The sequence below is a fragment of the Paenibacillus sp. CECT 9249 genome (assembly GCF_918697855.1).
Taxonomy (GTDB): domain Bacteria; phylum Bacillota; class Bacilli; order Paenibacillales; family Paenibacillaceae; genus MSJ-34.
In genome coordinates, this window is record NZ_CAKKLI010000001.1 from 57,305 (window position 1) to 114,975 (window position 57,671).

General features: G+C 52.8%; 54 protein-coding genes and 2 pseudogenes (2 of these 56 running past the window's edge). 19 read left to right on the forward strand and 37 right to left on the reverse strand.

Annotation, left to right across the window (positions count from 1 at the left end):
• Positions 1-7, reverse strand: partial view of a hypothetical protein gene (locus tag LQ229_RS00295; RefSeq protein ID WP_230190653.1) — the 5' end (the start) only. Its footprint begins 308 nt before the window's first position; the window shows 7 of its 315 coding nt (coding positions 1-7); it begins with the start codon at positions 5-7; its stop codon lies beyond the left edge, outside the window.
• A gap of 233 nt (positions 8-240) precedes the next feature.
• On the opposite strand from LQ229_RS00295, the gene LQ229_RS00300 reads away from it, so the two are divergent.
• Positions 241-1,530: an MFS transporter gene (locus LQ229_RS00300; RefSeq protein WP_230190654.1), complete on the forward strand. Its 1,290-nt coding sequence runs from the start codon at positions 241-243 to the stop codon at positions 1,528-1,530.
• A gap of 82 nt (positions 1,531-1,612) precedes the next feature.
• Positions 1,613-2,260, forward strand: a complete 648-nt coding sequence (locus LQ229_RS00305; protein WP_216537824.1) for a nitroreductase family protein — start codon at positions 1,613-1,615, stop codon at positions 2,258-2,260.
• Between the two features lie 157 nt (positions 2,261-2,417).
• Here LQ229_RS00305 and LQ229_RS00310 read toward each other — a convergent pair whose 3' ends face one another.
• The gene (locus LQ229_RS00310; protein WP_216537823.1) at positions 2,418-2,615 is read right to left on the reverse strand and encodes a cold shock domain-containing protein; all 198 of its coding nucleotides are present in this window, start codon (positions 2,613-2,615) and stop codon (positions 2,418-2,420) included.
• Positions 2,616-2,702: 87 nt separating this feature from the next.
• Entirely contained in the window at positions 2,703-3,461 is a 759-nt protein-coding gene (locus LQ229_RS00315) for a methyltransferase domain-containing protein (protein WP_216537822.1), read from the reverse strand.
• Between the two features lie 218 nt (positions 3,462-3,679).
• Between LQ229_RS00315 and LQ229_RS00320 the strand changes: the two genes are divergently transcribed.
• The 7 genes from LQ229_RS00320 (at position 3,680) to LQ229_RS00350 (ending at position 8,451) form a co-directional block, all read left to right on the forward strand.
• Positions 3,680-3,913 (forward strand): hypothetical protein, encoded by a 234-nt coding sequence (locus LQ229_RS00320; protein ID WP_216537821.1) that lies wholly within the window; start codon positions 3,680-3,682, stop codon positions 3,911-3,913.
• 23 nt (positions 3,914-3,936) lie between these two features.
• Positions 3,937-4,128 (forward strand): hypothetical protein, encoded by a 192-nt coding sequence (locus tag LQ229_RS00325; protein WP_216537820.1) that lies wholly within the window; start codon positions 3,937-3,939, stop codon positions 4,126-4,128.
• A gap of 172 nt (positions 4,129-4,300) precedes the next feature.
• The gene (pepF, locus tag LQ229_RS00330) at positions 4,301-6,091 is read left to right on the forward strand and encodes an oligoendopeptidase F (protein WP_230190655.1); all 1,791 of its coding nucleotides are present in this window, start codon (positions 4,301-4,303) and stop codon (positions 6,089-6,091) included.
• Between the two features lie 200 nt (positions 6,092-6,291).
• Positions 6,292-6,657 carry a lipopolysaccharide assembly protein LapA domain-containing protein gene (locus LQ229_RS00335; RefSeq protein ID WP_216537818.1) on the forward strand — a complete coding sequence of 122 codons (366 nt, stop codon included), beginning with the start codon at positions 6,292-6,294 and terminating at the stop codon, positions 6,655-6,657.
• Positions 6,635-7,675 (forward strand): M42 family metallopeptidase, encoded by a 1,041-nt coding sequence (locus LQ229_RS00340; RefSeq protein ID WP_230190656.1) that lies wholly within the window; start codon positions 6,635-6,637, stop codon positions 7,673-7,675. The genes LQ229_RS00335 and LQ229_RS00340 overlap by 23 nt, the downstream gene beginning before the upstream one ends.
• Positions 7,675-8,013 (forward strand): hypothetical protein, encoded by a 339-nt coding sequence (locus LQ229_RS00345; RefSeq protein ID WP_230190657.1) that lies wholly within the window; start codon positions 7,675-7,677, stop codon positions 8,011-8,013. The genes LQ229_RS00340 and LQ229_RS00345 overlap by 1 nt, the downstream gene beginning before the upstream one ends.
• 27 nt (positions 8,014-8,040) lie before the next feature.
• Complete coding sequence (locus tag LQ229_RS00350; protein WP_230190658.1) at positions 8,041-8,451, forward strand: hypothetical protein; 411 nt, start codon at positions 8,041-8,043, stop codon at positions 8,449-8,451.
• Between the two features lie 207 nt (positions 8,452-8,658).
• On the opposite strand, the gene LQ229_RS00355 is transcribed toward LQ229_RS00350, so the two are convergent.
• The 11 genes from LQ229_RS00355 to hemE form a co-directional block, all read right to left on the reverse strand.
• Positions 8,659-10,578, reverse strand: coding sequence for an ABC-F family ATP-binding cassette domain-containing protein (locus LQ229_RS00355; RefSeq protein ID WP_230190659.1), 1,920 nt, complete (start codon positions 10,576-10,578; stop codon positions 8,659-8,661).
• Between the two features lie 126 nt (positions 10,579-10,704).
• Positions 10,705-11,301, reverse strand: coding sequence for a KinB-signaling pathway activation protein (locus tag LQ229_RS00360; RefSeq protein ID WP_216537815.1), 597 nt, complete (start codon positions 11,299-11,301; stop codon positions 10,705-10,707).
• 41 nt (positions 11,302-11,342) lie between these two features.
• Positions 11,343-11,678, reverse strand: a complete 336-nt coding sequence (locus tag LQ229_RS00365) for a DUF1516 family protein (protein ID WP_230190660.1) — start codon at positions 11,676-11,678, stop codon at positions 11,343-11,345.
• 397 nt (positions 11,679-12,075) lie between these two features.
• On the reverse strand, positions 12,076-12,363 hold the full coding sequence (locus LQ229_RS00370) for a hypothetical protein (protein ID WP_230190661.1): 288 nt from the start codon (positions 12,361-12,363) through the stop codon (positions 12,076-12,078).
• Complete coding sequence (locus LQ229_RS00375) at positions 12,305-12,979, reverse strand: DUF3990 domain-containing protein (RefSeq protein ID WP_230190662.1); 675 nt, start codon at positions 12,977-12,979, stop codon at positions 12,305-12,307. The genes LQ229_RS00370 and LQ229_RS00375 overlap by 59 nt, the downstream gene beginning before the upstream one ends.
• Positions 12,980-13,079: 100 nt before the next feature.
• A complete protein-coding gene (locus LQ229_RS00380; protein ID WP_230190663.1) occupies positions 13,080-13,883 on the reverse strand; it encodes a DUF92 domain-containing protein in 804 nt (267 codons plus the stop codon).
• Between the two features lie 12 nt (positions 13,884-13,895).
• The gene (locus LQ229_RS00385) at positions 13,896-14,516 is read right to left on the reverse strand and encodes a fumarylacetoacetate hydrolase family protein (RefSeq protein ID WP_216537810.1); all 621 of its coding nucleotides are present in this window, start codon (positions 14,514-14,516) and stop codon (positions 13,896-13,898) included.
• A gap of 69 nt (positions 14,517-14,585) precedes the next feature.
• On the reverse strand, positions 14,586-15,851 hold the full coding sequence (locus LQ229_RS00390; RefSeq protein WP_230190664.1) for a CapA family protein: 1,266 nt from the start codon (positions 15,849-15,851) through the stop codon (positions 14,586-14,588).
• 124 nt (positions 15,852-15,975) lie between these two features.
• On the reverse strand, positions 15,976-17,445 hold the full coding sequence (gene hemG, locus LQ229_RS00395; protein WP_230190665.1) for a protoporphyrinogen oxidase: 1,470 nt from the start codon (positions 17,443-17,445) through the stop codon (positions 15,976-15,978).
• Positions 17,446-17,448: 3 nt separating this feature from the next.
• A complete protein-coding gene (gene hemH, locus LQ229_RS00400) occupies positions 17,449-18,396 on the reverse strand; it encodes a ferrochelatase (protein WP_230190666.1) in 948 nt (315 codons plus the stop codon).
• A 16-nt stretch (positions 18,397-18,412) separates the two neighbouring features.
• Positions 18,413-19,459: a uroporphyrinogen decarboxylase gene (hemE, locus tag LQ229_RS00405; RefSeq protein ID WP_216537806.1), complete on the reverse strand. Its 1,047-nt coding sequence runs from the start codon at positions 19,457-19,459 to the stop codon at positions 18,413-18,415.
• Between the two features lie 178 nt (positions 19,460-19,637).
• Between hemE and LQ229_RS00410 the strand changes: the two genes are divergently transcribed.
• Positions 19,638-20,885 (forward strand): MFS transporter, encoded by a 1,248-nt coding sequence (locus LQ229_RS00410; protein WP_230190667.1) that lies wholly within the window; start codon positions 19,638-19,640, stop codon positions 20,883-20,885.
• A 536-nt stretch (positions 20,886-21,421) separates the two neighbouring features.
• On the opposite strand, the gene LQ229_RS00415 is transcribed toward LQ229_RS00410, so the two are convergent.
• The 12 genes from LQ229_RS00415 to LQ229_RS00470 all read right to left on the reverse strand — a co-directional run bounded on the left by LQ229_RS00415 (position 21,422) and on the right by LQ229_RS00470 (position 37,764).
• Positions 21,422-21,964 (reverse strand): phosphoribosyltransferase family protein, encoded by a 543-nt coding sequence (locus tag LQ229_RS00415; protein ID WP_216539480.1) that lies wholly within the window; start codon positions 21,962-21,964, stop codon positions 21,422-21,424.
• Positions 21,965-22,002: 38 nt separating this feature from the next.
• Entirely contained in the window at positions 22,003-23,490 is a 1,488-nt protein-coding gene (locus LQ229_RS00420; protein ID WP_216539479.1) for a DUF4179 domain-containing protein, read from the reverse strand.
• The gene (locus LQ229_RS00425) at positions 23,466-24,008 is read right to left on the reverse strand and encodes a sigma-70 family RNA polymerase sigma factor (protein ID WP_230190668.1); all 543 of its coding nucleotides are present in this window, start codon (positions 24,006-24,008) and stop codon (positions 23,466-23,468) included. Before LQ229_RS00425 ends, LQ229_RS00420 begins: the two co-directional genes overlap by 25 nt.
• Before the next feature lie 385 nt (positions 24,009-24,393).
• Positions 24,394-25,101, reverse strand: coding sequence for an MgtC/SapB family protein (locus LQ229_RS00430; RefSeq protein ID WP_216539476.1), 708 nt, complete (start codon positions 25,099-25,101; stop codon positions 24,394-24,396).
• A 120-nt stretch (positions 25,102-25,221) separates the two neighbouring features.
• The gene (locus LQ229_RS00435; RefSeq protein ID WP_216539474.1) at positions 25,222-25,827 is read right to left on the reverse strand and encodes a glycerol-3-phosphate responsive antiterminator; all 606 of its coding nucleotides are present in this window, start codon (positions 25,825-25,827) and stop codon (positions 25,222-25,224) included.
• 4 nt (positions 25,828-25,831) lie between these two features.
• Positions 25,832-26,608, reverse strand: coding sequence for an HAD-IIA family hydrolase (locus LQ229_RS00440; protein ID WP_216539473.1), 777 nt, complete (start codon positions 26,606-26,608; stop codon positions 25,832-25,834).
• Between the two features lie 25 nt (positions 26,609-26,633).
• The gene (locus tag LQ229_RS00445; RefSeq protein WP_230190669.1) at positions 26,634-27,386 is read right to left on the reverse strand and encodes an MBL fold metallo-hydrolase; all 753 of its coding nucleotides are present in this window, start codon (positions 27,384-27,386) and stop codon (positions 26,634-26,636) included.
• Positions 27,387-27,408: 22 nt separating this feature from the next.
• Complete coding sequence (locus tag LQ229_RS00450) at positions 27,409-28,221, reverse strand: carbohydrate ABC transporter permease (RefSeq protein WP_216539469.1); 813 nt, start codon at positions 28,219-28,221, stop codon at positions 27,409-27,411.
• A gap of 17 nt (positions 28,222-28,238) precedes the next feature.
• On the reverse strand, positions 28,239-29,135 hold the full coding sequence (locus LQ229_RS00455) for a sugar ABC transporter permease (protein WP_230190670.1): 897 nt from the start codon (positions 29,133-29,135) through the stop codon (positions 28,239-28,241).
• 181 nt (positions 29,136-29,316) lie between these two features.
• On the reverse strand, positions 29,317-34,419 hold the full coding sequence (locus tag LQ229_RS00460) for a glycerophosphodiester phosphodiesterase family protein (protein WP_230190671.1): 5,103 nt from the start codon (positions 34,417-34,419) through the stop codon (positions 29,317-29,319).
• A gap of 36 nt (positions 34,420-34,455) precedes the next feature.
• Positions 34,456-35,784, reverse strand: a complete 1,329-nt coding sequence (locus LQ229_RS00465; RefSeq protein WP_216539463.1) for an ABC transporter substrate-binding protein — start codon at positions 35,782-35,784, stop codon at positions 34,456-34,458.
• Positions 35,785-36,111: 327 nt separating this feature from the next.
• On the reverse strand, positions 36,112-37,764 hold the full coding sequence (locus LQ229_RS00470; protein ID WP_216539462.1) for an FAD-dependent oxidoreductase: 1,653 nt from the start codon (positions 37,762-37,764) through the stop codon (positions 36,112-36,114).
• 347 nt (positions 37,765-38,111) lie between these two features.
• Between LQ229_RS00470 and LQ229_RS27230 the strand changes: the two are divergent.
• Positions 38,112-38,579 (forward strand): annotated as a pseudogene (locus LQ229_RS27230) (carbohydrate-binding protein); the annotation flags it as partial.
• A 93-nt stretch (positions 38,580-38,672) separates the two neighbouring features.
• A pseudogene (locus tag LQ229_RS27235) lies at positions 38,673-39,671 on the forward strand (chitinase); the annotation flags it as partial.
• A gap of 91 nt (positions 39,672-39,762) precedes the next feature.
• Here the strand turns inward: LQ229_RS27235 and LQ229_RS00480 are convergent.
• On the reverse strand, positions 39,763-40,392 hold the full coding sequence (locus tag LQ229_RS00480; RefSeq protein WP_216539460.1) for an O-methyltransferase: 630 nt from the start codon (positions 40,390-40,392) through the stop codon (positions 39,763-39,765).
• Between the two features lie 106 nt (positions 40,393-40,498).
• Here LQ229_RS00480 and LQ229_RS00485 point away from each other — a divergent pair, with 106 nt between their 5' ends.
• Both LQ229_RS00485 and LQ229_RS00490 read left to right on the forward strand, forming a co-directional pair.
• Positions 40,499-41,638, forward strand: a complete 1,140-nt coding sequence (locus LQ229_RS00485) for a class I SAM-dependent RNA methyltransferase (protein ID WP_216539459.1) — start codon at positions 40,499-40,501, stop codon at positions 41,636-41,638.
• Between the two features lie 155 nt (positions 41,639-41,793).
• The gene (locus tag LQ229_RS00490) at positions 41,794-43,767 is read left to right on the forward strand and encodes an LTA synthase family protein (RefSeq protein WP_356709101.1); all 1,974 of its coding nucleotides are present in this window, start codon (positions 41,794-41,796) and stop codon (positions 43,765-43,767) included.
• Positions 43,768-44,091: 324 nt separating this feature from the next.
• Here LQ229_RS00490 and LQ229_RS00495 read toward each other — a convergent pair whose 3' ends face one another.
• From LQ229_RS00495 to racE, 8 genes are all read right to left on the reverse strand, one after another.
• Complete coding sequence (locus LQ229_RS00495; RefSeq protein WP_216539457.1) at positions 44,092-44,940, reverse strand: DegV family protein; 849 nt, start codon at positions 44,938-44,940, stop codon at positions 44,092-44,094.
• A 30-nt stretch (positions 44,941-44,970) separates the two neighbouring features.
• Positions 44,971-45,804, reverse strand: coding sequence for an aldo/keto reductase (locus LQ229_RS00500; RefSeq protein WP_216539455.1), 834 nt, complete (start codon positions 45,802-45,804; stop codon positions 44,971-44,973).
• A gap of 159 nt (positions 45,805-45,963) precedes the next feature.
• The gene (locus LQ229_RS00505; protein WP_216539453.1) at positions 45,964-46,233 is read right to left on the reverse strand and encodes a hypothetical protein; all 270 of its coding nucleotides are present in this window, start codon (positions 46,231-46,233) and stop codon (positions 45,964-45,966) included.
• A gap of 110 nt (positions 46,234-46,343) precedes the next feature.
• Positions 46,344-46,568, reverse strand: coding sequence for a DUF1450 domain-containing protein (locus LQ229_RS00510; RefSeq protein WP_216539484.1), 225 nt, complete (start codon positions 46,566-46,568; stop codon positions 46,344-46,346).
• 78 nt (positions 46,569-46,646) lie between these two features.
• Positions 46,647-46,949, reverse strand: coding sequence for an iron-sulfur cluster assembly accessory protein (locus LQ229_RS00515; protein WP_216539451.1), 303 nt, complete (start codon positions 46,947-46,949; stop codon positions 46,647-46,649).
• Positions 46,950-47,039: 90 nt separating this feature from the next.
• On the reverse strand, positions 47,040-47,279 hold the full coding sequence (locus LQ229_RS00520) for a hypothetical protein (protein WP_230190673.1): 240 nt from the start codon (positions 47,277-47,279) through the stop codon (positions 47,040-47,042).
• Positions 47,280-47,351: 72 nt separating this feature from the next.
• Positions 47,352-48,557, reverse strand: coding sequence for a M14 family zinc carboxypeptidase (locus tag LQ229_RS00525; RefSeq protein ID WP_216539447.1), 1,206 nt, complete (start codon positions 48,555-48,557; stop codon positions 47,352-47,354).
• Between the two features lie 179 nt (positions 48,558-48,736).
• Positions 48,737-49,546, reverse strand: a complete 810-nt coding sequence (gene racE / locus LQ229_RS00530; RefSeq protein WP_290370001.1) for a glutamate racemase — start codon at positions 49,544-49,546, stop codon at positions 48,737-48,739.
• A 431-nt stretch (positions 49,547-49,977) separates the two neighbouring features.
• Between racE and LQ229_RS00535 the strand changes: the two genes are divergently transcribed.
• From LQ229_RS00535 to LQ229_RS00555, 5 genes are all read left to right on the forward strand, one after another.
• Positions 49,978-51,513, forward strand: coding sequence for a glycosyl hydrolase family 18 protein (locus tag LQ229_RS00535; RefSeq protein ID WP_230190674.1), 1,536 nt, complete (start codon positions 49,978-49,980; stop codon positions 51,511-51,513).
• A 187-nt stretch (positions 51,514-51,700) separates the two neighbouring features.
• Complete coding sequence (locus tag LQ229_RS00540; protein WP_230190675.1) at positions 51,701-52,828, forward strand: phosphodiester glycosidase family protein; 1,128 nt, start codon at positions 51,701-51,703, stop codon at positions 52,826-52,828.
• 230 nt (positions 52,829-53,058) lie between these two features.
• Positions 53,059-54,066: a 2-oxoacid:acceptor oxidoreductase family protein gene (locus LQ229_RS00545; RefSeq protein ID WP_216539444.1), complete on the forward strand. Its 1,008-nt coding sequence runs from the start codon at positions 53,059-53,061 to the stop codon at positions 54,064-54,066.
• A 29-nt stretch (positions 54,067-54,095) separates the two neighbouring features.
• Positions 54,096-56,402, forward strand: a complete 2,307-nt coding sequence (locus LQ229_RS00550) for a thiamine pyrophosphate-dependent enzyme (protein WP_216539443.1) — start codon at positions 54,096-54,098, stop codon at positions 56,400-56,402.
• Positions 56,403-56,431: 29 nt separating this feature from the next.
• Entirely contained in the window at positions 56,432-56,728 is a 297-nt protein-coding gene (locus LQ229_RS00555; protein WP_216539442.1) for a hypothetical protein, read from the forward strand.
• A gap of 329 nt (positions 56,729-57,057) precedes the next feature.
• On the opposite strand, the gene LQ229_RS00560 is transcribed toward LQ229_RS00555, so the two are convergent.
• Together LQ229_RS00560 and LQ229_RS00565 are read right to left on the reverse strand one after the other, a co-directional pair.
• A complete protein-coding gene (locus LQ229_RS00560) occupies positions 57,058-57,594 on the reverse strand; it encodes a D-lyxose/D-mannose family sugar isomerase (RefSeq protein WP_216539441.1) in 537 nt (178 codons plus the stop codon).
• A gap of 13 nt (positions 57,595-57,607) precedes the next feature.
• Positions 57,608-57,671, reverse strand: partial view of a ketose-bisphosphate aldolase gene (locus LQ229_RS00565; RefSeq protein ID WP_216539439.1) — the end only. The gene runs 803 nt beyond the window's last position; the window shows 64 of its 867 coding nt (coding positions 804-867); the start codon falls outside the window, past its right edge — the gene reads right to left on this strand; its stop codon occupies positions 57,608-57,610.

A 57,671-nucleotide genomic window follows, 5' to 3' on the forward strand; every position in this document is an offset into this window, starting at 1 on the left:
AACTCATATCCTCTCCGCCTTTCGCATACATTCCATGTTTTACTCTATCATTCCGCAGTTCTGAAATCTACCCCTGTAAAAGTGACAAATTTCCGCCATCGAGACTGCGGGACATGGTATACTATAGTTATTATTTTTTATGATTATAAGGGAACGGGTCTACTTTGAATGTCATCTGCGTCACAATTCGCGATAAGCCTTCAGATACGGGCATAGCCCGCCTTGTTCATCATGATCAATATGGCTTTCATTACAAGCGGCCGTCTCGGCGCTTCTCTTTTTTTAAGGGCGGCGCGATCGGAATCGCTTGTCATACGAAAGGAGCATCAAGCTTTGTCACAGCCATCATTGCAGCAGCACACGGACGCCCGAATCAAGAGCGGCGGCGCGCCGGAAACGTATTGGCTTAGCGCCTTCATGTTTTCTATTTTTATGTCAACATCGCTCGTGACCAATTTTTTCCCTCTATATTACGACCGTCTCGGATTTTCGAGCGTTCAAATCGGCTTTCTCTACTCGCTCGGCCCGCTTGTATCCATCTTCTCCAACCTGTTATGGGGACTCGCGAGCGACCGGTACCGGACGATCAAAAAGGTGCTCATCCTGCTCTTGGCCGGCCAGCTGCTGATGGGCGTTCTTTTGAGCCAATCGACCGCTTTCGCCGTCGTATGTATCGTCATCATGCTGTTTTATTTTTTCTTCTATCCGATCTATCCGTTATCCGACAATTTTGCGATATTGACGATGCAGCGTTACGGCAAAAGTTTTATCGGCATCCGCGTCTGGGGCTCGATCGGCTTCGCTTGCGCATCCGTCATCTTCGGATTTCTGTTCCAGCAGTTCGGTTCGCATACGACGATCTGGGTGAGCATCGCGCTGTCCGCCATTTCGCTGTCCATCGTCTTTACGGTCCAAGATAAAAGCGGATCGGCCAAAAAGGTGGAGTTTTCAGGCCTGCTCAACGTATTGCGCCAACGCGAAGTGATCTGGTTTTTCGCGTTTATTCTATGCCTTGCGATAGCCCATCGTATGAACGAGGCATTCTTCTCTTTGTCGCTCCGCCACCTCGGGGCGAACGAAAGCGTCATCGGATGGTCGCTGATGGTTTCCTCGCTTAGCGAAATACCGATCTTTCTTCTGCTGAACAAATACGGCCAAAAGTTTAAGGAATTGCCGTTGCTTGCTTTCGCCGCCGTCATGTATGGCCTCCGTTTTTTGCTGATGAGCCTGACGCAAGATCCGTACCGGGCGATTGCCATACAATCGATGCATAGCGTCACGTTCGGAGTCGCCTATTTCACTTCCGTACGATATATTACGCAAATTATTCCGATCGAGTACCGATCGACGGGCTTGGCCCTATACACCGTGATGTGGTCCAGCGTATCCGGATTGATCAGCGGCATGTTCGGCGGCGCGCTGTACGGTGCCGTCGGTAAGGATACGTTCTATTCGACGGCGATGGTGCTTGCATTCCTGGCCGCGGCCGGGTTTATGGGACGCCACTTGTTTGCCAGGGAAAAAATATAATCGGATTATTCTTTTCAATTCGGTTTCAGCAGGGTATAATGAGAGTACATTTTAGGACCAAGTAATAAAAGGCGGGGAAACGATGAATTTTGAAGAGTTAAAAACGATTCTGCAAGGACGCAGAAGTATACGCAAATTTACAGACAAGGCGGTTTCCGTTGCGGATATCGAAGACATCATCGATTGCGCGCGTTACGCCCCGAGCGACACGAACTCGCAAACTTGGGAATTTGTCGCCGTCGTCAACCGGGATACAATTCGCCGGATCGAGGAAATGACATGGGAACAGCTTCATCTGCGCGCCGCTCAAGCCGAAGCGAGAGGGCTCGGTCGGGAAGCGAAGCTGCTGACGAAATCGTTCGGCCCTTATGCGACGGCATTCTCCGACGCTCCGGCGCTGATCGTTTGTTTGGCAACGCCGTATACGTCTAAATTTCGCGATCGAATATTCGATCCGATCGGTCTCGTCGACGAAGCGGTTTGGCTCGAGGAAGGGATCAAAAGCAGCTGTCTGGCCGCGCAAAATTTGATGCTTGCCGCCTATGCCAAAGGGCTCGCCACCTGTCCGATGACCGGTCCGGTATTGCTGGCGGAACCGCAGCTCAAGTCGTTTTTGAACATTGAGGACGATCGCCAAATCAATATGGTCATAGCGCTCGGTTACCCGGCTATTCACCCGGACAAGCTGCCGCGCAAGGAAGTAAGCGAAATTTTAAAAATTGTCGATTAATTGCGGGTTCCCCGTCGGACGAATGAGTCGGCGGGGATTTTTATCGCCGCTTCCGCCGGGCGGATAGAACAAAAATAGCTCCCAGAATATCTGAGAGCTATTTCCCGATTGCTATGACACTATTTATAAGCGGGCCCGGTTCACCCGGAGCTGTTTCTTATAACTTAATGACGTTAGCAGCTTGAGGTCCGCGGTTACCTTCTGTAATTTCAAATTCAACCGATTGGCCTTCTTCTAAAGTTTTGAAACCTTCGCCTTGGATCGCCGAGAAGTGAACGAATACATCGTCTCCGCCTTCTACTTGGATAAATCCGTAGCCTTTTTCAGCGTTAAACCATTTAACTGTTCCTTTCAAATGAACAACCTCCTAAAAATATCGCCATCTATGGCGAATATCAATATTATACCTCTATTTCCCATGAAAAGCAATGGTCCTCCGCGATTATTTATAACGGCCTTGTCCGCCACGCTTGCCGATGCGGAGCATTTCATCCGAGCCGGGTATAAACGGAAGGGCGCTCTTCATCCGGTTGACCCGATGCCCCGCCGAGACCAGCTCCTCCGCGAGCGATTCCAATCCGGGATACGTCTCCCACCGGAGCGACAAAAGCGGATAAATCCGCACTTCGCCGTCGGGCCTGCATACCCGTACCAATTCCCGTACCGCCTCCCGGTGAAATTGCTCGCCGAATTGATCCGCATACAGAAACAAGAAATGGCTGCACAACACGAGCGAAAACGAATCGTCCGCGAAGGGCAGTTCCGGCAGCGCGGCCGCGACATAGGCCTTGGAACCGGACGTTCCCCTGCCGTCCCCAACAGCCGCAACGTCCGGCTTATAATCTTCATGAAATATCCGGGCGGAACGCAACCGGCCTTCGCGGTGCTTGTCAAGGCTTCCGTAGTAGCTCCAATCGTATTGCTCACGAATCCGGCTCAATTTGGCGGTCGATTCTTCAATTTCCCGCAGCGTCTCGCTCTGAAATTGGTCTGCGTCGCGTACGTACGACGGGTCGGCGGCTACCGCTTCATAACCGCGCCGGTTCGCCTCCGCCGCGAAGGAGGAAGCTCCGCCCGCGACATCTAATATAGGGCCTTGGCTCAAATCCGTCTCCCGCAGCGCGAACATGCTCGCATACTCGTCAAACGAGCGGCATGTCACCGCAACGCCGACTTGCTCATACTCTCGCAATTTTCCCATGCTCATCTCTCCTCTTCTTTTCTCAACTCAACTCTGCTCAGCCGGCCCGGATCCTCGCTTCGGTCGCCGATTCCGGTCCGCTCATTTCAAAATACCATTTTCTATCCGATTCATCAATCATAAAACCGCGAAATTCATTTGCTTTCCTACTTAGGGTGAGTTATCATTTTACACAAAAAGAAATGATCGATTCGAGTTCGGGAAACGGAGTGCCTGTTATGATCAAAAAACATGAAATATATAAAAAAGACAAATGGAACATGATGACCGTCGAAGTGCAGGGCAAATATATCGTTTTGCGGGAAATATCGGATCAATGGGGCGAGGAATGCCATACGTTTCTAAGCCGGCCCGCGTTAATGCAATGGGCAAACAACCGGTTTCCGAAGGAAGAGTTTAAGGACCGTCCGCAAGAATGGCAAGACATCATGGACGCCTTCAAACAAGTATAACCGCGTGACGAGAGGTGAGTTCGTTGGATAACAGTACTACTCTAATCATATTTATCATTTTGGCTTTTTCGCTCGGCGCCGTCGTCGTCATGAAGAAAGATTCCATTCCGCCGCAGATGCGGCGCGGAATCTCGATTATCGCTTTGGTGCTGGTCGCATTCGCTTTTTTTCTTATCGTATACAGCTTTTTGAATGCAGGCGCCGGAAATATTTGATAAATCTCGGCTTGCCGGGTCATACTATGGACAAAATTGTACATAGGAGATTCCAGTGCGCCGAACCATTTATCTATTGCTAGTCGTTAGCTTGTTGCAAAACGGGTTGCCCTCGGCCGCTCGCGGCGAAACCGCCCAAGACCGCATCGAACCAAATTTAAGGAGGATATCTATGAGCCAAGTCCTGAAACGTACAGAAGTGCCGGCGGAACACCGCTGGAAATTGGAAGATTTGTTCGCGAATCAACAAGAATGGGATCAAGAATATCAAATCGTCAAAAAATCGCTTGGGAAAATCGCCGAATTTCAAGGCAAGCTGTCCGATTCCGAAGCCGTCAAACAATGCTTCTCCTTGGAAGACGATATATCGCTTCATACGGAGCGTTTGTACGTATACGCCAATATGCGGCATCACGAGGACACCGCGGAACCTACATATCAAGCGTTGTCGGATAAAGCGAAAAGGTTGAGCGTCGAAGTAAGCGAGGCATTATCTTTTATTACCCCGGAAATTATTGGGCTGTCCGACGAGAAACTGGATTCATTCATTAACGATCCTTCTCTTAGCGAATATAGGCTGACTTTAACGGAAATGAAGCGGCAAAAAGCGCATGTATTGTCCAAAGCGGAGGAAGCGCTGCTCGCGCAAGTCGGCAATATGTCCCAGGCGCCGAACACGATATTCGGCATGATCAATAATGCGGACATGAAGTTTCCGAAAGTAAAAAACGAAGAAGGCAAGGAAGTCGAGCTGACACATGGCAGCTACATTCAATTTTTGGAGAGCCGCAACCGCGAGGTGCGCAAAAATGCGTTCCAGGCCGTTTACGCCACCTATGCCAAGCAGAAAAACACGATCGCCGCAACGCTAAACGCGAATGTAACGAAAAATATTTTTTACGCTCGTGCGCGCAAATATCCTTCGGTGCTTGAAATGTCGCTCTTCGGCGACAATATTCCGAAAGAAGTTTATACGAATTTGATCGATACGATCCACGATCATTTACCGCTGCTGCATCGCTATATGAAACTGCGCAAGAAGCTGCTGAAAGTCGACGAATTGCATATGTACGACCTGTTCGCCCCGCTTGTCGAGGAATACAAGCTCGATATTACTTATGAAGAAGCGAAGCGAACGGTCAAGGAAAGCCTGAAGCCGCTCGGAGACGATTACTTGCAGCACTTGCAGGAGGGATTCGACGAGGGCTGGATCGACGTATACGAGAACGAAGGCAAACGAAGCGGCGCCTACAGTTGGGGCGCCTATGGCACGCATCCGTACGTGCTGCTCAACCATAAAGACAATTTGAACAGCATGTTCACGCTGGCGCATGAAATGGGTCACGCGCTTCATTCGTATTATTCCGATACGAATCTCGGCTATCGCGACGCGCAATATACGATTTTCCTGGCAGAGGTCGCCTCGACGCTGAACGAAGCGCTGCTCATGGACTATATGCTGAAAAAATCGGACGATCCGAAAGCGAAGCTGTATTTGCTCACCTATTATGCGGACCAATTCCGCACAACGGTGTTCCGCCAAACGATGTTCGCGGAGTTCGAGAAAATCGTTCACGAACGCGTTGAGCAAGGCGAATCGCTGACGCCGCAGGAACTGTCAAAAATCTATTACGATTTGAACGTGAAATATCACGGCAGCGAAATGACGGTCGACAAAGACATTGAAATGGAATGGGCGCGCATCCCCCATTTCTATACCAGCTTTTACGTGTATAAATACGCTACCGGCTTCTCGGCGGCGACCAGCTTCGCCAAACAAATTTTGGAGGAAGGCGCCCCGGCCGTGGAACGCTATCTCGGTTTCTTGAAGAGCGGCGGCAGCGACTATTCGATCAATATTTTGAAACGCGCCGGCGTCGATATGTCCACGCCGGAACCGATTCGCGAAGCAATGGGCGTATTCGAGCAATTGATCGAAGATATGGAGAATTTGGTGCAATAATGTTTCGAAACGGTTGCCCTATCCGCGAATTCCCGTTCGCGGATAGGGTCTATTTATGATGAAAACCGTATTCGTCAGGCTTGCGGTTATGATATAATGAACACATTCAACCATATTCGCGCACGTAACGCGGCTAGCGGATGAAATTCGGTCCCTTGTCTTCCGGCAAGGGATTTTATGCGACAGGAGGCATGGTTATTATGAGAATTCAATGGTCATTGCTTGCGGGATTGATCTTTGCGCTCATTACGGCGGTATTCGCCGTCATCAACGTCGAACCGGTTCGGGTGAATCTGTTGTTCGGCAACGTACAGCTCCCGCTTATACTGCTCATATTGGGCTGCACGCTGCTGGGCGGCGTGATCGTCGGGTCGTACGGCATTTTTCTGCAATATAAGCTGCAGAAAAAATGGAAGCTCGCGGAAGGGAAATTGCAGCAAGTTCTGGAGGCGACCGGTTACAGCTTCCCGGATGAGCAATCGGACGAACATCCGAAAGAGCAATCGGACGAAGAAGCAGAACAGTCCAAGAAGGAGAAGGGCAATGAATCCGCAAATGAATCGTGAATACATACTATCGTTTCTGGAAGAAATATTGAACATACCGAGTCCGACCGGCTATACGAAACGGATTATGGAACGGATCGGCGCGGAAGCCGAGCGGCTCGGATTTGCAGCCGAAATGACGCATAAAGGCGGAATCATCGTGACGGTGCCCGGGCGGGACCATGCAGGGGCGCTTGGATTGACGGCGCATGCCGACACGCTGGGCGCGATGGTCCGCTCCGTGAACGCGTCGGGAACGCTGCGTTTAACGCCTGTCGGAGGCTATATGATGCAATCCATTGAGAATGAATATTGCCTCATTCACACGCGCGACGGCAGAACGTACACAGGCACGATCTTAACGTCGCATCCTTCCGTGCACGTCTATACGGACGCCCGCGACTTCAAGCGCGAGGAAGCGAATATGGAAGTTCGAATCGACGAACCGGTCCGCACCAAGGAAGATGTCGCAAAGCTTGGCATTCGGCCGGGCGATTTCATCTCATTCGATGCGCGCGCCGTCCTGCTCGGGAACGGCTATATTAAATCGCGCCATTTGGACGACAAAGCGAGCGTTGCCGCCATATTCGGCTTGTTGGAATCGATTCGGCGCGAAGGTTGGACGCCGGCGAGAACGTTGCGGGCGATCATTACGAACTACGAGGAAATCGGGCACGGCGCCTCCTATATTCCCGGGGAAATTACCGAACTGATCGCCGTCGATATGGGCGCGATCGGCGACGATTTGACGACGACGGAACTCGATGTTTCCATTTGCGCCAAAGACTCTTCCGGACCGTATGACTACGATATGGTCAGCCGCCTCGTCTCGCTGGCGGAGCAAGACGGCATCCCCTATGCCGTCGATATATATCCGCATTACGGCTCCGACGCTTCGGCCGCGCTGCGGGCCGGACATAATATCCGCGCCGCCTTAATCGGGCCGGGGGTGCACGCTTCGCATGCGATGGAGCGGACGCATATTCAGGCGATCGCCAATACGGCGCGCCTGCTTGCCGCCTACGCGCAAGAGGCGTAATGGAATTATCCGCAGCGACTCGGCGGCGCAAAGCCGGACGGCGGATGGCATTGGCCGTTGCGGCTTGCTTGCTCGCGACGCTTAGCCTGATCCGGGCCGATACGGAGCCCCCTCGCAATTATACGTACGCGGGTACGACCGCATCGAACGGAGTCCGCCTCCATTATATGAGAACGACGCCTGACCGGATCGAGCTTCAAGCGGTCGCCGCGAACGTTGCCGAAACGATATCGTATGGAATCAACGGCGGCTTTTTCTATGAGGGCGACATTCTCTCCATCGCCGTACAAAATCATAGGCCTGTTAAGGGGGAGCCAGGCCAATACGGCTCCGGTTAGTTCAACGTCAAATATGCCCGCGGAACCTTGGTATGGGATGCCGCAGCCAATCGGCTATCGGTTCAGGCTGTCCGTTCGGCCGACGAACTGCTTGTCACCGATCAAGCGAATTATTGGGCGCAGGGAGGCGTCAGCATGAATTTGCAAGATGAAGCATCCTGGACCGGCGAGGCGGCGGCGCAAGCGCTGCCTCTGGCCGACAGCCTCCACATGCGGTCAGGAATGATATATGACGAGGCCGGATCTCTGTACTTGATCGTCTCCCCTACCCCATGCACCGCCGAACAATTCCGAACCGCCATCCTGGAACGAATCGCCCCGGATCTTGGCAAAGAAGGCATATTCCTCGACGGCGACGGTTCCTCGCAAATGCGCAGCGCGGAAATATCGCTTCCGGGCGATCTCCGGGAGGTCTATCAGATGATTGCAGTGAAGTGATGGTGCTGGACGATTATTTATAGCATTTCCGGGCCGGCCGCGGCATGTTAACGGTTCGAAAATCCGTTAATTCCGAAAATCGACTGAAATTTGAAAAATAAGACCTTGGAAATCCGTTAAATGTAACGACACCGTCCCAGCTAGCAAAATTCAATGCAACGCCAGTGGAATAATTGGTATCCTCTACCGCCAACGTCGCTCTCCCGACTATTTGGATTGCGCGATCTTTTCCGCCAATTCGTTTAAATACGTCCAGCGCTCCATCAGTTGTTCCAGCTTCTGTTCCTGCGACTCTTGTTCTTCCACCAGCTCTTGCAGCCGGACGGAGTCGCTGAACGACGCCTCCATCTGTTCCGCAATATCGCGCAGCTTCTGTTCCGTCTCCTCAATCCAGCCGTCGATTTGTTCGAAATCGCGCTGTTCCTGATAGGTAAAGCGCAGTCGTTCCTGCTTTTCCCGCTCTTGACGGGAAGGTTTGCCGTTTGGCGCACCGGCCGACGCTTTATCGGATGGCACCGCGTCCGCCGCAAGTTTGCCGGCATATTGTTCATATTCGCTATAATTGCCGACATGCGTTCGCAGAACCCCGTCCCCCTCGAAGGCGACGATTTTATCGACCGTACGGTCCAAAAAGTACCGGTCATGCGATACGACGAACACAACGCCGGGAAACTCGTCCAAATAGTCCTCCAACACGGCGAGTGTCTGAATGTCCAAATCGTTCGTCGGCTCGTCGAGCAGCAGCACATTCGGCGCGCTCATCAATACCCGCAACAGTACTAACCGGCGTTTCTCGCCGCCCGACAATTTGGCGATTTTCGTCCATTGCATCGTTCTCGTAAACAGAAACCGTTCCAACATTTGCGCTGCCGTAATGACGGATCCGTCCGCCGTATGGACGACTTCGGCCTCCTCCTGTACGTATTCGATCACGCGCAAGTTCTCGTCCAGTTCCTGATGCTCTTGCGAGAAGTAGCCGAGCTTCACCGTCGGCCCGATCGCAATCGAACCGCTATCCGCCGGCATGGCGCCGGAGATCATGTTGAGCAGCGTCGTCTTGCCGCTTCCGTTCGGCCCGACGATGCCGACCCTGTCGTCTCTTACCGCGATATAACTGAAATCGCGAATTAACGTCCGATCGCCCGCCTTCTTGGACAGATGCTCGATTTCGATTATTTTTTTGCCGAGCCTGGATGAAGCGACAGAGACGTCAAGCGTATCGGTTCGATGGGCGGTCTCTTGGGCTTGCAACTGTTCGAAGCGGTCGATGCGGGCTTTCTGCTTCGTCGTTCTCGCCTTCGCGCCGCGGCGTATCCATGCCAGCTCGTTTCGCAGCAAATTTTGCCGTTTCTGCTCGGACGCCGCTTCCCGCTCCTCCCGTTCCGCCTTCAGTTCGAGAAATCGGGTGTAATTCGCTTCGTAACTGAACATGCGCCCATGATCCAGCTCCAGCATCCGGCCAGCCACCCGGTCCAAAAAGTATCGGTCATGCGTAATCATGAGCAGCGCGCCTTTGCGTTTCTGCAAATATTGCTCCAGCCAAATGACGGAGGCGTTATCGATATGGTTCGTCGGCTCGTCCAATATGAGCAAATCCGACGGCTGAATAAGCGCCGCGGCCAGAGCGACCCGCTTCCGCTGTCCGCCCGACATCTCGCCGACCCGCGCGTCAAAACGGGTTACGCCCAGCTTCGTCAGCACGGTCTTCGCTTCGCTCTCCAACTGCCAAGCGTCATAGCGGTCGATTTCACCGCTCCAATAAACCAATCGCTCCTGCAGCGCTTTGTCGTTTTCATTCAATGCGAGCAATTCCAACGTCTCCGTATATTCGCGCACCGCGCGCATTTGCGGCGAATCGCCTTGGAACACTTGCCGCAGGACGGTCGCCTCCGGATCGAATTGCGGCTGTTGCGGCAAATATTGAATGCGCACCCGATTTCCTACGGAAATTTGACCGCTGTCGGGAGGCTCCAAGCCCGCAATCACTTTCAAAAACGTCGATTTTCCCGTTCCGTTCACTCCGATAATGCCGATCTTCTCTCCCTCCGCTATGCCGAAGGATACGTCTTGGAACAATATTTTGTCGCCATAGCTTTTCGATATATGTTCGATCGTCAATAAGTTCATATTATAATCCCTACTTTTACTTGAATAAAGTCGTATTCTCTCATTGTAACATAAACGGGACAACGCAAAAAACCTTGACTTCAGCCGGCGGAAGCCCGGTTAGGTCAAGGTTGGCGCGCGATGCCGTTATGCTTTCTCGCCTACCAATTTATGCAGCGTAAGAATTTGCCACGCATTGCATACGACGAGCGGAACGAGCATGTACACAATATATTCGATACGATTGACCGATAACGAAGGAAGCAGTTCCAGCGTCGTAATAACGATCATAAAGAAGAGCGTCGGCAAGATCGCGTGCTTGTTGGTGAGCCGGACCTTCCAATAGGTGACCGCTACGGCGACAAGAAGAATGACGAGCGGCAGCCAAATATAAGCTCCAAGGCTTTCCTCTCCGCTCGAGAACTTTTTCAAACGGATGTAGAACAGGTCGAACAACGTCAGCACGATAAAAAAGATTTGGATAAAATTCCACGCTTTTAGCCGGTTGCGCAAAATGCCGATAATATAAAATCTGCCGAACAAAAAAGCGATAAAACCGATTACGCTAATTAACGTAATGGTCGCAACCCCCAAAAACAGCGAGGAAATTTCATATTTGCTTATTTTATCGTCCAGAAAAATAAACGTCGGATCGATCGACCGCAGCAAAGCCCACACCAAAACGCCCGAGCCGATCCCGAGCGCCATCGTCGTCCAAAACAGATAGAACATTTTTTTGATCATATTCCGTCAAACCCCGCATCTCATTACAATCAATAATTTTGTTAAAATTGCAAAACTTTGAAACCTAGCAATATGACCAATGCGAGTGCGACGACTAAAATCACCCAAAAAACGGCGGTCGGCTGTTTTCTGCGCAAGCGGCCCATAATCGCCTCCATCATGCCGATCGCCACAATCGCCAACAAGCCTTTGATTACGTACATCAGCGGGAATTTCAACATTACGAGCATACCGATTCCCGACACGAGCATAATCAAGTAAAAAATTTTCAACAAAATTCCGGTAACCTTTTGCCGTTGAAAGATGCAGCTTAATAGAAACAGCACAATCAATATGGCCCACGAACCTGCGTGAGATTGATAAAAAATATTAAACATATTCATTTTCCCCTCCATTCTGGCGTCAACAACATATCCGTTATTCCCTGCAATTGGTACGGATATCCTGATTGTACGTTTCCATGCACCGAAAAGCAATTCTTTAGGACAAAATTATACATATTGTTCACAAAACCGTTTCATTCCGTCCGCGCCGCAATGATTTTCGTCACAGCATCGGTCCGGGCGCTTTCCTTCTTCCGCCCCCTTTTGTGGAAATCCCTTTTGCTCAGGTTAAGGATTAATCTCCCCACACCAATTTCTCCGAATCCCTCATAACCCAGTTCTATTAAATTGTTAGTGACAGAGCTTAAACAACCTTTCGTGGGGAAATTTGATTTCCGGCACGCTGCCAATAAAAAAACGCCTGACGGCGTCCTTTCAATCGTATTCTCGCTTACTGGATTTTCGTTCGATAATCGCCGCTGCGGTTCAACTCCGCGGACAATTTGCGGATGCGGGCAAGCCAGTTCTTCCCCGAGACGTTCCGTTGAAAGGCGGAATGGAATCGCTCCGCATAAGTTTCCGTGTTGTCGTAACGATCCAGCGCATGCAGGACTGGCAAATATTCATTGACGATCCGCAGCGCATCCTCTGCGGAATGCCCGTAGGCAGACATGAGATCGTTAACGATTCCTTGTTCGTAATAATCGAGTTGTTCGTATGCCTTTTCGCCCGGTTGCATGGTACTCCCACCTTCCGTATTCGAATAGATAATATCCCGCTATGTGTAAACAAGGCGATAACGCCTCGCTGCAAAACGCGATTTGATTGCCTAATTGTAGCGTATCCAACTTCCGATGATTTCTATCCCTTATAATTTGATCGTAGAACCAACGGTCGTCTTTGCCCGACAACTGGCCCATTTTGACAATCGCCCCGGTATCGTTGTCCGCCATCGGTCCGATGATCAAATCGGGATGATCGGTTCCGCACGGATCGGATGAACGATCCGTATTGACGCGATGTCTGTATATAAATCGCGCCCACTCGATGGAATCGCCCATGAAAACAAGCATTCGAGGCGATAATTCCCGCAAACGGGCCGCATCGATGGCGATCTTCAATACACACGGCTTCATATCTATTGTATCATCGAAACCCATTTTCTGTACAGTTTGGAGCGCCCAAATTTCCGCCTGCTCCAAACTGATCGTCGTGTACAAGGCCGATCCGAAATCGCGGTTCGGCAGCCATTTCTCCGAGTTGAGCAGTTTGGCTGCGAAAGACTCGAGATAAACGGACGACGTCCCGTGATATACGTATTTTTGAAAACGAAATTCCGTTTGCGCTTGATTCACGACTCCCGTCCCCTCACCCTAGCAAATCCCATTTCTATTATATTACTAGATTTATAGCAATATTATCCTTTTATGAAGGTTGCGTCAATGATCGGAGCCGTTAGATCAACACGCCGCAAACGAATCCGATCAAGCCGCCAAGACACGAACTTACCGCGTTGACCAAATCGTTGTTCAACCAGCGGGCTCCGCGCACAAGGACGGTCGGCCTGCCGCAATGGTTCCGGCGCTCGACCGTCCTGCCGCATGTTTCGCAGCGGAACATCGCCTGGCAAGCGGCGCCCAAGAGCGAATCGGCGAATGCGCCGCATGTGCCCGCGATCGCCCCGGCATAAACGAACGATAAGCGGAACGCATCCCCGTATTCGAGCCAGATCAGCGCATCGGCAATCGTGCCGATCCATATTCCTCCGAGAACAGACGCCGCCGTGCCTAACGCCGATATTCCTCCCGTCGTGCCTGTAGGGATCGGCTTCCAAGTAAGCACCGAGCGCGGCCGTGCCCGGCTTAAACTCCCGACTTCGGTCGCCCATGTGTCCGCGTTTACGGTCGCCATCACGCCGATGAACGCGAACAGCCAGCCCGGATGAGGGAATAAGGCGTACACAACGCATAACACCATGCCGATGCCGCCGTTTGCGAGCACTTGCCCCGCGTCGCGCCTTCCCGTCTTTTCGTATGCGGCTTCATAACGCTCTTTCTTTCGTTTTTTCCATTTGGACAGAAGGGTGGAAGAGATGAAAAAAGCAAGGAGCGTCCCGAACCAAACGAGACTCCCTGCCGCGTAATAAACCGTTCCCATCACAACTGCCGCCATCGCGCCGGACCGGGAGAGTGCATGCTTCCAATAAGCGGCGCCAGAAACCGCCAAACTGCAGGCGAAACCGATCAGCCAAGTTGTCATCGCGTCTCCCCCTTATTTCATCATACAAGCGCCCAGCCGTTCGCTCCCCCAATACAGTTCGAACTTGTCTCCGGCTTGAACGCGGCCGACCCCGGCCGGCGTTCCGGTAAAAATCAAGTCCCCCGCTCCGATGCCGTAATGCCCGGCGATATAATCGATCACCGTCTGTACGCTGAAAATCATATCGCGAGCGTTGCCGCGCTGCACTTCCTCACCGTTGAGCCGCAGCGTGAAATCGGTCTCGTTTAACCGATCGATCCCGGGGAACGAGATGAACGGCGTAACCGGGGCCGAATTCATAAATCCTTTCGCCGCCATCCAGGGATGGCCTTGTCGCTTCAATTCCGTTTGGACGTCGCGCAGCGTGAAGTCGATGCCGAGCGCCAGCCCGTCGATCAGTTCGTCCGCTCCCGCCCCGGGGCGGTAATCGCGGGCAATACGGATAACAAGTTCCGCTTCGTAATGCACTTCGCCGCGGTCGTACGGCAAGACGATCTCCGCCTGGTCAAGCGGAACGACCGCATGAGTCGGCTTCATAAAGATCATCGGCTGCTTCGGCAGTTCGTTGCCAAGCTCGGCGGCGTGCAGTTTGTAGTTTCTTCCGACGCAATATACGTTTCGAATCTGTTCCATATGTTATGTATTCACCTTTCCTGTCCCGATCGACCCCCGCTGCCGCAGAAGGGATCTAGATCTGCTGTTTTATCGGCCGCTGTCGCTTAAGGCAACAATCGTTCCGTCATCACGCACTTTGGCGCCGAATGAAATGTCGGACACGCGCCGCAGCAACGCTTTTCCCGTCTCCTCGTCCATCGGCACCGCTTGCCCCAATTCGGCATGGTAAGGGGTCAGCCTGAGCGAGATGTTCCCGTCTTTCGAGCATTCCGCATGCATAATCGCCGTTTCCCATGTTTTCGGGTGGGATGATTTCGTAAAAATAAAATTGCCCAAGCTATAGGCGATCCATTTGCCTTTATACTGCTCGAACCCTTGCAACACATGCGGATGGCTGCCGATAATCAAATCCGCTCCCGCGTCGATATACTGATGGGCAAGCGTTTTTTGAAATTTATTGGGCAAATCTTTCTTTTCCTCGCCCCAATGCACCATGACCAGCACGATATCGGCCTCTTCCTTCGCCGCGCGGATCGCCTCGACCGCTCGGGTCGAATCGTACGTCTCCGCAACGCCGGGGCGCTTGGCGCTCGCCTTCCAGCTTACTTCCGGCACGACGCGCGAAAAGCCCAGCAGCGCGATCTTCATCCCTTTCCGCTCGAAATAAACGGGACGGAATGCGCTATCCGCGTCTTTCCCCGCTCCGACATGCTTGATGTCGGCTTCGTCCAACGCATCGATCGTATCGAACAGCCCTTCGACTCCTTGGTCCAATATATGGTTGTTGGCCAAATTGACGGCGTCTACCCCCGCTTCGGCCAATGCGGGAATCGCTTTGGGCGACGATTTGAACACGAACATTTTATCTACGGCCGGCGTGCCGCGTTCCGTCACCGGCGTCTCCAAATTAACAACGGTTAAATCGTCTTGTTGAAAAATCGGCGCCACATAGCGGTACGGATAATCGTATCCATGCTCGCGCATCAGCTTGTCGATTTTGCCCGAGAGCAGCACGTCGCCGGTAAACGTTAGTTTGATCGGCTCGTCTTCGGTTTCGGCCTCTGCCGCCGGCGCTTCCGATTCGCCGGACGGTTCGTCGACCGCTCCGCCGAGTTCTTCTTCGGCTTGCCCGGACGGCGGGCCGGAACTGCCTTCCGCCTGCGGGCCGTTCGCGCCGGAGCCGGAAGGATGCTGCGTCGGCAAGGCATTGATGCCGTCGCTGCGTTGCCATAAAAAGACGGCCAATATGACGATGAGAAAGATCATCGACAGATTCAGCAAGAGCAGCTTGCGAATTTTGCGTCTCTGCCTTTGTTTTTGAAGCCGGAACGCTTCCGAACGGGATCTATACATGGCATCTCCTTATCTCTCAATGGATAGAAAGCATATTATTTCCATTATACCAGTATTGTCCCGATAAATAGAACACCCTCCGATATTGCCGAGCGATAAATTTTAATCATGCGTCCACGTACGCTTAAGCGTTCGCCCGTTCCGCCGCTTGTTTCACCGCCTGCTCCGCCGTTTCTTTCGCCGTACGAATACAATCGGGCAAACCTACGCCCTCGTATCCCGCGCCGGTAATGTAGACGCCGGGAAGCGTCCCGCTTAATTGCGAACGGAAAGCGGCGAGAGCTTGAACATGTCCCACCGGATATTGCGGCATCGAACGCCGTAATCGTGTCACTTCCGTAAATAGCGGCTCCGCCGTCAAGCCCATAATATGGCGCAAATCGTTGCGCACGAGCGCAATCAGCTCTTCGTCCGGCAGATCGACGTAGTGCTCCTCGCCGTCGCGGCCCACATAGCAGCGCAGCAGCGCCTTGTCGTCGGGACTCGTATGCAGCCATTTGGCCGACGTCCATGTACAGGCCGTAATGGCCGGACCTTCGCCCCGCGGCACGAGCAAGCCGCTGCCGTCCAACACTTGGGCGATGTCCTCCCGCTCGAAGGCCAAGACGACATTAGCGACGGACACGTAATTGATCCGCTGCAACGTATCCACATCGAGATGCGGCGCCAATAACGGCGCGGTTACAAACGCGGGCGTCGCGGCAATCACAGTATCCGCCTCGAGCCGGCGTCCGTCGTCCAGTTCAAGGCGATAGCCGCGCCCCTCCTCTTCGGATAATGGCTGCAGCTTCTCTGCCGCGGTATCGGTCCATAACCGAACGGACGATGCCGACAACTCGCGTATCAAGCCGTGCACGATGCTTTGCAGCCCTTGGCGGAACGTCAAGAACACCGTTTTCTTGGCGATTTCCGGCTGGCCTTCCGGGATCACAGGTTTTTGCCGATTGATCCTCGTTCCTTGGATTAGACTGCCGTATCGTATTTCGGCTTCTTGGAATTGCGGGAACGTCGCCTGCAGGCTGAGCTTATGCGTATTGCCCGCATAAATGCCGGCGAGCAGCGGCTCGACAATATTTTTCAACACTTCGCCGCCCAGGCGGCGGGTAATAAACGCTCCGAGCGATTCGTCCTCCGGTCCGTTGCCGGAATCCGAAGTGCGCGCCGGGATGAACAAGTCCATTAAAGCGCGCAGCTTGCCAGGCAGCGAGACGAGATCGCTTTGCATAAACGGGCCGATTTCCGTCGGAATGCCGAGCACGAGTCCCGGAGGCATTCCTCGAAGCTTCCCTTCATGCCAAATATACGTTTTTTTCGCTTCCGGATTCGTTGCGACCAAATCATGCTCAAGCTCGAGATCCCGCGCGAGGTCGATCATCGCTTGTTTGCGCGCCAGGAACGAATCCGGGCCTTTCTCGATCACGAAGCCGTCGCGATGCAGCGTGTTGATTTTGCCGCCGAGCGCACTCCCTTTTTCCAAGAGCGTAATTTCGGCCGCAATCCGATGCCGTTTGCAATATTGATTGATATAAAAAGCGGAGGTTAATCCGCTGATTCCTCCGCCGATGACGACAAAACGATGCGCTTGCTCCGCCATGGTCTACTCATTCCCTTCCCATTGCTGCCTTACAACATCGGCCAACGTCTCCATATATAACGGATCGGTGTTCAAAGACTCCGTCCGCGCAAATTTGATGCCTAACTCTTTTGCCATTGCCTGCGCTTCGATATCAAGATCGTACAGCACTTCCAAATGGTCGGAGACGAACCCGATCGGGGCAACGAGAATGTTTTTCGTCCCCTCCTTGGCGAGCGCGCTCATCGTATCAAGCACGTCCGGACCGAGCCACGGCGTTGCCGTTCTTCCGGCGCTTTGCCACGTAAACTGCCATTGCGGCAACCCGACTCGATCCGCGATGAGGCGGGACGTTTCCAATAGCTGCTCCGGATAGGGGTCGCCCATCTCGACAATTTTCTCCGGCAAACTATGTGCGCTGAACAGGACGCGAACTTGATCGCGCGCCTCCCCTTGCCGCTCGAATTGCTGCAATGAATGTTCGACCCGCCGCGTCAGCGCTTCGATCAGCTTCGGATGGTCGTGATAGCTCTTCACGAACGATATTTTCAATCCGAGTTCGTCCGCCTTCGTCTGGGCCCGCTGGTTGTACGCCCCTACGCTCATGACCGAATAATGCGGCGCAAGCACGACGCCAACCGCCTCGCGAATACCGTCCTTCACCATGCGCTCCACGCCGTCTTCAATAAACGGACTGGCATGTTTCAAGCCCTGGTAGCAAACGAATTGTACGTCTCCTTCCCCCCGCCCGCGGTTTAACGTTTCCTCCAAAGCCGCAACTTGCTTGTCCGTATTTTCCCTTAACGGAAAAACGCCGCCTACGATCGCTTCATAACGGTCCGTTAGCTCCTGCAGCTGCTCGGGGGAAGGCTTATTTCCGTGCCGAATATGAGTATAGTAATCTTCGATCCGATCCATGCTTTCCGGTGTGCCGTACGACATTACCAGTACGCCGATTTTCGTATGCGCCATTTCCATCCCTCTTTCTTTAGTTTTGTTTCAAAGCCGTTTCCGAATAAGTATGAACATATGCCGTCAGTTCCCGCAATTTGTCCAAGGACGCTTCCGGGAACAAGCCATGACCCAGATTGAAAATAAATCCCGGCTGCTCGACGCCTTGATCGATAATGTTCCGCGCATGCTCTTCGATGACAGATTGAGGCGCGGTTAAGACGAGCGGATCCAAATTGCCTTGCACGGCAAACCGGTTGTCCAATCTCCGCCGCCCTTCCCGAATCGACACGCGCCAATCCAGCCCGATCACGTCGGCCTCAAGCTTCCGCAAGGACGGAAGCAATTCGCCCGAGCTGACGCCCGGAAAATAAATTTTCGGCACGTCCAAATGCTGCAATTCCGTAAAAATCCGGGTAATCGTCGGCAAAACATAACGCTCGAAATCATGCGGAGCCAATGCGCCGACCCAACTGTCGAACAATTGGAACGCTTTGCCGCCCGCGGCGACATGCGCCCGCAAGTATTGGATCACCATATCGCCGAGCTTGTCCATGAGCGCAAACCAAATGTCCGGCGCGCCGTACATCATTTCTTTCGTACGAATATAATTCCGGGACGGGCGCCCTTCGATCAAATAACTGGCAATCGTAAACGGAGCGCCGGCGAACGTAATGAGCGGGACTTGGAGTTCTCGATCCAATATGCGTATCGTCTCGATGACATGTCCCAAATCTCCTTCCACATCGATCGGCCGTAAATTGGCGACATCCTGCGCCGAACGAATCGGATTATGTATGACAGGTCCGATATTGGCTACAATATCAAAATCAACGCCTAGCGAAGCAACCGGATTCATAATGTCGGAGTATAGTATCGCCGCGTCGACGCCTAATTTGTGGACGGGCATTAGCGTAACTTCCGCGGCCAGTTCAGGCTGGCGGCATATTTCGAGCAAGCTGTATTTTTCTTTGATTTTACGATAGTCTGGATCGTATCTGCCGGCCTGACGCATGTACCATACCGGAATTTTATCCACCGTTTGTTTGCCGCAAGCGCGAATAAATCGATCGTTATAAGCCATTCGTCGTACCTCTTTTCTTTATTTTGCACCTCGTACCATTTCCCTAAAATACATTATGCCTATTTTCCGATCCCCCAACAACATGAATAAGCCTGCTTCCTTTGACAATCTTGTGACGGATATCACAAACGCCTTGGAAAGATGAAGTCGCAGACTGTGATATAATATAATTATCGTCATGATCAGTCAACACGGAAAGGAAGTGGCGGTCACTTTGCAAAGATGGAAGCTCAATTTGATCGTATTATGGTTCGGGCAATTTCTCGTCATGGCTGGGATGACGATGATTATGCCGTTTTTATCTTTATATTTGCAGGAAGATCTCGGGCTGACCGATTTGCATGAAATCGGGGTATGGTCCGGTATTATTTTTGCGGGCAATTTTTTTACTTCATTTATATTTCAACCGCTGTGGGGGAAATTGGCGGATAAATACGGGCGCAAAATTATGCTGCTCCGGTCCGGATTCGGCATGTCCTTCGTTATGGTGCTCATGGGATTTGCGCAAACGCCGTTGCACCTGCTCATTCTGCGCATGCTCAACGGAACGATTTCCGGATTCAATCCCGCCGCGATCTCGCTCGTTTCGGCCACGACTCCGAAGGAGAAGATGGGCTTCGCGATGGGCATTATGCAATCCGGCGCGGTCTCCGGCACCATTCTCGGCCCGTTTATCGGCGGGGCGCTCGCGGATGCCGTCGGCTATCGTCCGATCTTTTACATAACGGGGGCGCTTTTGTCTCTAGCCTCATTATTGGCTCTATTGACGGTAAAAGAATCGTTCGACCGCGAGAAAGCGGCGCATAAACCGCAAATATCGGTGATGGCGGGATTTGCCCAGCTCAGCAAAGTGAAGCCTTTGATGGCATTGTTGGCGGTTACGTTTCTCATTCAATTCGCGATGCAGGGACCCGCTCCTTTGATTCCGATCTATGTGCAGCAATTGCACGGCTCGAAAGAAAATCTCGCGCTGCTCGCCGGCTTTGTCAGCTCGATTACCGGGATGTCCAACATGGTAGCCTCGCCGCTGCTTGGCAGATGGAGCGATAAAATCGGGGCGCATAGAATATTGACCTTCTCCTTGATCGGCGCGGCCGTGACGATTATTCCGCAGGCCTTCGTCGGGGCCGTCTGGCAGCTGTTGATCGTCCGCTTCCTGCTCGGCGTCTTTATGGGCGGGCTGCTTCCGACGGTCAATTCGCTCATCCGCAAATATACGCCGGACGGGATGGAAAGCCGGGCATACAGCTTTAACAGCAGCACGCTGAGCCTCGGCAATATGGTCGGCCCGATCGTCGCCGGAGCGTTGTCCGGCTGGATCGGCATCCAGGGCATCTTTATTATGTCCGGCGTGTTCCTGCTGCTAAACGTCATCTGGGTTCGCATGACGCTGTACGGGAAACATAGGATGGCGAAGGAGGGGTGACGGGTGGGGTCGAATCATTCGATCTGATTGGGCGGCAGGTACTAAGCATGCCGCGGCAGGTTGATGCGGTGAGTCACGTTGCGATGCGTAGCGGTGCGAAACGTTGCGGTGCGGTGTGATGGTGCTGTGATACGCGAGTGTGGTGCGCTAACATTGTGATATATCGCCACCTTCCGGCAGGTGACGCGGACATACGTTCCTCTATTTGCCAATGGCGTTGCATTAAATTTAAACCGGGTTGGGATGATGACTCGGCATAGGGATGACAAAATGTAGCCGAAATATCATACAAAACGAGCGGCGTGTGAGTTCAGTCCGTCGATTATGTTCGAAATTTCATACAAAAAAAAGTCGGGTTTGTGTTCTATTTGCCCAAAACAGGCGTTAATGGCCTGTTCGGGGACACACATTCCGCTATTGCCTAATTTGAGGCCAACTCGGCGCGGTTTGGCAAAAATAGAGGATCGTCGGTCCGCGCAGGCCTATATGTATAAAGCTGCAGCCCCTAAGGCCGCAGCTTTGTATTATCTATCCGTTTACGGAGTAAACAGAGGCAAATGCGAAAGGTAAATAATATCGTCCCTGTCCGCGGCGTCGCCTTCTGCCAATATAGCCGCTTTCGCCGCCACCGTTCCTCCAGCCTTGACCACCAGTTGCTCGATCGCCCGGATCGATTCGCCGCTGCTGATCACGTCGTCGATGATCGCGATCCGCTTGCCGGCCATTTCCTCCGCATCCGCCCGGTCCAGACAAAGCGTTTGCTTCTTCTGCGTCGTGATCGAAACGACCTCGCCCACGAGCGGCGCATCCATATACGGCTTAACGCTTTTGCGGGCAACGATATATTTCTTCATATTTAACAATCTCGAAATTTCGAATATTAGCGGAATCCCTTTCGCCTCCGCCGTAATCAGCAAATCGACCGGCGGCAGCTTCTCCGCGAGGGCGGGCGCGGCGGCGCACACCATTTCCGTATCGCCCAAAATAACGAAGCTGGCGATAGCAAGCTCCCTGTTCACGGCGACGATCGGAAGTTCCCGCGTTATTCCGGCGACTTCAAGCGTATATGTTCGGGTCAATGGATAACACTCCTTGTCGTTCTGTAATCAAATTCGTCTCATCTGATTGTAACTTCAAACGGTTCGCGAAGTAAACCCGGATATTCGGTAATCGTGAAGGAAAGCGGCTGGACGTATTTCTCGTTCGGAATATACATATAGAAACGCTGCACTCCTTCCTCCAACTCCGCGGAACTGGCCGACCATGACACTTTCCCGAATTTCTCCTGCTCTTTAAACCGCCGTCCGGAACCGTCCGTAAATTCCGGCGCAAACGGAACATAGCCCTTCAGATCGCCGGACTCCACTCCTTTCATAACAAACTGCAGCATGACGATATCTTCGTCGATGGACTCCACTTTTTCCAATTGAATGCGTCCGTCGGGCGCTTTGATCATTTGTTTCGTCTCGGTATCGACAACCGCTTCAAGTTGCGATTTATCCAAAGCGCGCACAAACGCTCCTTGGACTTTCAGATGTTCGGGCATCGTAAAATAAGGGCTCTCGAAATCGAGCACTTGCCGATTCGTTCCAAGCTCCGCTCCCATTTCCCGCAATCGGGCGCCTGTCTCGTCAACCAATTCGATATCCCCGAAACCGAATATTTGCTGCTCGTTGGATTCGTCGAATTCCACCTCGATTTGCACGCGCGTCGGGTAAACGACAGCATGACGAAATGTGATTTTTTGTCCTTGCAAAGACACCGTCTCATTCAGCAGATATGTTTGCTTCATCGACTCGAATCGGGCGCGGTCGACGGTGAACGCGACTTCCCAGGAAATGGACCGGTCTACCTCCTCCAATCCTGCTTCAGACATACGGCCCGCACCGCTAAACCCCGGCGGCTCCAGTATCTCCTTCCGGGCCTCCGGTCGAAACTTCACGATCAATCGTTCCGGCAACTGCTGTCCCACCGGCAAACTAAAGTCGATATACCCGTTTTCCTTCGTTCGACCGCCGCGATGTTCGCGCAGGTTATTCGGATCGCTATACTTTGACACGTACTCCAAATCCCCGCCGTTCCCCGTATGCAACGACGGAACGAGTCGTTCCTCAAGACCTTCCGGACTTTGCAGCGTATAAAAAACGATCAGACGCGATTCGTCTGCGAGAATCCCGTCAACGGTAAACGAAACGCCATCATGTTCGTCCGTCACCCCGATCGGTTGAATCAAGTCGTTCTGCACCGCATTTTGCAGTCCGCGATCGCCGCTAAACCATTGCATCAATGTGCTCACGCCCGGCAGTTCGCTCACCAATGCCGCAAAGGCCGGCGATACGCTCATCGTAACCGGAACGAGCAGCAGCAACAGGCATGCAGCCGCCGTTCCCCATACAACCCGCAGCCGCTTCCGCTTCGATCGCCGCGCGCGGGCGATTCCGCTGCGAACATGGGCCTCAAATTTATGTTCCGGAACAGGAATCTCGGGTTCCATCTCTCTCGCTGCCGCCAACAAACGCTCTTCGTCCCGAAACGGAGCTTCCGTTTTCCGTCCACCTGTCCGCTCTTCGCTCTCGGGGTTCATTCGCTCTTTCCGTTCCAACATGGTTCGCCATCCACCTCCGTTCCCATCGTTCCGCGCAAGCTTCTTAACGCCTTGTTCAGCCAAGTTTTTACCGTGCCTTCGGGACGTTCTAGAATGCGGGCAATTTCTCCGATCGTCAAATCATGGTAATATTTTAACAAAATAATTTGCCGGTATTTCAGCTCCAACCGCTCGACGGCAAGTTCGATCCCGAGCCCGCTCAAATCCATCGCTGACGCGCGCTCATCCGGCAACGGTTCTAAAATCGGCAGCACCCTCCGCCGCCTCTTCTGTTCGTAGATGCAATAATTGATCAAAATGCGGATGAGCCATGTCGAGACATATTCCGGCCGCTTCAGTTTCCGCAACTGTTTGTAAGCGCGGTAAGTCATCTCCTGAATCGCTTCCAGCACATCGTCCTCATTCCGCAAATAACGATAGGCGATCCGGTATAAACGTTCCCTGTCGCTGTTGATCAGTTCGTAAAACGCTTCATCGTCTCCCCGCTGCGCCCGGCGCATCCATTCACTCCGATCCATTGTTTCCTCCCGCCATTCGTTCCACTTCCCCTTATTTTTGCATGGAGAGATGATCGCTCCAATCGTCCTCCTGAAACACTTTGCTTATATCTTTAGACTGCCGAGACGGCCAAACGGTTTTGGCGCACCATAAATATATCGGCAAAAATATGATATACGGCTCGTTCGGCATAATCCCTCGGGGTGCGATACTGTGTTAGCATAAAACTCGCAATCGATCGATCGCGCACCCTTTCGCTTAGAGGATTAGAGCTCATATTTCGATTTGTGTATGTATGTACATTTCATCGACAGCCTTTCACACTCCGCACCAATCAGGGTTTCTACGCCGTGCGAAAAAAGGACTCTCCAAAAGTCAATCGACTTTGGACAGTCCTGCAAGCAGCTACCCTTTCCAGTTCATTTTCACTTCTTTGACGCCGTCGACCTTCCAGATCCGTTCCAGCAAGTCCGGCATCACTTTGCCCCTCGAGGAATGCACCCGGAATTCGAGCGACACCTTTTTATTGTTCTCATCGTTCGTCTCGTCGACGACAATCATCTGCTCAACGGTCATATTCGCGTCCTTCAACATGCTCGTCAATTCATGCAGCTTGACCGGCCGATCGAATAGCGTAATTTTCAGCGTGCCGGACTTGCTGGAAAACAAAAACTTCGATTCGATTTTGCTAAGCACCATAATACTAAGCAGAATAATTACCGTCGTCACGATCGCGGGCAAATAAAATCCCGACCCGACGCTCAGCCCGATTCCGGCAACCAGCCATAATGTGGCTGCGGTCGTTAGTCCCGAAATCATATGATTGGATCGGCGCAGAATCGCGCCGGCCCCGAGAAACCCGATACCGCTGACGACCTGCGCCGACAACCGGGCCGGGTCGAATCTGGCGTTCGGGTGATTCAGCAATTCGGAACTGAATCCGTATATGGATGTCAGCATAATGAGCGCCGAGCCGAGGGAAACGAGCAAATGCGTTTTGAAGCCCGCTTGCTTATGCCTTCGCTCCCGCTCCCAACCGACAATCCCGCCCAATATTGCGGCGAGCACTAACCTAAAAATCATCGTACCGATATCCAACTCAATGACCGGCATCTACAGCCCTCCCTTTTTCCCGTGTACAAAAATAAAAAAACCCCAAGTGCATACGCGTGCCGAAACAACGCGCCGTCACTTAGGGGTTTCTCCATGTTCTTTCCCTTCCGACAACGATATTCACTTCATTTGCGAATCTTGCCAACGCCATAACTCCTTGCTTGATGTGGAAATACCGATTGCGCCGCTATTCAAGGCCGCTTTGAGATCGTCCAAATCTTTCATCAATCCTCCGGCGATCACAGGAACGTTCAGTTCCTCCTGGATTCGCCCCATAATTTGGCTGCAAACCATTCCCGGCAGCACTTCGATCGCATCCGGCTGCGAGCTCTTCGTCATTTTGATGCCGTTGTCCAGCGAGACCGAGTCGAAGACGAACAGGCGCTGAACCGTCATCAGTCCGCATTTTTTCGCTTCGGAAATGATGGAGCCTTTCGTCGTCACAATGCCGTCGATGCCGATATGCTCTGCCATAAAAACGACGCCCATCTTATCCTTGCCGATGCCTTCGAGCAAATCGAAATGAACGAACGACAGCTTGCCCGCGTCGCGTATTTGCTCCACAATCGAACCGATCGTAAAAATATCCGCCTTTAATATAAATACGATATTTGAAGTGGATTCCAGTATGCTCGGCAATTCATCCTTATTGACCAATGAGGTAATGACCGGTTTATGCTTCAATCCGTAAGCGAGACCGTGAATGCCCGCAGTATTTCCTCTCATTTTTTCACCTCTTAACGATATCGAAGACCGTATCCAATATATAATCGGGCTTCACCGCTGCGGATGCGACGTCTTCGTGCTGTGTAACCCCTGTCATAACTAGAGCGGTGTTCATGCCCGCTTGTTTTCCCATCAATACGTCCGTTTCGATTCGGTCCCCTACCATTAAGCAGTCTTTCGCTTCCAACTGCAAAATGTCCAACGCTGTAAGCGCCATCAAAACAGACGGCTTCCCGATAATCGTCTCCACCCTTTTCCCGGTCGTCCCTTCCACCGCGCCGATCATGCCGCCGCAATCCGGGACGTCTCCTTCCGGAACCGGACAAGTCCGATCGGGATTCGTGGCGATCGGAATCGCGCCTCGTTTGATCGCCTGGTAAGCGAAGTTCAAATGATCGTAATGAAATTGGCGATCCCATGACAGGACGACGATATCGGTATCCTCGGGCGTACTAGCGAAACGGATGCCGTTGCGCTTGAACTCTTCTTTAATCATGTCCTCGCCTATGACATAAACTTTAGCATTGTTATAATTGTCTTGTAAATAATGAATTGTGACAACAGTAGGGTTCAACAAATTGTCGAGCGTCACGTTAATCCCCATTTTATTCAGCTTGGTTACGTAATTTTCACGCGAATCGATCGTTTTGTTCGTTAGAAACAGCAATTTTTTGCCTGATTGCTGCAAACGGCGGATCGTCTCTACCGCGCCGTCAATCGCGTGATCGCCCAAATAAATCGTCCCATCCAAATCGAATATATATCCGGAAAAATGATCCACTTGTCCTCTACCTCTCTATGCCATATTAATCGAAGCTAAAAACCTGCAAATCGGAGGCGATCGAAATTTTCGCACGTTTCTCCTCCGGCAACTCCTCCAGCACTTCCTCGTAAGGCTCCCGATCCGTCACATGCACCAGCACGATGCGGTCGATATGGCCCATGTCGTAATAGCCGGCCACTCCCTGCAGGCTGCTGTGGAAAGGCAGCGGCTCCCGAGCCGTCGTCGCCTCGTGTACGAGCAGGTCGACGCGGGGAACTTCGTTGATCGATGCATTCAACATCGTATCCGCAGAGTATACGATCGTCCGATCCTTATAAGCGATTTTCAAACCGACGGTCGGCCCGGCATGCAAGCTCGGAAACGAGGAAATTGCGAGATCGCCCCCGCGGCAAATTTCCGCAGGCCGTTCCCAATCGAACGTATGAATGCGAATGTCGAACAAGATCGGCCACGTACCGGTTTGCAGCGCCTCGAGCCATCCGCGGAGCGTCGCTTCGCACGCCGAAGCGCAATAGATGTCAAGCGCCTCGGCGCGCCCGTCCATCCACATTCCCCATAGCAGCGAAGGAAGCCCATACACGTGATCGGTATGAAAATGAGTGAAAATAATGCGTTTGATCTCGCCCGTCGTTATATCGAGCTTCTTCAATTTGCCGAGCGGATTGCCGCCGACGTCGACCAACGTCGATCCGGATGCATCCCGAAACAGCAAATAGGTGTTGTCGCGATCGACGCCGCATGCCGCGCATGCCGTTCCCATCAAAATCAGTTCCATTTTCGTCACCTGCTTTGGTCGGTTACTTTATGCCGGAGTGCATGAAGCTCTCGACGAATTGTTTTTGAAAAAACAAAAATGCGATCAAGATCGGCAGCACAACCATGAGCGTCGCGGCCGTCACCGTGCCCCATTGCGCCCCGGTCTCGAACGATTGGGCGAAGATCGCGATTCCAACCGTTAACGGTCTCGTTTCCACCGAGTTGGTAATGACGAGCGGCCACATGAAATTGCTCCAGTGCGTACTGACGGAGATCAATCCGAAGGCGACATACGTCGGTTTCGCGGCAGGCAAATAAACATGCCATAACGTCTGCCACCATCTGCTGCCGTCGACTCTGGACGCTTCGTCGAGATCCATCGGTATTTGCTTGAACGTCTGTCTAAGCTGGAATACTCCAAATGCAGAAGCCCAGTAAGGAAGCATGATCGCCAGCTTCGTATCGACGAGCCCGAGTTCTTTCATAATCGTATAGTTCGGGAAAATCAAAATATCCGGCGGTATCATAATTTGCGTCAGGAACAATATAAACACGACGCCTTGCCCGATGAACGTCAGGCGGGCGAATGCGTATGCCGCGAGCGTCACCGTAAACAGCTGAACGGCCAAAATGCCGACGACGATAATAAGCGTATTAAAATAATATTGCGTAAAAGGAATCGTGTTCCACGCCTCGACGTAGTTGTCGAACGTCGGATTCGTTAAAAAGAACGGATTCGATTTAATGATCACTTCACTGGAAGGAGTGAAAGAAGTAAATGCCGTCCATACGAGCGGGACGAGGAAGACAATTCCTAACACGATGATGACAATGCGATTGACGATTCGATACATTCCTATTTCATCCCCTTCTAATAATGAATCCGTTTATCTAAATATGCGTAATTGAAAATCGATATGCCGAGCAGAATGACGAGCAGAATCACCGTAAGCACCGACGCTCTGCCCATATCCCAGAAGCTGAATGCGGTTTCATAGATATGAAATAACAGCAAATTGCTCGCATTATCGGGACCGCCCTTCGTCATAATGTACAGATGGTCCACCATTTTGAAAGAGTTTGTAATTGCGATAATCATGACGAATAAGGTGGTCGGCATTAATAGCGGAAACGTAATTTTGCGGAAAATTTGAAACGGCCGCGCCCCTTCGATTCGAACCGCCTCGTACACTTCCCCGGGCAAATTTTGCAAGCCTGCCAAATAAAAAATCATAAAAAATCCGGTTTCCTTCCAGATGATCATAAGAATCATGGCGACAAGCACCCAGTTCGGATCGCCGAGCCAGTTCGCGCCCGATATGCCGAAAAACCCTAAAAATTTGTCCAGCAATCCGTAGTCCGGCGTATAGATAAAAAGCCAAATGTTGGCGATCGCGATCATCGGTATAATGGTAGGGTAGAAGAAAGAGGCTCGAAGGAAGCTGTCCCCCTTCATTTTATTGTTGAGCCAAATCGCCATATATACCGCGAGAAAGATGCTGACCGGAACCGTTCCGATCGCTACGATCAGGTTGTTCCCGATTACTTTCCAAAAAATATTGTCCTGAAATACTTGTACGTACTGATCGAAGCCGACAAAGTTTTGAGCGTTCAAATTGGAAGAAAAGAAGCTTAAATAGATCGATTTCCCTACCGGATAAAACGTAAATAACGCCAAAAATATTAGGGAAGGCAGCAGTAAGGCGTAGGCGAAGCCGTTTTGTTTCCAATTGATTTTCCCTCGGTTGCCAATTGTTCGTTGAGTCAACCCAATCCCCCATTTCGATGTGTGTAGTAATATTAAATGCGAGTTCAAAAAGTCTTTGCAGCAAAACAAAGAAGCCAAGTGCATTATGATACGCTTCCTGTTATGGAAAGGAATCAAACATGCAACTGTGGCTTCTCATCGTCTCTAGCCGATTAAATGAAGTTGTTATTAATTCCACAGTTCAATCATGTTGATCGATAATCGCCGCTCTTTCTCTCGTTCCGAGCAAATTGTAAATCGCTTGCGCCGCTTCCGCCCGCGTGCTATGCGCAAGCGGTACGAACTGTTCGCGATCCCGCCCGTGCAGCAATCCGAGCGCATGCGCGGCGATAATATAGTCCAGCGCCCAAGCGCTCGTTTGATCCAAGTCAAGATAAGGAATCGGTTCCCCCGAGCCGGTCGCATCTTTGGAAATGCGCACATAGGCTTTTACAAGCAATGCGGCCATCTGTTCCCGTGTCACGAATTCGTCCGGGGCGAACGTACCGTCACCGTAGCCGGACGCGATTCCCGCTTGTTCCGCGACAGCGACCGCGCCGGCATACCATGCTTCCGCCGGCACATCGGAGAAGCTAGGGCTTCCTTCCGCCTGAAGTCCGATGGCGCGAACCAGCATCGCCGTTAATTCGGCGCGCGTCACAGCGCCGTTCGGGGCGAACTCGGCCGCATTCCTTCCGGCGACAACCTGCATCGCGCTTAATTGGCGCACCGCCGCAAACGCCCAATGATCGCTCCGTACGTCGGCGAATGTTTTATTGTATGCCAGCACCGCATACGTACCCGCTTCCTTCAATTCGGCCGTCAAAGTATGACCTGCCAATACGCCGCCGACGTAGGCCAGTTTCCCGTCGCTGCGAATTTGATATAACCCGACCGGAATGCCTTGCGGTAACGCGTCCGCCTCGATCTTCACGGTTAATCCGCCTTGGCCCGGCGGCTCAAACCGAAACGGTTCCGCAAGCGGCGTAAGCTCGGCTTGCGATGCTTGCGCAAATTGCTCTATCATTCGTTTCGCTTCCCGGAGCTTCGCCGGATCGAGCTTGCTCACGCCTTGCGAACTATTCAGTTCCGGCTCTTGCTCCTCCACAGGCGGCTTCGGTTGCTCCGGCGGCGGCGAATCAGGCGTCCGTCCGGACGACGACGTCGATGGCGACGGCGTGCCCGGAGAAGCGTCCCGGCGCAAATGTCTCGCTTCCACGGCCAAATCCGCCCATTCGGCGATTTTGCCGTTCGCATCCAGTCTGACGATGAACAGGCGATCCCCCGCCGCTGCGCGAATATTCGTCGCGCCGGTAAGCGAATCCTTATAGGCGGAAGGTTCGTCGCCTGCGTTCGGACGCGTCCGCGATCCCGCGCTTCCTTTGAAATATCGATAGCTCGAGCCGGATTGCAATCCCGTTACTCTTGTCGTCGAATTCCCGGTGCCCGGCGTTAATCCGAGCGAAAGAATGATCGGCGCCGGCGTTGGCGGTTCGGGCGGAGCATCCTTATCTGTCACCGTTAAAGCGATCGGATTCGAATAGATGCGCCAAACATCGTCCAGCAAAGCGGGATCCCCGTCCACCGGAGTTTGAAACGGCCGGAAATCATAATAGATTTGCAACATAGCCGTACCCGGCTTAAGGGCGGACGCCGTTTGGTCGTTCTGTACGGCAACGACGCCGTCATCGGATCCGATAACCCGGATGCCGCCGGATACCGGAATCGACGTTCCCGTTCTGGTCGTTACGCCCGCGGCGAACGTTTGCGGCGTAACCGATTCCCCTACTGCGATTCGGTATTGTTCCGCAACCGGCTGAACCGCGACGGGAACTTCTTTCATCCAATGAGCGTAATCGGTCAGTATGGTGGTCGCTCCTTTGCGGACCATTTGATTGATGCTGCTTTTCGTATTGTAGGTCGACGCGATCAGCGGGATCCCCCGATGCTTGGCATAGTTGATCCATTCCTGCGAATTCACCCCGGACATTTGGGACATGCCAAGCGATACATGCATCGCGGCCATTTTCTCCACATATTGCATCATCGTCTCTTGTTCCGTCGGCCCGCGGTCGGACGTAATCAGCGTAAGCCCGATGTCGGGGCTGAGCTCCGCAACCTTCTTCAGCAAATCGAGGCTGAAGCTGGTGACGTATACGTCCGCCGCCATATCATGCCGCAAGATGTGCTCCACCACCTGCTCCTCGATGCCGATTCCTTTCAACTCCAATTCCAGCACGACATTTTTACCTTTCGCAAACTCCAATACTTCGTCAAGCGTTGGCACTTTCGCGTCGGGATAACGATCGTAAGCTTCCTGCCAATCGGCGTTATCCGTCTTGTTCGCCTGAAGCAGCTTCAGTTGTTCCAGCGTCAAATCTCTGACTTTGCCCGATCCGTCGGTCGTACGGTCCACGCTAAAGTCATGCACAATGACGAGTTTGCCGTCTTTTGTTAGATGAATATCCAGCTCGATCAACTCGATGCCCGCTTCCACCGCCAGTTCGAAGGCCGGTATCGTGTTCTCGGGAGCCAGAGCGTTTAGGCCCCGATGCGCGACGATAAGCGGCGACTGGGAGATGCTGTTCTCGGCGTCATACTGCCGCAGCGCTTGAACGGCATCCGACGAATGCAGCGCTTCGATGCCGGCCGCGCCGAGCGCAATCAAGCGATGGGCGTCGAATTCCGTACCGGAGCCGTACCCCCAAACCGTGATAGTCCGATTGCGCAAATATTGCATCGATTCCTGCGTCAACGCGCGGTGGTCGATCAAGGCAATCATTCCCGTACTGCGCCGAACCGACAGGACAATCTGCTTCAACTGCTCCCGATTCAACTCGCGGTTATCGAACCGAACGGCTCCCCGGTATTCGGGCTGGAGCGCTCTCATCTTGCGCACGATGTTCCAGTCCGGCGAAACAATGATTACATCGGTTGCATTACGCCGTTCAAGCAGATCATGCACCGGCTGGATCAATCGGTTGTCGTCAAGTTCCAGCACGGGGATCGCCTTGTTATCGAGGAAATCCAGCGCCGCGGAAAGCTCCGTATTCCGATTCCTTGCAAACAAGGTGCCGCCTTCGTCCATGCTTACCGTCAACAGGAACGAAGGCACGTTCTGCGGCAACGGATTCGACAACTCGCTGCCCGCGTCGATCAAGGTCGGTCCCGCCACGAGAGCCGTAGCTGGCTCGCTCGCCTTCAGCACACTGTCTTTCAAACCGGGCTCCGGAATCAGATCAGGTCTTCCGTTCGGTCCGAACAGCAGCATGCCGGGCGTCGGGTTCGGTTGTTCCGTAAAATCGGCCGCGGTGCTCTTCGTGTCCCGTGCGTTGACACGCTCAAGGGAGTAGCCCTTCAGCATGACGCCGGCATGCGGCTTGATGCCGAGATACTTCCCTGCCTTATATACAACGGCATCGATAAGGTTTTTGTCCGCATCCAGAAGCAGCACTTCGTCGCCGTTATTTCCGAATTGCATGTTTCCGCAACCCCAGTCGCAATTCGGAATCATATCCGGAACGGACGGATCGGAACCGTCCAGTTCGAAATCGGCCTTCCTGCCGTAGAGCTCCTCAAAGCCCTTGGCGTTTTTCGCGATAACCAGCGCTTGGTACGGTTCGATCCAGGTTCCGTCCGGGAAGTTGAACATGCCTTCCGAGGAGGAAGATCCTTCGATTTCCTTATCCCCCAAATAGTACCCGCTTATATCCATCGTACGGTCCGAAATATTCGTCAGTTCCACATATTCGTACAACGGTTCGTCGTAATTCGGCGTATACATCACTTCCGTAATCAGCAGCGTATCGCTTACCGGGACGGGCAAGGGCCTATCCGGAAGCGAAGGCTTCTTCGCCGCGAAATCGGCCGACGGATCCCCCGTCATGCTTACCCGATGTATCGCATTGCCGTTGCCGTCGGCGATTGCCGTAATCGCCTTGTAGAAAATGCCGCGAAACACTTTGTCGACTTTATATGTAATAAAATCGACCGCATGATACTCCCTGTCCATCAGCAATATTTTGTCGCCGGAATTGCCAAGCTGAACGACGCCTTTGGACCAATCCGTCGCCATCATATCCGGCACGTCGGGATCGTCTTCCGGCCTGTATGCCCCGATCCATGGAAATTCAAAATCCGGTATGACGCCGTACGTTTGCTTAAACAGCTTGCCCGACTGGGCAATCACGATTTCCTGACCGGGCTCGATCGTCGTCCCCGGCGGGAAGGCGGCCATTCCTTCGCCGCTTCCCTGATTGACGCCGTCGCCGATCATGTATCCGCCAATATCGACCGGCATATCCTCATAGTTCTTGATGACGATATATTCCTTGCCGTCATCGGCGCTCGGCGCATCGTACATAAACTGGGAGATGAGCACTTTCGGCAGCGGATCGGCAGGCCCGTTCTCTTCCGGTGGCGTTACCGCCTGCGGCGGGATTTGCCAAGGAAACACTTCCCCCGGCGTGGCCGGCGCCTTGGTCCAATACTTCAGTTGATGAATATCGCCGTTCCGCGGAACTTGATAATGAACGCCAAGCCCGTCGGCAATATCCGAACCGGCAGCATAGGAAGCTTGAGAGACGGCAAGCCCTGTTTTTTTGTTAAAGACGGCTACGGCGCGATCGGCTGTATTGGAAAAACCTTCGGTACCGTTGATCCGAACTTCCGTCACTTGTTCGGAAGACAATTCCACGCCATGCAACTCGTTGAATTCCGCCAGCGTCTTCGCCTTCGGATTCACCCAGAACACATGCGCCGTTTGCGGCTCGATCGTTACGGGCGTAAAATGCTCGAACGTATTGTCGGACGTGCCTGCGCTTGGATAGCGATACATGATGTAATACTCGGCTTCCCCCAACAGCGCCGACTCCGCTCCGATGCGCAGCGGCACATCCGAATTGTTGTATATTTCGAAAAACTCGTAATCGTCCGTTCCCTTGTTGTTCGGGTGAAGCTCGGTAACGAATAATTCCGGCCCATACGCCGTTTCGGTAACTGACACGAAGCGATACCGATCTTCGTCGGGCGTATCCGTCTCGCCAAGCTGCTCCTTCCATTCCTCCTGCGCGGTTCCGTTATCCGTCTCATTATCTGCTTCACTCTCAGATTCGCTGCCAGATTCGCTATCCGAGCCGCTGCCTGTCTCCGCCGCCGATTCGGCCGCTTCTTGTCCGGATTGAACCTCTTCCGCATGGGCTGCGGGAATGACCGCAAACCGGTCAAACCCGAGCAACCCGGAAATCATAGACATCATTAACGCAAAAACGATAGGTTTGCAGACTTGGCGGAGCCTGTTATTCATTCCATTGCTCACTCCCTTGCGTTATGAGTTGCGGGATTACTTAAAGTTTTTCAAAATTTGGTCGGCTTGCTGCTGCGATTTCTGCAGCGCCTCTTTCGGGCTGATCGTGCCTAGCAGCGCGGCTTGAATGTTGTCGTTAAACAGTTTCGTAATTTGGCCGTTCTGGTAAGTCGACAATTCGCTGTCCGCATATTCCAATTGATCTCTCGCCACTTTCGCTTGCGGGAAATCTTCCACATATTTTTTGAGCAAATCCGTTTCGTAAGCCGCTTTCGTCGTGCCTACATATCCGGTATCGATCGACCATTGCGCAACACGCTCCGGCGTTGTCAAAAATTCGATGAATTTGATCGCCGCCTCTTTGTTCTCTTCCGGAATGTCCTTGAACACGTACAAGTTGCCGCCGCCTGTCGGCGAACCGAATTGTTTATTGGCCGGCAAGAAAGCTACGCCGAAATCGAAATTCGCGTCGTTTTTCACTTTCGTCAAGTTGCCTGTCGTATGGAACATCATCGCGGTTTTGCCGCTAATGAAATCGGAAGGTACGGTCGCCCATTCGATTGCGCCTTCCGGCATCACTTTATCTTTGCGGCCTAAATCGACATAAAACTGCAGCGCTTCTTCCACATGCGGCTTATCGAAATACACTTCTTTGCCGTCGTTCGACATAATGTTGTCGCCGTTTTGCAAAGACAGCGCTTGCAACATCCAATATTGATACCCGGTGCTCGGAATTTCAAGTCCCCATTGGGTTACTTTGCCTTGCGCGTCCTTGACGGTCAGCTGTTGCGCGAATTCTCTCAGTTCCGTCCAATTGGCGGGCGCTTTCTCGGGATCCAGGCCGGCTTGCTTAAACAATTCTTTGTTGTAGTACAACACGATCGTACTGCGTTGAAACGGGATGCTCCATACCGTATCTCCCGATTTGGTGTTGCCCATGAACGCTTCATAGAATCCGTCCAAATATTCCTTCGAAAACTTCGGCGTCAAATCTTCGATCGCATTCATCGAAATGAGCGTGTACAAATCGGTCGACAGCAACACGGCCAAGTCCGGCGAGTTTCCGCCCTGCACCGCGGTCGCAACCTTTGTCATCGTATCTTGATAGCTTCCGCCGTAAATCGGTTTGACTTTAATGTTTTCGTTTTCTTTCTGAAAATCTTCCGCCAATTTATCAATAATTTTCGTAATCGGTCCGCCAACGGCTACCGGAAAATAAAATTGAAGTTCCACCGGTTTGCCGCTATTGCCGCCGCCTTCTTTAGGTGCGCTCGATCCTCCTGTCGAATCTTGAGCGTTGTTGCTTTTTCCGCATGCGGACAGGATCATGACAAGAGCAATCATAAGAACAGCCAACTTTTTCATTCCGTTATTCCCCCTAATTGTTAATGATCTTTGCTTCCGAATATGTACCTGGCAGCCGCCTATTGCGGAAGCGTTTTCTTAATATTGCGGAATAATAAATGGAAATGCGGTTGGATAGAGAACATATTCCAGAAATATCCTCCTTTTCCTTATAAAAATAGAAAGAGCCCCCGTGCATAGAAACGCTTCCAAACTTTCGAAAGCGTTATTCATGCAAAGGGCCTCTCATCGTCTCTACCCAATGTTATAAATAACGAATTATTATATTATACTACATGCATGTCACATTTTTGACAAGGATTTTTCGTTAAAAATTCATAAAAAATATTAAATCGCGTTTTTGGCGTAAGAAAGCGCATTGACGAAGCGCTCGTACTGCAGTTCGGCCTCCTCGCCGCTCCAATGCAAAACCTCGGCCATATAAGCGACGACCGCGCGGCCCCACCGCTCCGCGCTGCGAATGTCGAAATTGACCGCGCTGGAACGCCGAATCAGAAAATCCGCCGGCGTGGCCACCATCTCTTCTTCGATGCCATAGTCCAAGGCGGCAAGCATCTCCACATCCGTTTCCAGCCGCTGCGCCGCCTCCCGTACTTTGGCGAATCGATCGAACACCAGCGGCGTATTGCTGCCGTACCGGTTCGCCAGGATGCGGGCGTTCCGCTCGCTTAGTCCGCGTTTGACGCCTTGTTCCGTACTATGGCGCAGAAATGCGTCGAATCCTTCCGGGAAGTTTCCCCCGGACAGCGTTATACGATCGGTCGTGCATCCGGGAAATGGCTTCCCCGTCGCCTCCGTCAGCTGTTTGGCGATTAAATCGACGATGCGTTCGGCCATCTTCCGATAGCCCGTTAATTTGCCCCCGGCAATAGTGACCAGGCCCGAGGGGGATATAAAAATCTCGTCTTTGCGCGACAATTCGGACGGGGACTTTCCGTCTTCGTGAATGAGCGGGCGCAGGCCGGCCCAACTCGATTCGACATCCTGCTCCCGCAAACGAAGCGAAGGGAACATGTCGTTGGCCGAATTCAGCAAATAGGTCAAATCTTCCTTGGTCATCCGCGGATGAACGAGATCGCCTTCATAGTTCGTATCGGTCGTACCGATATACGCCTTGCCGTCCCGCGGAATGGCGAACACCATCCGGCCGTCCGGCGTATCGAAATAAATCGCCTGCCGCAGCGGAAACCGGCTCTGGTCGACCACGATATGGACGCCTTTGGTCAGATGCAGGCGCTTCCCATGTTTCGAACGGTCCAATTCGCGCAACGTATCGACCCACGGCCCCGCCGCATTGACGATTTTCGCCGCTTTCACCTGTATTTCCTTGCCGCTCCATACATCGCGCACGACCGCGCCGCAAACAATGCCGTCTTCGTAAACGAAGCGCTCCGCTTTCGCATAATTGACGGCAAGGGCCCCCCGTTCCGCCGCCGCTTTCATAATTTCGATCGTCAGCCGCGCGTCGTCGGTGCGGTATTCCACGTAATACCCTCCGGCGAGCAGTTTATCGTCGCGCAGCAGCGGCTCCTTGGAGAGCGTCTGCTCTTTGTTCAACATTTTACGCCGTTCCGACCGTTTGACTCCGGCCAGCCAATCGTAAACGTACAGACCGATGGAAGTCGCGAATTTCCCGTAGGTTCCTCCTTTTACGATCGGCATCAGCATCCATTCGGGAGTAACGACATGCTGCGCGTTGCCGTGAACGATCGCCCTTTCGCGGCCTACTTCCCTAACGAGATTAATTTCCCCTTGTTTCAAATAACGGAGCCCGCCATGCACCAGTTTCGTGGAACGGCTGCTTGTTCCCGCCGCGAAATCCTGCATCTCGACCAGCGCCACCTTCAAGCCGCGAACGGCTCCATCGAGCGCGATGCCCGCTCCGGTAACTCCGCCTCCGATGACAAGCATATCGAACGTTTCTTGCTGCAACGAATCGAACAGACCTTCCCGCTCCAAACTTGAAAACTTTCGTCTCATCCTGCACTCCCCCTCCCGGAGAAAGCAAAAAGACCGCAACAACACCCTTGCCTCGATCAAGGATTTGTTTGCGGTCCTCTTCTTATTCTCCGACCATGTTATGAAGTTTTATATTGATTTTTTCAATATCGTAACGAAGTTTGAGGCAGATTTCAATAGTTGTTTGTGATTTTAATCATATTTTGCATAATTTTATCCCTTTCAAATGTAAATTTATCCTTGTATTTCCATATATATCGGTGGTTTATTAGAAATACGCAACAAATTTATGACAAGGAGGTGAACGATCCGCAGCGCAGAATGACGTATGAATGGATATCAAAAATATGAAGGAGGTTGATGACGACATGAATGTCATACGCAGAAAAATTCATTGTATTGCAGTAATCTTTGCGCTCTTGTTTCCCCTCATTCCTGTAAGCGCTTTCGCAATTGCTCCCTGGGCTCCAAACACTTCGTATCAAGTGAACGACGTGGTAACGTACGGCCAGCAGTCCTATAAATGCAGAATCGCCCATACTTCGCTGGTCGGCTGGGAGCCTCCCAATACGCCGGCTTTGTGGGAACTCCAATCCGGCGGCGGACCGGAACCCGAACCGGATACGGCGCCTCCTACCGCTCCGGGCAATCTCGTTTCTACCGAGATAAGACCTGACAGCGTCTCGCTCGGATGGAGCCCGTCGACGGATAACGTCGGCGTCGCGGGCTATGAAGTGTACCGCGATCAGACGCCGGCCGCGACCGTGGCCGGAACGAACGCAACGATAAGCGGACTGACGCCGAATACGTCCTATACGTTTACCGTTCGGGCGAAGGACGCCGCGGGCAATGTGTCCGTTCCCAGCGCTCCGCTTACGGTGACGACGGCCGACCCGGGCGGCGGACCGGGGCCTTCGCCGCTGCCGGGCAAGCTAGTGATCGGCTACTGGCATAATTTCAATAACGGTTCCACGACACTGAAGCTAAGGGACGTTTCGCCGCTCTACGATATGATTCACGTTGCCTTCGCCGAGACGGTCACCGACCGTTCCACCTTAACGTTTACGCCGTATAACGCGACGGTGAACGAATTCAAAGCCGACATCGATTATTTGCACAGCCAAGGCAAAAAGGTGCTCATCTCGATCGGAGGCCAGAACGGTTCGGTCGAACTGGCGAGTGCCGCGGACGTGCACAATTTCGTCGCTTCGCTGACGAATATTATCCAAACGTACGGCTTTGACGGCCTGGATATCGATTTGGAGGGCGGTTCCGTTTCCTTGGCCGGCGGAGATACCGATTTCCGCAATCCGACCACCCCGAAGATCGTCAACCTCATCAACGCCGTCAACCAGCTCAGCGCCAATATCGGCCCGGACTTTATGCTCACAATGGCGCCGGAAACGGCTTACGTGCAAGGCGGCCTTGTCGCGTACGGCGGACCGTGGGGAGCCTACCTGCCGGTCATTCACGCCTTGCGGGACAAGCTGAACTTCATTCATGTCCAGCATTACAATGCGGGAGGCAATGAAGGACTTGACGGACGCGTGTACAATCAAGGAACCGCCGACTTCCAAGTCGCGATGGCGGAAATGCTGCTGCACGGCTTCCCGATCGGCCGCAATCCGAATAACGTGTTCCCGCCGCTGCGCGAGGATCAGGTAGCCATCGGCTTGCCCGCGGTACCGAGTGCGGCCGGCGGCGGTTATACCGCTGCGGCGGACGTTCAAAAAGCGTTGAAATATATCGTTCAGGGAACGTCTTACGGAGGAACGTATCAATTGCAAAAACCTTCCGGTTATCCGAACTTCCGCGGAGTCATGACTTGGTCGATCAATTGGGACGCGACAAGCGGTTACGCCTTTGCCAATAATGTACGGTCCGCACTCCATTCGTTCGGCAGTTCGGCCTTGGATCAACTACAGTAACCCTGTCCATCTTCGGTTCAAGCAACCGGCGCCATGTTTGCATCCCGCCGCCGCATGCCAGCGGGGCGGGATGCCGTTTCCATGCTCCCTTCTACTTGACCATAGCGAGGGCCAAACCGTCGTAAGCCGGAAGCATGGCGCTTTGCAGCCGCTCGTCCTGCGCGATTTGTTCGTTAAAGCGGCGCACGGCCAAGACGGACGGGCCGTTCTTGTCCGGATTGACAGTGCGGCCGCGCAGCAATGTGTTGTCGGCCGCAATAACCGCGCCCGGATTGGCCAAGCGAATCGCCCATTCCAAATAATTCGGATAGTTCTCCTTATCCGCGTCGATAAAGAAAAAGTCGAACTTCGCCCCTTCCCGCTCCAACTGCGCCAGCGAGTCGAGGGCTTCGCCGATTCGATAAGAGACGCGGTCGCCGAAGCCCGCTTCGGTCAAATGCCGTTTCGCCACGGCGGCGTACCCCTCCTCCAGCTCCAATGAAACAAGCGATCCGCCTTCCGCTAATCCGCGGGCCAAGCATATGCCGCTATACCCGCCAAGCGCGCCGATCTCCAGCACTTGCCGCGCGCCCGACAGATTAACGAGCAGCGTTAACAGCCTGCCGTAATTCGGCGCGACCGAAATTTCCGGCATTCCAAGCTCGCGAATATTCGCCTTCACCCGTTCCAACACCGGATCCTCCGGATAGAGCGCATCCATATATTGTTCTTCGACCGTCATATATAACTCATCTCCTACATGTTTGTAACCTGGCTGAAATTCACCTATACTTGATTGTACCAGAAATCATTGTAACAGAAATCGCAAAGTGGAGTGAACCGATAGCATGAGCAAATTGGAATTGATCGCAACCGCGCCGATGGGACTCGAAGCGGTCGTTGCGCGCGAGTTGCGCGAACTGGGATATGAAGATGCGCAAACGGAAAACGGGCGCGTTATGTTTCGAGGGGATCTGATCGATATTTGCCGGGCCAACTTATGGCTCAGATCATCCGATCGCGTATTAATCAAAATGGGCATGTTCCCGGCGCGAACGTTCGACGAATTGTTCGAAGGGGTCAAGGCGCTGCCGTGGCCGGATTGGATTCCCGAGCACGGCGAATTCCCGGTGGAAGGCAAGTCTCATAAATCTCAGCTCAGCAGCGTGCCGGCCTGTCAGGGCATCGTCAAAAAAGCGGTCGTTGAGAAAATGAAGCAGCGCTATAAAACGGAATGGTTTCCCGAGAACGGGCCGCGTTATGTGATCGAAGTGTCGCTGCTGAACGATATGGCGCTGATAACGCTGGATACGACCGGTCCGGGGCTGCATAAACGCGGCTACCGGAAGCTCGTCACCGAAGCGCCGCTGAAGGAAACGATGGCGGCGGCGATGGTGCTGCTCAGCCGCTGGAACGCGCATCGTCCGCTATACGACCCGTTCTGCGGGTCGGGGACGATCGCAATCGAGGCCGCGATGATCGGCTGGAACATCGCGCCTGGCTTGCGGCGCGCGTTCAACGCCGAAGCGTGGCCGGCGGTGCCGGCCTCCCTGTGGCAGCAGGCCAGGGAGGAAGCTTACGATTTGCTGCGGGACGACGTGCCGCTGCAAATCGCAGCTTCCGACATCGACAGCGCAGCCGTCGATGTCGCGCTCGCCGCGGCGAAGGCCGCCGGCCTCGCCAAGGAAATCGACTTTCGCGTCCTGCCGGTCGCGAAAGCGCGGCCCGAGGGGGATTACGGATGCATCATCACGAATCCCCCTTACGGCGAACGGCTCGGCGACAGCGACCAAGCCGAGAAAGTGATTCGCCAGCTTGGCTTCACCGCCGCGCAGCTGCCGACATGGTCGGTGTTTGCGCTTAGCCCGGGCAAGCAGTTCGAGCACTACTTCGGCCGCAAAGCCGACAAGAGACGCAAATTGTACAATGGCAGAATCGAATGCCAGTACTATCAATATTTAGGCCCGCTTCCCCCGCGCCGTTCCTAATATGCCGGGGGGTTCCGAAGCGCATCGCCGGAGCCCCCCCTCCCCTTTCATCGCCATTCCGCTTACCCATGTAATGCCAATTAAGTTTTATGAAAACTTTGGATATAATGGGGAATATGGTGCAAGCGAACATTTTTTAAGGGAAAGGGCTTTTCATGATGTACTCATCGCTTCAAACCGCATACCGGGGCATTCGCCTGTCTTTGCAATGGATCGCACGAATCCGGTATATGGAATATTTTTTGTTTATCGCGATCATTTGCTATAAGCTGACTTTATTCGACCGATATACGAACATTCCTTACATGAGGATGGAATCGTCCGATTATTACGTTGCGATCGGCTCCATACTCGTTTGTTCATTTTGGGTCGTTTTTTTGCCGCAGCGCGGCAGGCTCGTCAGCTTGTTTCTGCTTAATGTTTTTATGTCGACGCTTATATATGCCGATCTGATTTATTACCGGTATTTCAAAGATTTCATTTCCGTGCCGGTATTGCTGCAAGCCGGCCAGGTCGGGTCGCTCGGAGACAGCATCGCATCGCTGCTGGCATGGAAAGATCTTTATTTCTTCGCCGATCTGGCGGTTCTGCTGCCGCTTCTCATTGCCGCTTGCGTCTCGATTGGCCGCCGCCGCAGACAAGCCGGCACGTTCCGTTTCTTCCAAAAGGCGGGGCGGGGCAAATTCGCGCTTCGATTCGGCGTAAGCATCGTTATTTTTCTTCTAGGTGTTTCGTTCATCTACTATCCGATTACAAAAGCGACTTCCACATGGGCAAAAGGGCTGTTCGAGGGCAATTGGTGGAACGTTTCCCTGTACAATGTGACCGGCTTGATCGGCTTTCACGGTTACGACCTGTACCGGTATGCCGACGAACATTGGCTGTCCAAGCCAGGCATATCGGAGGAGCGGACGGAGGAAATACGCGGGTGGTTCGCGGCAAACAAGCTACAGCCGCAGCCGATAAACGAGCTGTTCGGCGCTTATCGCAACAAGAACGTTATCGTCATTCAGGCGGAGGCGTTCCAAAATTTCGTCATCGGCCGGCAAATCGGCGGGAAAGAAATTACGCCGCATTTGAACGCATTGATCCGGGAAAGCATGTATTTCAGCAACTATTATCATCAGACCGGGCAAGGGCGCACGTCCGACGCCGAATTTGCATCCGCCGCCTCGCTTCATCCGCTGCCGACCGGATCGGTATTTACCCGGTATCCCGGCGGTACGTTCGATTCGCTGCCGCGCATCCTCAAGGAACAAGGATATGAAACCGGAGCCTATCATGCCTATGAGGCCAGCTTCTGGAATCGGTACAATATGTACGCAAACATCGGTTACGACCGCTTTTACAGCAAAAAAGATTTCAAGATCGACGAACCGCTCGGCTGGTCGCTGGCAGACGCGTCGTTTATGCGCCAATCGCTGGATTTCATGGATCAATCGCGGCAGCCCTTCTACTCGTTTCTGATTACATTATCGAGCCATCATCCGTATTCCCTGCCGCCGGAACGGCAGCTGCTGGACGTCGGGGAGCTGAAGGGTACGATGTTCGGCGATTATTTGCAGGCCGTGCATTATGTGGACGGCGCGGTCGGACAGCTGATCGCGCAAATGAAAGAACGAGGCTTATGGGATCAAACGATTTTCGTCTTTTACGGGGATCACGACAATTCCATTGCGGAAACGGAACCGCTCGAACGGTTGCTCGACCGGTCGTTGTCGGAGCTCGATCTCGAACAAATCATCAATCAGGTGCCGATGATCGTCCATTTGCCGGACGGCTCGCACGCGGGAACGTACGAGCAAGTCGGCGGCCAGTTGGATATGGCGCCGTCGCTCTTATACTTACTTGGCATTCCCCGAGAGTCCTATTACATGATGGGAAACAATCTGTTTGCCTCGGATCCGAAAACGGTCATTTTGCGCTCGGGCGCCGCAACGGACGGTGAGCGGTACTATAAACCGGCGGCGGACGGCAATTTCGAGCATGGAGCTTGCTACGATCTGACGACCCGCACGCAAACGGACGTCGCCGCTTGCCGGTCGATCGCCGACAAGGCGAAAGAAGAGCTGAATATTTCCGATCAAGTGATAATGCACAATCTTATTGCGCAATTTCGCCGGAAATGAACGCAGCAAAGCATGAGGAAACCGCCGGAGCGCATCGCTCCGGCGGTTTGTATTTATCCATTTCTCCCCTTGCGTAGGAAGGCTGGAACCCATATTGTACAATATACAACATCTCGCTTACTATCCATACGTCCATCACGCCATTGTTGTAGTTTCTACAACATTTTGGCGTGAAATCGGGCCTTTTTGCTATCCTATTCGCGATCTTGTTGTACGATTTACAACATAATAACCCATTTCTCCTTTTTAACGGCTCGTATGTTGTATTCCTTACAACCTGTACAACCCCGTATCAAGAAAATGATCTGATGGATACTTATAGCCTTATTTTTTGGTAAACAAAATGCCGATCGTCTGCGGCCCGCAATGGCTCGAAATGACGCAGCCCGCATCGGATACGAGCACTTCGCGCGCGCCCGTCTTTTCTATAAGCGTTTGGCGCAGCGCTTCCGCGTCTTCCCCCGCCATCGAATGCGTGACGAAGATAATATCGCCGTCCATCTCTTCCTTCCGGGCGAGCGCATTGTCCAGCAGTTGCTGCAGCGCTTTGTCGCGTTTCCCGCGAATTTTGCTCGCCGGCGTCATTTTACCGTCGCTGACTTTAATGACAGGGCGGATTTTCAGCAGGCTTCCAATCAAGTTCTGCAAGCCCGAGCAGCGCCCTCCCTTATATAAAAATTCCAGCGTATCGATCACAAATTCGGTCTCTACCTTGCCGCGCACATCCTGCAGCATCCGCTCGATCTCCGCCACGCTCCGGCCGGCCTCCGCGGCGTGTACGGCTTTCATGACCTGCAGCCCGATGCCTGTAGACAAATTGAGCGAATCGAACACGGTAACCCGCCCTTCCGGAAATTCCCCGGCGGCGATCAGCGCATTCTGGCAGGTGGAGGATAAATGCGACGAAATGCCGATATAGAGAATATCGTCGCCCTGTTCGATAAACGGGGCGAACGCCTCGATAAAATCGCCCGGCGAAGGCGCGGACGTTTTCGGCAGCTCGCCCTTGGCGCGAACTTCGGCGTACAGCTGATCCGTATGGAGATCGACCCCGTCGCGATAAGCCTTCTCGCCGAACGAAACATACAGCGGCACGATGCCGATTTGATGCCGTTCGATAAGCTGCGGCGGCAAATCGCATGTGCTGTCGGAAAAAATTTTAATCCTTCCCATAATACACCTCGATATTAGACTTGGCCCAACCTATTGTTCGTCGAATTGGTTCGGATTCGTGCCAACGCGTTCCCCGGTATTCATCCCGTTGATCGCTTCCATATCTTCCGCCGCAAGCTCAAAATCGAATATGTCGGCATTTTGCGCGATCCGTCCGGGATTGACCGATTTCGGAATCGTTACGACTCCGTTCTGCAAGTCCCAACGCAATATCACTTGCGAGACCGATTTGCCGTATTTCGCGGCAATGTCTGCAAGCAGCGGATGATCGAGCAGTTTGCCTTGCATCAGCGGACTCCAAGCTTCCATCTGGATGCCGTGATCGTTGCAAAAGCGCAGCAGTTCGGTTTGAGCGAGACGCGGATGGTATTCAACCTGATCGACCGCAGGCACGATTTCGCCGTCCGCCATAATCGCCTGCAGATGATGTTCGTGAAAATTGCTTACGCCGATCGCACGGACATAGCCTTCTTTATATAGCTTTTGCAATGCCTTCCACGTATCTATGTACTTGCCTTTGACCGGCCAATGAATCAAGTACAAATCAACGTAGTCGAGCCGCAGTTTTTGCCTGCTTTCTTCAAACGCCCGCAAAGTGGATTCATAACCTTGATGCTCGTTCCAAACTTTTGTCGTAATGAACAATTGATCGCGCGGAATTCCGCATTCGGCGACCGCTTCCCCGACGCCCGTTTCATTCCCGTATACCGCTGCCGTATCAATGCTGCGGTATCCCAGTTCAATTGCGGTTCTAACAGCCTGCCGAACTTCGTCCCCATCTTTCGCCTTCCAGACGCCCAATCCGAACCAAGGCATCAGCACTCCGTTGTTCAAGCGGGTGCAATCTGAAATATGTTGCGGCATTTCGATCAGTCCTCCCATAGTTTGGTAGATTGTTATAAATCTATGAATATCATACCATATCATTCACGGCAATCCCAAGAAACGCGCCGTGTAGCCGCTAAAGGTTGCTGTCAAAAAAAGACCGCATGCAAACTTCGTTTGCACTGGTCTTCATCGGTGTTACTGTTGCTCGTCGGTCACGGACCGGAGTCTCTCTTGTTCGGTTTGAAGCATTTGTTGAACGAGTTGGACAGGCTGCAGGTTGTCGCCCGCATCGATCTGGGCAACGGCGTTCTCCGCATGTTCCAGCGCGTTCTGCGCTTGCGCTACCGTTTGCTCGTTCGGGTGGGACAGCGCCTGGGATATCGCGTTGCGCGCCCTGTCGACGGAATTTTGCGCTTGCGAGACCGGATTTTGCGATTGCAGCGACGAATCTTCGTTTCTTGCCATTGAACTACCTCCTTGCATCTCCTAATTCGAATGGTTCAAGATTAGGATAAGCAAACGAAGGTACAATTATCCCGCTGCAGCCGTAAAGTTCGACCGGCGTCAGCATCGCTTTATTGCTTCACGTACTGGCTCGCCTTCTCGATCGCTTCGTCTTCCGTCGGCGCGGTAACGTACCGGCCGTTGATGAATATAAATACCCGTTTGTTGCACGGGCCGCAATACGACTTGCATCCGATCTTAATTTCGGCGTCGGGCGCCAATTGCTTTAATTTAGGCAGGATAGATTTCATTTTAATATGTTTGCATTTATCGCATATGCGAATATCGTTAGCCATAACGGATCCTTCCCTTGTTTGTCGTTGCATGCGTTCGCTTCCCAAGCGAACGCGGGGTTCGCGGTCGGCTCGGCTTCCTTAATGGTCGCCGTGATTCCCTTTGGACGGATTGGTAATGACAAACCCTTCTTGCGGAAAATATAAATAATCGATTTTTACGCCGTCAAGCATCGGTTCGTCCTTCGCCAATATGACGTCGATTTCCTTATCGGTAGAAACGACAACATCGTTGTCCGTAGGTTTGTCCAAATCGAGGCCGTAATGCGCATGGTCGCCGTGAGCGTGCGTGACAACGACGCGCAGCTTCAGCTCTGCGTTCTCCTCTTTTTCCAGTTCCCGCTTGATCACTTTCGCGGCGTTGCGCGTTATTTTGCATTTCATGAATGCCATCTCCTATTTTATCGAAGTTCGTTAAGATTGCTTGTTATCCTCTTCTTATTGTAAAAGAACGCTTCCGCTAAAGCAACAGGATTACAGGAGACCGGCATATTTGCGTTCCACGTAATCGACGAACCAGTGCATGGCAAACAAGGTGACGCCTATATCGTCAATCGGAAGCAGCGGCAAGACATCGGGAAGCACCCAATAGAGCAGAACGGGGATGGAAAATAACAATTTATCGTAAACCGACACTTGTTTCGAGAAAATCAGTTTCGGCATCCGTTTCAGCACATGCGCCCAGCGGCGCAGCGACCACCAGCTTCTTTTCATCGTATCCGCCCCTTATGGCAAATGTTCTTGTTAGTATTCTCAAGAACGGACAGTCTAACCCGCGAGCCGCCTTTAACGGATTTTAAGCGCTTCGATGAACAAACCTTCCATCTCGTTGTATATATCTTTGAAATGATAGTGCGGCAGCGGATTCAGCCCGATGCCCGCTTCAACGGTAAAGCCCGGTTTGCGGAATTGTTGGATGAACCAGTCTTTGAATCCCGCGTCGCTGCCGGACAGCTTGACGGCCCGGTAACCGCTCGCTTGCGCGAATTTCTCCGCGATCCGTTCCGATTCCTCCGGTTCGTAATCCCGGTAGTTCCAATAGATTTCCTGGCCTTGCGTATGCAGCGACACGGCGAGGTCAAACCGCTTGTTCCGCGTGAATTCCGCAAGCGCGACCGCTTCCGGTTCGGTAAGCGGCTGCTCGGACGTATAATCGCGCGGGCCGGGCCCGGATTTGCCGCGCCGCTTGCGCTCTTCCTCCCAATGTGCGGGGAACTGGTCGTTCAGATCGACTCCGCGAATATTCGCTTTCCAACGGGCGAATTGGAACGAACCGTTATTCCATTGCAACAGCTGCTTGTAATACGGATGCTGCGGCGTAATTCCTTCCTGCACCAACTCCACGCCGTCGGGATTGACCATCGGCACGATCCATAATGTCGTCTTGTTCATCCGTTCCTGCGGATCGAGGCCGCGCCATGGTCCGCCCGACCGGTATGCCCTGGCATAACGTTCGATAAATTTCATCAGCAGCGGCGTCGTGATCCACTCATTGGCGTGAACGGCGCCGTTAAAATGAACCTTATACTCGCCGTTGCCGATGCGCAGCGCAGGAATCGGTTTTCCCATTACGCTTTTCCCGATCGTTTCGTATTGTATAAAATCGTATTTGCCGCAGAGCGAGTCGATGTCCTCCATTAATTGGGCATACCCGTACTCCGCTTCGACCTTCACGATTTCCCCGTTTTTGCGAACCGGAATGACGATGCTTTGTCCGATCTTTAGACGCTGCGGATGAACCGTCGCATTGGCGGCCGCAAGCGCCTGGATCGGGACCGCGAATCGCCGGGCGATATCGTAGAACGTATCGCCTGCTTGAATGATATATACGTTTAACGGCCTGACGGGAATGTAGATGACTTGGCCGGGAATGACGTAGCTTGCTTCGCTCGCCTGCGGATTGGCTGCGAGCAATGCGTGCGGGTGAATGGCATATCGTGATGCGATGCGCAGCCACGTATCCCCCTTCTGTGCGACATACGGAAATGACATCGGTTAAGCCTCCTTCTAGAACTACGCTTTACTGGAGCATATGCTGCGACTTGTCCGAACATGAGTGTCAATTTCCGCGGCTGCCCCGCGAGGCGCGTCGGACAATGCCGTGTCCCTCCGCCGCGAAAAAGGAGCCGCCCCGCCTGATGCCGACTCGGGACAACTCCTTTTTCGTTATGCTATACGATTTTGGGCACTTGCCATACAACAGGGGTCAATTGAATCTGTTCCCCTAACCATTGTTGAGCGATTTTTTGAAACATTCTCGGATCTCCGCTGCAAAAAAACTGGTGCACCGGAATTTCGTCCGCTTTCGCAAGCTGGCCGTATTGATACAGGATGGCGCTAATCTCGCGGGCCGTTTCGTCCGCCGAACTAATCAGCTTCACGCGCGGCCCCATCACTTCGGAGATCGGCTCCATCAGAAAGGGATAATGCGTACAGCCGAGAATTAAACAATCGATCGGCTTCGAGCGAAGGTTTTGCAACGATTCCCGCACCGTTCTCCATGTTTCCATATCGCGAAACATCCCCTTCTCCACGAGAGGAACGAACTGCGGACAAGCCTCGCTGACAACTTCGATATGCGGCGAAATTTCTCTCAGAGCATGAACGTAGGCGTTGCTGCGAATCGTTCCTTCCGTCCCGATGACGCCGACATATCCCGTTTCCGTCGCATTAATCGCCGCACGCGCTCCGGGGTGAATGACTCCGACGACGGGAACGTTCACGCGGGAGCGAATCGTTTCCAAGGCAACAGCCGTTGCCGTATTGCAAGCAATCACGACCATCTTAGGTTGAAATTGAAGCAAATAATCTACAATTTGTTGCGTAAATAAAGTGACTTCTTGGGGCGAACGCGGTCCGTATGGGGTGCGTGCCGTATCTCCGAAATACAGAATCTTTTCCCGCGGAAGCTGTCTCATCACTTCTTTCACTACCGTGAGACCGCCCACTCCCGAATCTAGTATTGCGATTGCCTGCTGCACGTCCACACCGCTTCCTTCTAAATATAGGTTAGTCGTTCCATGTTACAATATGAATTGTTATTCGAAAACGTACCTAAATCTTAACCGAATTTATACGAAGGTTCAAGAGACATTCAGCGCAGGAATAATAGACTAGCTATTTTTTATGATTGACAGATTTCATCCTTTAATTTACATTAGTAGTAAACACTGGCTTATATCGCGTTTTCCCGCAAAATTAAAGCGTTTCAATTCTATGAAAGGAGGTGAAACGGACAACTCCGTCGTCTCTACTTGCAACGAATAAATGAAAGGAGATGAATCGTATGTGATCCTTCGCCAAACCGTGTTGCGCAGCATGCTCATCGCCCTATAAATAAAGTTCCGAGCGTTCGGACGGGAGCGGTTTTGAAACCATCTTCATCAAAAAAATGAAAGGGGTTTCAAAGAGTATGACCAGGAAAAAAAGATTGTTATCCATTTTTGCGATCATCGCGTTAATGCTGCAAACGTTAGCGATGATTCCGGCCTCCGCCGAGCCGTCGGCCGGCGCGGACGGCCGGATCGGCATTTCCGCGATCAACGGCAAAATTATCGGCGCGTATGTGGCCGACTGGCATTTTCCGGCCGTCAATACGATTCAGGCGAACAAATTAACGCATATTTTCCATGCTTTTTCGAGCGTCAACAACAGCGGGCAGATTATTCCCGGCAACGTAAACAACATGAATCAGCTCACCTCGCTTAAGACAAGCTATCCTCATCTGAAAGTGCTCGTATCGGTCGGAGGTTGGGGCAATACGGGCGGCTTCCCTACCGTCGCTTCAACGGATGCGAACCGGACCGCGTTCGCGAATAACGCCGTATCATTCATGCGCACCTATCGTTTGGACGGCCTCGATCTCGATTGGGAGTACCCGACCGCAAACGATAGGCAAAATTACACGAAACTGATTCAAAAGCTGCGGGAAGTGTTCGATGCGGCCAGCGCGGCGGACGGGCGTACCGGTTCGAACAAATATTTGATCACGGCGGCTATGCCGTCGGGGCCTTACGGTTTGGAAGGAATCGACTTGGGCGCCGTTCATCCTTACTTTGATTTTATCAACGACATGACCTACGATATGCATGAGAACAGCAACACGCATCATACCAGCCTTTACACTTCATCTTTGAGCCCGAATTATAGCGGCCACAAGTCGATTCAGCTGTACAAAAACGCCGGCGTTCCGAGCGCGAAGTTGATGCTCGGCGGCGCCTTCTATTCCCGCGGCGCCTTGGACGACGGCACATACGACACGCTGGTCCAAAGCTATATCAACAAAAACGGCTGGACCCGCCAATGGGACAACACGGCAAAAGCGCCGTACTTGACGAATGGCGGCAGATTTATCAGCTATGACGATACGCAATCCTTGACGGAAAAAGCAAATTATGTGCTGCAAAACAACCTTGGCGGCATCTTCTTCTGGGAATACGGACAAAACATGAACGGCGAACTGCTGAATGCCATCCACACGGCAATTAGCGGCGGCGGCGGTCCGAATCCCGGCGATACGACTCCGCCGACGGCGCCGACAGGCTTGACGGCAACGGGCAAAACGAGCACAAGCGTCAGCTTGTCCTGGAACGCGTCTACGGATAACGTCGGCGTAACCGGATATGAAGTGTACCGGGGCGGAACGCTCGCAGGAACTGCGGCAAGCACTTCGTATACCGTGACCGGCCTAAGTCCCGGTACGACTTACAGCTTCACGGTCAAAGCCCGGGATGCGGCGGGCAACGTCTCGGCGGCCAGCAGCGCGCTGAGCGTCACAACCGACAGCTCGGGCGTACCCGGCACCGCCCCCTGGCAGCCGTACAAAGCGTACAGCGTCAACGATCTCGTAATCTATAACGGCAGCACCTATAAATGCATCCAAGCGCACACCTCCTTGCCGGGCTGGGAACCGCCCAATGTACCGGCGCTATGGGGGCTGCAGCCTTAACAAGTTCCGTTTGAATGAGTTCCGCCGCCCCTGAGTTCTTCCCCCTGCCGCTTTCTTTGCCAGCGGCAGGGGGATTTTTCATCTCCTGTCCGATTTGCTTGAGAGGATTGAAACCGAATTGCAACTTTTTCCCCATTTTTTCGTCATATAATCAATCCATATTACAATTTTCGAGAGGAACTATACTATGAAGCTGGAATCAAACGCAACGCCGGCAACGGCGACGGTTACGGGCAGCCGCAAAGATCGAATGAGGAAACGGCGCAAGCGCAATGCCTTCGTTCGCTTTGTCCGGCGGCTCTTCATCGCTCTTTGTCTGATCGGGACGGCCGCCGCCGTCTGGGCGTTCTTCACTCCGTCCGGCACGCAGTTTCGCTATTTGGTTGCCGATACGCTCATCACGACGCAGCATCGCCATTGGGCGAAATATGTGATTGGCGAAGAAGAATTGAAAAGACGGGTGGAAGCATACAATCATCGTTTTGAAGAAATGGGACAGGAAGAGGATCTGCACGAAATAGCGCCGGTTCCCGAAGTCGAACATAAGGAACTGGTGGAAATCAAGCCGGTTAGCGGCAACGGATATAAAGGCTATTTGATGATCGTGAACGATCCGACCAAAATTCGGATCGTCGTCCCCAATCGCGTCGGTATGGGCGAGAAAGTATCGAGCATGGTGAGCCGCACCGGGGCGATCGCCGGAGTCAACGCGGGCGGATTCGCCGATCCGGAGTGGAAAGGAAACGGATTTAAGCCGATCGGTTTGGTCATCGCAAACGGGAAAATCTATTACAACGGCCTCGGCTCGAAAAAGAAAGTACAAATCGTCGGCATCGACCGCAACGGGAAAATGGTAGCAGGCAATTATACGCTGGATGAGATGGAGGAAATGGGCGTCAAGGAGGCGGTAAGCTTCTCCCCGCGCATTATCGTCAACGGCAAAGGCCTGGTGAAAAACGCCGACGACGGATGGGGCATCGCCCCCCGTACGGTAATGGGCCAGCGCGAAGACGGCGCGATTATGTTCCTAGTCATCGACGGACGTCAAACCCATAGCGTTGGGGCTAACCTGTACGATTGCCAGCAAGTGATGCTGGACAACGGCGCCGTGATCGCCGCGAACCTCGACGGCGGATCGTCGACCGTGCTGGTGAAAGACAATGAAATCGTGAACAGCCCGGCGAGCAAATACGGCGAACGGTATTTGCCGACGGCGTTCCTCGTCTTTGACGATCCGGATGCGGTCGACGTCCCTAACATTTGGGAAGGGCTTGATCCGAGCAAAATAGATCCCGGCAAAAAAATAAAGAGATAAACGTTCGCAGCCGGAAGACGGCGAAAAGTGTCGTGATCTTTCTCACACACAAACCGGATGTTAATGAAATATACTATATTGGTACGAATACCCTCAGTGCTTGCGTGCGAGGGTATTTATTTTAGGGCAATTCCAGCTTTTAGGCAATAAAATAGTTGGCTCGCCTGAGAAATACTGCTAAAATTAGAATTATACATCTATTTCATCATTCTTTTGAAGGGAGTAATAGGATGGTTACTTTGCCCAAATTGAACGAACTAGGCTTTTTTGAAATCAGGCTCGAATCCATCGGCGGACTGGGTGCAAATTTAGCTGGAAAAATGCTCGCCGAAGCAGGCGTAGTTGGTGTCGGACTCAACGGTGTCAGCTTTTCCTCTTACGGTTCGGAGAAAAAAGGGTCTCCCGTCAAAGCTCACATCCGGTTTTGCGATACGAACACCAACATTCGCGACGCATCGCCGGTCGAAAGACCGCATGTCGTCGGCATTTTCCACGAATCGTTATCGAAAACCGTCAATGTGATCAGTGGTATATACGAAGATAGCATTGTCCTCGTCAACTCCACGAAAACACCGGAACAATTGAAAGAGAAGATGAAATTGCTAGGCGGTACGATTGCGGTAGTCGACGCGATCGGCATCGCGCTTGAAGAAAAGAACAGAACGAATATGGCGATGCTGGGGGCTCTGTTCCGTCTCTGCGATTTTCTCGATCCCGAAACGATGAAAGCGGTTATCCGCAAATCGCTCGAGAAGAAATATCCGCAGGCGGTTCAACCTGCGCTTCGCACATTTGAAAGAGGTTATAACGAAGTGCGTTTTCAAACGTTCGATCTTCCCGAAGGCATGCAAATGCCGGCGTTCGTACGGCAAGATACTCCGGTTCTCGGTTACGAGACGCAGCCGATCGGCGGAACGATTACGAATCCGGGCAACAGCATCTTGAAGGATCTGAGCATCTCCCGCGCCGGGATGATGCCGCATTTCGCCGAGGACAAATGCATCCATTGCGCCGCCTGCGACAACGTTTGTCCCGATTTTTGCTTCGTATGGGAAGAGCAATTGGACAAGAGGGGCCGCCCGCAAATGTTTCTGCAGGGCATAGACTATCAATATTGCAAAGGCTGCCTGAAATGCGTCAAAGCTTGCCCGACGGAAGCTTTGACCGACGAAAGGGAGGAAGACGGTTACGCGGAAGCGCATCGCGTGCCTCACCGTTTCGATTTAGCCGTGAATTGAAAATAGTCGTTTGAAAGGTGGAATCCAAATTGGCCATTGACGTCAAAAAAGAGTTAGGGAAAGCGAAAGTGGAGCAGCGGATCGTATACGAATCCGGCAACGAGATGGCCGCATACGCGGCGCATCAGATCAACTACCATATTATGGGATACTTTCCCATTTCCCCTTCTACGGAAGTCGCGCAATTTCTGGATTTAATGAAAGCGAACGGACAACATGACATTAAGCTTATTCCCGCCGACGGCGAACACGGCTCGGCCGGCGTCTGCTACGGAGCGTCGACCGCCGGTGGGCGCGTCTTTAACGCGACGAGCGCCAACGGATACTTATATATGCTGGAGCAAATGCCCGTCCAATCGGGGACGCGCTTCCCTATGGTCATGAATCTCGTATGCCGGTCGGTATCCGGTCCGCTCGATATTCACGGCGACCATTCCGATCTGTATTACGCGCTCAATACAGGCTGGCCGATATTAATGTGCCGCGATCCGCAAGCGGTCTACGACATGAACATTATCGCCCTCAAACTTGCCGAAGATCCAGAGGTGCGGCTGCCCGTGCTCGTCGCATCGGACGGCTATTTCACTTCCCACCAGAAACGCCGCGTCCAGACGTTCGCGCATCGCGAGGATGTCTTGAAGTTCGTCGGAGAACAACCGCCGGCTGGCTTCCCGGACACCCTTGACCGCAACAACCCGATTACGGTCGGACCTTATATGAACGAACCGGACTATATCAACAACTGCTATCAGCAATCGGTAGCGATGTATAAGGCGGAAGGCGTCTATGAACGGATCCGGCAAGAGTACGCGGAACTGACGGGACGCGATTATCCGATTCTCGACCTGTACCGGATGGAAGACGCGGAGGTGGCCGTATTCCTGATGAACTCCGCTTCGGAAATCATTAAAGACGTCGTCGACCAATTGCGGGCCAAAGGCATTAAAGCCGGCTCGATCGCGCCGAATATGATTCGTCCGTTCCCGCAGAAGCAAATCGCCGAAGCGTTGAAGAATGTCAAAGCGGTGACGGTCGGCGACCGCGCCGACTCGTACGGCGGGCATGGCGGCAATATGGTCAACGAGATTAAAGCCGCGCTGTTCACGCACGGCAATCATTCGACGATGGTGATCAGCCGCATCTACGGTTTGGGAGGCAAAGATTTCTACGCCGAAGACGGCCATAACCTGTTCGGGTTCGCCATCGACGCCATGAACAAAGGCAAGGTCGAAGTGCCGTTCGATTATTACGGCCATACGCCGGGCGATCCGGCCAAGGCGCCGAAACGCGTCCTGAACCCGATGAAATACGAAGATTTGAACACCGGGCTCATTACGGTGACGCCGGACGAATCGACGGGCAAAGTCAATGTCAAAATGCCGCCGCTGCGCGCGCTGACGAAAAAACCGAAACGGATCGCGCCGGGGCACGGCGCTTGTCCGGGATGCGGCATTTTCTCCGGCTTGGAGCTGTTCTTCAAAGGCATCGAAGGAGATATCGTCGCTCTCTTCCATACCGGATGCGCAATGGTCGTCACAACCGGATATCCTTATTCCTCGCATAAAGCGACTTATATTCACAACCTGTTTCAGAACGGGGCGGCGACGTTGTCCGGCGTAGTCGAAATGTTCTGGGAGCGCAAACGTAGAGGCGAACTGGCCCACCTTAATTTGCCGGACGATTTCACGTTCGTCATGATTACAGGCGACGGCGGCATGGACATCGGCATGGGGCCGGCCATCGGCGCGGCGCTGCGCAATCATAAAATGATTATTCTGGAATACGATAACGAAGGTTATATGAACACGGGCGCGCAACTGTCGTACTCGACGCCGCTCGGCCATCGCACGTCCACTTCCAACGTCGGTTCGGACCAAGCGGGGAAAGTGTTCCATCATAAAGATACGGCGCAAATTATGGCGGCTACGCATATTCCATACGTCTTCACGGGATCGGAGGCATTCCCGCAAGATTTGGTCAAGAAAGCGGCCAAAGCGCAATGGTATGCGCAAAACGAAGGATTGGTATACGGCAAAATATTAATTACTTGCCCGCTCAACTGGCTGTCCGACGATAAATTGGGAACGGAAATCGTCGACGCGGCCGTCGATTCGTGCTTCTTCCCGCTTTACGAAGTCGAACGCGGCGTAACGACAATTACCTATAATCCGGAAGAAAAGAACAAAAAGATTCCGCTGGCGGAATGGCTCAAAACGATGGGCAAAACGAGACATTTAACGAAGCCGGAAAACGCCGAAGCGCTGCAATCGTTCGAGCTCGAGGTGGAGCGCCGCTGGAACATGTTGAAAGCGAAGCACGAAAGTCCTTATCTATAATATTGGCTCGAAGATGGGAGGAGTTCTCCTTGCCGTTTATATTACAGCATGCGCCGTCGTCGCGGGTTTTCACCTGCAAGCTTGTCAATCATTACGACCTGGAATATTACGGCGTGGCGTTCTGGGACGATCGGGAAAGCGCGTTGCAGCAATTGGGGCATATACTGACGACCCACGGCGTTTCGAATCCGGAAGGTTGGACGGTGAAGGAAATGGACGAGAGCGTGATGAAGCTATGCAACGTCAAGCTTAAGAACGATCCCGCCAATCGGTTATATTTGGATAACGAATCGAAGCCGGTCATTCAAAGGGAAGGAAGCCAATAGGCGAACGCACGAAGGGCACAGATGCATGGACATCTGTGCCCTTCCATCTTGGGCGTCCCTCCTGCTCCCACCGTCATCATTCCTCAGAACGGTTAGCCACTCGCTCCCTTTTCCTGATTCTATGTTGATCTCGTTTCTTCTTATCCCGCCTTTTGTCGGTATCCCTCTCGTTCAGTAGACGGAGGAAACAACATATGGGCCGCTGCGAAAACAGAAAGAAACTGCTTTTCTGAGCGAAAGGGATTTCCACAAAAGGCCGAAATCGGACAGTCCCATTCCCACGTATAGAAAGAAACCACCCGGAAACATCCAGGTGGTTCTCTATTCTACTACTCAATCCGTACGATCCGCGGGTCGGTAAAGATATCGAATTCGTCCATGCTTACCGTTGAAAATTCGCTTACGATCGCTCCCTGCTCCCCGGCTTGAAACCAATGCTTCACATTCGGCATGATCGTATATTGATCGCCCGGGTGCAGCACAATCTCATGCTTGGCCGTATAATACGCTTCGTCTCCTGCCGGGGGCACGGCCTGAGGATTCGTCGACGGCTCCCCTTCGACGAACAGATGCACCGTTCCGGCCCGGCAGCGAAACGTCTCCTGTTTTCCCTCGTACGATTCTCCGATAGGAGGATGTAAATGTTCCGCGCATGTTTGCCGCGGGAAAAGAACAAGTTCCTTGGCGCAATACTTCGAGCAATTGACGTAAGTGAACAATTGCAGGCCGGTCCGCTGCAAATCTCCCAATCCGAAATCGGTTACTTCGATGCGGGAGCGCTCCTCCGATGTCAATACAAAACCTGCCTCAGCCAACATGTCGATCGCTCGCCTAACGGCGTCTTGCTTACGATCCGCTTCCACCATCCGATCTCACTCCTTACCGGTAAAGGCTGCTTTTCCCTACCGAACCGAATAAATTCATTTTTTGCGCAATCAGCGCT

Bases quoted from the DNA above. Each gene is read 5' to 3' on its own strand.
- LQ229_RS00485 (WP_216539459.1), top strand. From the start codon at position 40,499: ATGAGCAAATTGGAATTGATCGCAACCGCGCCGATGGGACTCGAAGCG.
- LQ229_RS00560 (WP_216539441.1), bottom strand. From the start codon at position 57,594: ATGGTGGAAGCGGATCGTAAGCAAGACGCCGTTAGGCGAGCGATCGAC.
- hemE (WP_216537806.1), bottom strand. From the start codon at position 19,459: ATGGCTTATAACGATCGATTTATTCGCGCTTGCGGCAAACAAACGGTG.
- LQ229_RS00370 (WP_230190661.1), bottom strand. From the start codon at position 12,363: ATGCAACCGGGCGAAAAGGCATACGAACAACTCGATTATTACGAACAA.
- LQ229_RS00500 (WP_216539455.1), bottom strand. From the start codon at position 45,804: ATGCCGCAACATATTTCAGATTGCACCCGCTTGAACAACGGAGTGCTG.
- LQ229_RS00480 (WP_216539460.1), bottom strand. From the start codon at position 40,392: ATGACGGTCGAAGAACAATATATGGATGCGCTCTATCCGGAGGATCCG.
- pepF (WP_230190655.1), top strand. From the start codon at position 4,301: ATGAGCCAAGTCCTGAAACGTACAGAAGTGCCGGCGGAACACCGCTGG.
- LQ229_RS00410 (WP_230190667.1), top strand. From the start codon at position 19,638: ATGATCAGTCAACACGGAAAGGAAGTGGCGGTCACTTTGCAAAGATGG.
- LQ229_RS00490 (WP_356709101.1), top strand. From the start codon at position 41,794: ATGATGTACTCATCGCTTCAAACCGCATACCGGGGCATTCGCCTGTCT.
- LQ229_RS00540 (WP_230190675.1), top strand. From the start codon at position 51,701: ATGAAGCTGGAATCAAACGCAACGCCGGCAACGGCGACGGTTACGGGC.
- LQ229_RS00470 (WP_216539462.1), bottom strand. From the start codon at position 37,764: ATGAGACGAAAGTTTTCAAGTTTGGAGCGGGAAGGTCTGTTCGATTCG.
- LQ229_RS00380 (WP_230190663.1), bottom strand. From the start codon at position 13,883: ATGACAACTTGGCTGATCGGTTTCGCCTGCAGTTTGGCGGTTTCTGGC.
- LQ229_RS00345 (WP_230190657.1), top strand. From the start codon at position 7,675: ATGGAATTATCCGCAGCGACTCGGCGGCGCAAAGCCGGACGGCGGATG.
- LQ229_RS00430 (WP_216539476.1), bottom strand. From the start codon at position 25,101: ATGCCGGTCATTGAGTTGGATATCGGTACGATGATTTTTAGGTTAGTG.
- hemG (WP_230190665.1), bottom strand. From the start codon at position 17,445: ATGGCGGAGCAAGCGCATCGTTTTGTCGTCATCGGCGGAGGAATCAGC.
- LQ229_RS00420 (WP_216539479.1), bottom strand. From the start codon at position 23,490: ATGTTGGAACGGAAAGAGCGAATGAACCCCGAGAGCGAAGAGCGGACA.
- LQ229_RS00510 (WP_216539484.1), bottom strand. From the start codon at position 46,568: ATGGCTAACGATATTCGCATATGCGATAAATGCAAACATATTAAAATG.
- LQ229_RS00535 (WP_230190674.1), top strand. From the start codon at position 49,978: ATGACCAGGAAAAAAAGATTGTTATCCATTTTTGCGATCATCGCGTTA.
- LQ229_RS00545 (WP_216539444.1), top strand. From the start codon at position 53,059: ATGGTTACTTTGCCCAAATTGAACGAACTAGGCTTTTTTGAAATCAGG.
- LQ229_RS00360 (WP_216537815.1), bottom strand. From the start codon at position 11,301: ATGATCAAAAAAATGTTCTATCTGTTTTGGACGACGATGGCGCTCGGG.
- LQ229_RS00525 (WP_216539447.1), bottom strand. From the start codon at position 48,557: ATGTCATTTCCGTATGTCGCACAGAAGGGGGATACGTGGCTGCGCATC.
- LQ229_RS00305 (WP_216537824.1), top strand. From the start codon at position 1,613: ATGAATTTTGAAGAGTTAAAAACGATTCTGCAAGGACGCAGAAGTATA.
- LQ229_RS00300 (WP_230190654.1), top strand. From the start codon at position 241: ATGGCTTTCATTACAAGCGGCCGTCTCGGCGCTTCTCTTTTTTTAAGG.
- LQ229_RS00355 (WP_230190659.1), bottom strand. From the start codon at position 10,578: ATGAACTTATTGACGATCGAACATATATCGAAAAGCTATGGCGACAAA.
- LQ229_RS00515 (WP_216539451.1), bottom strand. From the start codon at position 46,949: ATGAAATGCAAAATAACGCGCAACGCCGCGAAAGTGATCAAGCGGGAA.
- hemH (WP_230190666.1), bottom strand. From the start codon at position 18,396: ATGGCGCATACGAAAATCGGCGTACTGGTAATGTCGTACGGCACACCG.
- LQ229_RS00505 (WP_216539453.1), bottom strand. From the start codon at position 46,233: ATGGCAAGAAACGAAGATTCGTCGCTGCAATCGCAAAATCCGGTCTCG.
- LQ229_RS00465 (WP_216539463.1), bottom strand. From the start codon at position 35,784: ATGAAAAAGTTGGCTGTTCTTATGATTGCTCTTGTCATGATCCTGTCC.
- LQ229_RS00315 (WP_216537822.1), bottom strand. From the start codon at position 3,461: ATGGGAAAATTGCGAGAGTATGAGCAAGTCGGCGTTGCGGTGACATGC.
- LQ229_RS00390 (WP_230190664.1), bottom strand. From the start codon at position 15,851: ATGTATAGATCCCGTTCGGAAGCGTTCCGGCTTCAAAAACAAAGGCAG.
- LQ229_RS00495 (WP_216539457.1), bottom strand. From the start codon at position 44,940: ATGGGAAGGATTAAAATTTTTTCCGACAGCACATGCGATTTGCCGCCG.
- LQ229_RS00460 (WP_230190671.1), bottom strand. From the start codon at position 34,419: ATGAATAACAGGCTCCGCCAAGTCTGCAAACCTATCGTTTTTGCGTTA.
- LQ229_RS00425 (WP_230190668.1), bottom strand. From the start codon at position 24,008: ATGGATCGGAGTGAATGGATGCGCCGGGCGCAGCGGGGAGACGATGAA.
- LQ229_RS00320 (WP_216537821.1), top strand. From the start codon at position 3,680: ATGATCAAAAAACATGAAATATATAAAAAAGACAAATGGAACATGATG.
- LQ229_RS00450 (WP_216539469.1), bottom strand. From the start codon at position 28,221: ATGTATCGAATCGTCAATCGCATTGTCATCATCGTGTTAGGAATTGTC.
- LQ229_RS00445 (WP_230190669.1), bottom strand. From the start codon at position 27,386: ATGGAACTGATTTTGATGGGAACGGCATGCGCGGCATGCGGCGTCGAT.
- LQ229_RS00340 (WP_230190656.1), top strand. From the start codon at position 6,635: ATGAATCCGCAAATGAATCGTGAATACATACTATCGTTTCTGGAAGAA.
- LQ229_RS00520 (WP_230190673.1), bottom strand. From the start codon at position 47,279: ATGAAAAGAAGCTGGTGGTCGCTGCGCCGCTGGGCGCATGTGCTGAAA.
- LQ229_RS00435 (WP_216539474.1), bottom strand. From the start codon at position 25,827: ATGAGAGGAAATACTGCGGGCATTCACGGTCTCGCTTACGGATTGAAG.
- LQ229_RS00365 (WP_230190660.1), bottom strand. From the start codon at position 11,678: ATGTTTAATATTTTTTATCAATCTCACGCAGGTTCGTGGGCCATATTG.
- LQ229_RS00385 (WP_216537810.1), bottom strand. From the start codon at position 14,516: ATGGAACAGATTCGAAACGTATATTGCGTCGGAAGAAACTACAAACTG.
- LQ229_RS00335 (WP_216537818.1), top strand. From the start codon at position 6,292: ATGAGAATTCAATGGTCATTGCTTGCGGGATTGATCTTTGCGCTCATT.